Annotated in this window: 34 protein-coding genes, 2 tRNA genes and 2 pseudogenes; 16 read left to right on the plus strand and 22 right to left on the minus strand. The window is 40.0% G+C overall.

Annotation, left to right across the window (positions count from 1 at the left end; translation table 11 throughout):
• A partial coding sequence (locus tag EO95_RS08815; RefSeq protein ID WP_048133996.1) for a PGF-pre-PGF domain-containing protein occupies positions 1–1154 on the plus strand: 1154 nt, incomplete at its 5' end.
• Positions 1155–2232: 1078 nt separating this feature from the next.
• Here the strand turns inward: EO95_RS08815 and EO95_RS18570 are convergent.
• From EO95_RS18570 to EO95_RS08835, 3 genes and pseudogenes are all read right to left on the minus strand, one after another.
• Positions 2233–4263: a disaggregatase related repeat-containing protein gene (locus tag EO95_RS18570; protein WP_162197356.1), complete on the minus strand. Its 2031-nt coding sequence runs from the start codon at positions 4261–4263 to the stop codon at positions 2233–2235.
• A 700-nt stretch (positions 4264–4963) separates the two neighbouring features.
• Positions 4964–5827 carry a chitosanase gene (locus EO95_RS08830; protein ID WP_052733549.1) on the minus strand — a complete coding sequence of 288 codons (864 nt, stop codon included), beginning with the start codon at positions 5825–5827 and terminating at the stop codon, positions 4964–4966.
• A gap of 421 nt (positions 5828–6248) precedes the next feature.
• A pseudogene (locus tag EO95_RS08835) lies at positions 6249–6557 on the minus strand (redoxin domain-containing protein).
• 1018 nt (positions 6558–7575) lie between these two features.
• On the opposite strand from EO95_RS08835, the gene EO95_RS08840 reads away from it, so the two are divergent.
• The 3 genes from EO95_RS08840 (at position 7576) to EO95_RS08850 (ending at position 10969) form a co-directional block, all read left to right on the plus strand.
• Positions 7576–7983: a DUF1699 family protein gene (locus EO95_RS08840; protein WP_048133945.1), complete on the plus strand. Its 408-nt coding sequence runs from the start codon at positions 7576–7578 to the stop codon at positions 7981–7983.
• Positions 7984–8261: 278 nt separating this feature from the next.
• A complete protein-coding gene (locus EO95_RS08845; protein WP_048133946.1) occupies positions 8262–10352 on the plus strand; it encodes a bifunctional polysaccharide deacetylase/glycosyltransferase family 2 protein in 2091 nt (696 codons plus the stop codon).
• A gap of 359 nt (positions 10353–10711) precedes the next feature.
• Complete coding sequence (locus EO95_RS08850; protein WP_048133948.1) at positions 10712–10969, plus strand: hypothetical protein; 258 nt, start codon at positions 10712–10714, stop codon at positions 10967–10969.
• A gap of 682 nt (positions 10970–11651) precedes the next feature.
• Here EO95_RS08850 and EO95_RS08855 read toward each other — a convergent pair.
• Positions 11652–12272 carry a saccharopine dehydrogenase C-terminal domain-containing protein gene (locus EO95_RS08855; protein WP_235282938.1) on the minus strand — a complete coding sequence of 207 codons (621 nt, stop codon included), beginning with the start codon at positions 12270–12272 and terminating at the stop codon, positions 11652–11654.
• Between the two features lie 661 nt (positions 12273–12933).
• Between EO95_RS08855 and EO95_RS08860 the strand changes: the two genes are divergently transcribed.
• The 4 genes from EO95_RS08860 (at position 12934) to EO95_RS18020 (ending at position 16506) form a co-directional block, all read left to right on the plus strand.
• Positions 12934–15153: a PGF-pre-PGF domain-containing protein gene (locus tag EO95_RS08860; protein ID WP_048133950.1), complete on the plus strand. Its 2220-nt coding sequence runs from the start codon at positions 12934–12936 to the stop codon at positions 15151–15153.
• 125 nt (positions 15154–15278) lie between these two features.
• Complete coding sequence (locus EO95_RS18240) at positions 15279–15449, plus strand: CRISPR-associated endonuclease Cas1 (protein ID WP_235282940.1); 171 nt, start codon at positions 15279–15281, stop codon at positions 15447–15449.
• 55 nt (positions 15450–15504) lie between these two features.
• On the plus strand, positions 15505–15756 hold the full coding sequence (locus EO95_RS18015) for a hypothetical protein (RefSeq protein WP_052733550.1): 252 nt from the start codon (positions 15505–15507) through the stop codon (positions 15754–15756).
• Between the two features lie 138 nt (positions 15757–15894).
• Positions 15895–16506, plus strand: coding sequence for a hypothetical protein (locus tag EO95_RS18020; protein WP_052733551.1), 612 nt, complete (start codon positions 15895–15897; stop codon positions 16504–16506).
• A 48-nt stretch (positions 16507–16554) separates the two neighbouring features.
• Here the strand turns inward: EO95_RS18020 and EO95_RS08870 are convergent, their stop codons facing one another.
• Positions 16555–17034: a DNA-deoxyinosine glycosylase gene (locus tag EO95_RS08870; RefSeq protein ID WP_048133952.1), complete on the minus strand. Its 480-nt coding sequence runs from the start codon at positions 17032–17034 to the stop codon at positions 16555–16557.
• Positions 17035–17215: 181 nt separating this feature from the next.
• A tRNA-Leu gene (locus EO95_RS08875) sits at positions 17216–17300 on the minus strand.
• Between the two features lie 238 nt (positions 17301–17538).
• On the opposite strand from EO95_RS08875, the gene EO95_RS08880 reads away from it, so the two are divergent.
• Both EO95_RS08880 and EO95_RS08885 read left to right on the plus strand, forming a co-directional pair.
• Positions 17539–18294, plus strand: a complete 756-nt coding sequence (locus EO95_RS08880) for an MBL fold metallo-hydrolase (protein WP_048133953.1) — start codon at positions 17539–17541, stop codon at positions 18292–18294.
• Positions 18295–18699: 405 nt separating this feature from the next.
• The gene (locus EO95_RS08885; RefSeq protein WP_048133955.1) at positions 18700–19044 is read left to right on the plus strand and encodes a hypothetical protein; all 345 of its coding nucleotides are present in this window, start codon (positions 18700–18702) and stop codon (positions 19042–19044) included.
• Between the two features lie 198 nt (positions 19045–19242).
• Here EO95_RS08885 and EO95_RS08890 read toward each other — a convergent pair whose 3' ends face one another.
• The 3 genes from EO95_RS08890 to EO95_RS08900 all read right to left on the minus strand — a co-directional run bounded on the left by EO95_RS08890 (position 19243) and on the right by EO95_RS08900 (position 24058).
• Positions 19243–20583 (minus strand): glycosyltransferase, encoded by a 1341-nt coding sequence (locus tag EO95_RS08890; RefSeq protein ID WP_082105990.1) that lies wholly within the window; start codon positions 20581–20583, stop codon positions 19243–19245.
• Between the two features lie 71 nt (positions 20584–20654).
• Entirely contained in the window at positions 20655–21662 is a 1008-nt protein-coding gene (locus EO95_RS08895) for a glycosidase (protein ID WP_048133962.1), read from the minus strand.
• A gap of 11 nt (positions 21663–21673) precedes the next feature.
• Positions 21674–24058: a glycosyltransferase family 4 protein gene (locus EO95_RS08900; RefSeq protein ID WP_048133964.1), complete on the minus strand. Its 2385-nt coding sequence runs from the start codon at positions 24056–24058 to the stop codon at positions 21674–21676.
• Between the two features lie 1677 nt (positions 24059–25735).
• On the opposite strand from EO95_RS08900, the gene EO95_RS08905 reads away from it, so the two are divergent.
• The 3 genes from EO95_RS08905 to EO95_RS08915 all read left to right on the plus strand — a co-directional run bounded on the left by EO95_RS08905 (position 25736) and on the right by EO95_RS08915 (position 30185).
• Positions 25736–28618 carry a disaggregatase related repeat-containing protein gene (locus EO95_RS08905; RefSeq protein ID WP_048134004.1) on the plus strand — a complete coding sequence of 961 codons (2883 nt, stop codon included), beginning with the start codon at positions 25736–25738 and terminating at the stop codon, positions 28616–28618.
• Between the two features lie 237 nt (positions 28619–28855).
• Positions 28856–29377 (plus strand): dual specificity protein phosphatase family protein, encoded by a 522-nt coding sequence (locus EO95_RS08910; protein ID WP_048133966.1) that lies wholly within the window; start codon positions 28856–28858, stop codon positions 29375–29377.
• Between the two features lie 325 nt (positions 29378–29702).
• On the plus strand, positions 29703–30185 hold the full coding sequence (locus EO95_RS08915) for a hypothetical protein (protein ID WP_235282939.1): 483 nt from the start codon (positions 29703–29705) through the stop codon (positions 30183–30185).
• Positions 30186–30510: 325 nt separating this feature from the next.
• Here the strand turns inward: EO95_RS08915 and EO95_RS08920 are convergent, their stop codons facing one another.
• Positions 30511–30918, minus strand: a complete 408-nt coding sequence (locus EO95_RS08920) for a DUF1699 family protein (RefSeq protein ID WP_048133968.1) — start codon at positions 30916–30918, stop codon at positions 30511–30513.
• Positions 30919–31494: 576 nt separating this feature from the next.
• Positions 31495–34680, minus strand: a complete 3186-nt coding sequence (locus EO95_RS08925; RefSeq protein ID WP_048133970.1) for a tetratricopeptide repeat protein — start codon at positions 34678–34680, stop codon at positions 31495–31497.
• A 155-nt stretch (positions 34681–34835) separates the two neighbouring features.
• Between EO95_RS08925 and EO95_RS08930 the strand changes: the two genes are divergently transcribed.
• Complete coding sequence (locus EO95_RS08930) at positions 34836–35039, plus strand: hypothetical protein (protein WP_048133973.1); 204 nt, start codon at positions 34836–34838, stop codon at positions 35037–35039.
• Between the two features lie 318 nt (positions 35040–35357).
• Here EO95_RS08930 and EO95_RS08935 read toward each other — a convergent pair.
• The 3 genes from EO95_RS08935 to EO95_RS08945 form a co-directional block, all read right to left on the minus strand.
• Positions 35358–35430 (minus strand) — tRNA-Gln (locus EO95_RS08935).
• 203 nt (positions 35431–35633) lie between these two features.
• On the minus strand, positions 35634–36035 hold the full coding sequence (locus EO95_RS08940; protein ID WP_048133975.1) for a hypothetical protein: 402 nt from the start codon (positions 36033–36035) through the stop codon (positions 35634–35636).
• A 37-nt stretch (positions 36036–36072) separates the two neighbouring features.
• Positions 36073–36405, minus strand: coding sequence for a DUF2551 domain-containing protein (locus EO95_RS08945; RefSeq protein ID WP_048133979.1), 333 nt, complete (start codon positions 36403–36405; stop codon positions 36073–36075).
• A gap of 874 nt (positions 36406–37279) precedes the next feature.
• On the opposite strand from EO95_RS08945, the gene EO95_RS08950 reads away from it, so the two are divergent.
• Together EO95_RS08950 and pap are read left to right on the plus strand one after the other, a co-directional pair.
• Positions 37280–37744, plus strand: a complete 465-nt coding sequence (locus EO95_RS08950) for a hypothetical protein (protein WP_048133980.1) — start codon at positions 37280–37282, stop codon at positions 37742–37744.
• A 2743-nt stretch (positions 37745–40487) separates the two neighbouring features.
• Complete coding sequence (gene pap / locus EO95_RS08955; RefSeq protein ID WP_048133982.1) at positions 40488–42002, plus strand: polyphosphate:AMP phosphotransferase; 1515 nt, start codon at positions 40488–40490, stop codon at positions 42000–42002.
• Positions 42003–42129: 127 nt separating this feature from the next.
• On the opposite strand, the gene EO95_RS08960 is transcribed toward pap, so the two are convergent.
• The 8 genes and pseudogenes from EO95_RS08960 to EO95_RS08995 all read right to left on the minus strand — a co-directional run.
• The gene (locus EO95_RS08960) at positions 42130–42648 is read right to left on the minus strand and encodes a response regulator (RefSeq protein WP_048133986.1); all 519 of its coding nucleotides are present in this window, start codon (positions 42646–42648) and stop codon (positions 42130–42132) included.
• Between the two features lie 798 nt (positions 42649–43446).
• Positions 43447–43848, minus strand: coding sequence for a response regulator (locus EO95_RS08965; RefSeq protein ID WP_048133987.1), 402 nt, complete (start codon positions 43846–43848; stop codon positions 43447–43449).
• 3 nt (positions 43849–43851) lie between these two features.
• On the minus strand, positions 43852–46470 hold the full coding sequence (locus tag EO95_RS08970; RefSeq protein WP_048133989.1) for a histidine kinase dimerization/phosphoacceptor domain -containing protein: 2619 nt from the start codon (positions 46468–46470) through the stop codon (positions 43852–43854).
• A gap of 83 nt (positions 46471–46553) precedes the next feature.
• On the minus strand, positions 46554–47339 hold the full coding sequence (locus EO95_RS08975; protein ID WP_048133990.1) for a winged helix-turn-helix domain-containing protein: 786 nt from the start codon (positions 47337–47339) through the stop codon (positions 46554–46556).
• Between the two features lie 1789 nt (positions 47340–49128).
• Positions 49129–51699: a histidine kinase dimerization/phosphoacceptor domain -containing protein gene (locus EO95_RS08985; protein ID WP_048133992.1), complete on the minus strand. Its 2571-nt coding sequence runs from the start codon at positions 51697–51699 to the stop codon at positions 49129–49131.
• 452 nt (positions 51700–52151) lie between these two features.
• Positions 52152–53597 carry an APC family permease gene (locus EO95_RS08990; RefSeq protein ID WP_048133993.1) on the minus strand — a complete coding sequence of 482 codons (1446 nt, stop codon included), beginning with the start codon at positions 53595–53597 and terminating at the stop codon, positions 52152–52154.
• Positions 53590–53760, minus strand: coding sequence for a hypothetical protein (locus EO95_RS18245; protein ID WP_156164024.1), 171 nt, complete (start codon positions 53758–53760; stop codon positions 53590–53592). The genes EO95_RS08990 and EO95_RS18245 overlap by 8 nt, the downstream gene beginning before the upstream one ends.
• 137 nt (positions 53761–53897) lie before the next feature.
• A pseudogene (locus EO95_RS08995) lies at positions 53898–54338 on the minus strand ([dimethylamine--corrinoid protein] Co-methyltransferase); the annotation flags it as partial.

Genomic DNA, 54338 nt, shown 5'->3' on the forward strand with positions numbered 1-54338 from the left:
ATGGAATTGATGACGCAATAAAATATGGGTACGTACTGGTTTTATATGGTCATACTATTACTCCAAATGTTCCCGGACCATATCAAACTTCAACATCGAGACTTGATTCGATTCTAAATTATACCTACCAGAAGGGCGGGAAATTTTATCACATGGGAGATCTGGGTAATTCGTCCTGGGTTCAACCTTCCATATCTTTTAATGTGACTGCTAATTTCATTAGAAATCCCACAACTGGATTTGCGCCTCTGAATGTAGCGTTCACAGATACATCAACTGGACTTCCAACATCCTGGTCATGGGACTTTGGAGACGGGGCCACTTCAACTGAACAGAATCCAACTCATATTTATTCTGCAGCAGGAACTTACACCGCTAAACTAACAGTAAGCAATGCAAACAGCACTTCCTCAAAAACTGCTCAGATAATTGTAGATGAGGAAGACGATGACGGAGGAAGCAGCCACAGTAGCGGTGGAGGCGGGGGTTCTCCTGAACCTGCAAGAAATGTTGAAGTAAAGGAACTTTCCCAGGTCTTTATCACAAACGGAAAAGCTGTTCAGTTTGATTTCACAAAGAATGCAACCTGCGTTGTTTATGTTGGTTTTGATGCTAAAAAGACCGCTGGCAAGACCACAACCATTACTGAGCAGTTAAAAAATAAGTCCACACTTGTTTCCGCGCTGCCTGAAGGAGAGGTCTACAAATACTTCAACGTCTGGGTAGGAAACAGCGGGTTTGCTACCTCTAAGAATATTGAAAACCCTGTGCTCTGCTTCAAGGTTGAAAAGTCCTGGATCCAGAATAAAAAGATAGACCAGGATTCTATCACTCTGAACAGATACAGCGACAAAAAATGGGAGCAGGTCCCAGCAAGCCCTTCAGGAGAAGATAGCAAATATCTGTATTTCAAATCCAGTGTCTCAGGTTATTCATTCTTTGCAATAACAGGGAAGTCAGATTCTTCTCCGGGAGGATCTGTAACTGACATACAGTCCGAAGATGAATCTGATACCCCTGAAGAGAATATAGGAGAGACAGGATCAGAAGTTAAGGAGTCCGACGAGGACAAAGAAAACACAGGCATGCCAGGCTTTGATATGGTCTATGGAATAGCTGGTCTGCTTGCAGTGTTCCTGTATAAAAAAAGATAAATCGAATGAATAACAGTTAGATGGTAGGAATAACTGATCCCACTATCTAATCTTTTTACCTTTTCTAAGTTCGTATTGAACCCTCTAAGTTTATTTATGCATTTGATTGGATAAGGCTGGAGCTTTTAGGGATATTTATATTATTTGAAGCAAAATGCCGAAAGTGATAAGCTTTTTACCCTGATTTTTGTTCTAAGTTTCTTTATGTCTGTACACCCGTCTTTTTTGTTTTTGCCTATTGAATCTAATTTTAGACATTTTTTCAAAAATTCGGAGTATTCGGTTATCTTTACAGATATTTTTCAGAACCTGTATGATCTCCTGTATATCAGGAAGCTTGTGCTGCCCAAACTTGGGCAGCACTTCATCAATCACTTTTTCAATTTCAAGTTCGCTATAAGTACAGGAAACGATTCCGTGGTGATCAAGAGGATATTTTGTAACAAGAATAATGAATTCAAAATCTATAACCCACTTTCCGCAGATGTCCTTTCAATTTTCACAATTTTTCCTGCTATCGTTTTTTCGGAAAATCGCCCTGGTTACTCAAACATGTGTTTTTGAAATATCCCACAATTTATTACATTTTGCCGTCATTGAAGGCTTCCAGCACCCATTTCCCGAAGCTTCAGTTGAGATTATAACTGCAGATTTCCTAATAATTCTCCAAAAACGATAGCAAGAAAAATGTTATTTTTTTGAAGACATCTGCGGAATATCGGCGAAACGCAAGCACCGGGAAATTAAAATTTCCTGCAGCCAGCATTTCGGGATACTTCCTTAGAGCCTGTCTTAAAATTAAATTTTATTCTACAATTGAGAAAGAACTGTACGCACTTGAACTGAAAAAAGGTAGCATTAAACCGTTAAATGTCTAAAATGTAAATTTTAACCATGATGTTTAATGTACTTGATTTTATATATCGAGTGCGTAAGTCCTTAAAGTACTATCCGTAAGGTCAATGTGTACCTGAATTTTGGAAAATTTACGATATGAATTTAAAGTTAACGTTTCCCATTATCCAATTGTAGAAATGGTTTGAATTTTAAGACATCCTCTTAAAGGACATCTAAGCGTTTAGCTGTATGCCAGTTGAAGTTTTGGCACCTGATTTATGTTCCCGACATCGCTGCTAGAGAAAGCGATATAGTTATTGCTCTCTGTGCGGGCTTTTATCAGAAAACCAGTATTTTCGTACTTTCCACTGGTATACTCTTTTACGAGATCGGTTACATCAAGTTTGTAATACCTGTTATCAGGAAGGCTATTGCCTTTAATGGTTATTGTAGCATACGGAGTGCTGCCCTGAGAAATACCATTTTTATCGTACCAGTCTCCTCCGGGATTTATCCATGAAACACCTTTGTCCTTTTTGTTCCAGCTTACGTAGTCCGAATTCCAGGCAGAAGCCGGCCTGTAAACCTCAATCACAGTATCCTGAAGCCTTGAGCTTCCTGCAGGATAATACCAGTAAAGAGAAAGGGTCGCATCACTAACTTCCCCGGAAGCTTCGTACTCGCTAAGGTCAAACCGCATTACATCCCTATACCTGAAACTCTTAATTCCACCGACGTCAATAAAGGTGGAACTCTTGAAAACAGTGTCAGAGGAAGCTTCACGCAGGCGGTTGTCCATTGCCCCTGTCACGGTAACATCAGTGACTGGGGTTACATCAATAATTGGGTCCACTGATGCTTGTTCGGTTACGGCAAGCCTGGGTTTATGGTTTTCGTTCCCGGCTTCGGAGCTGTAAAAAGCTATGTAATTGTTGTTTTCCGTGCGGGCTTTTATCAGAAAACCAGTATTTTCGTACTTTCCACTGGTGTACTCTTTTACAAGCTCGGTTACATCCAGCTCATAGTACCTGTTGTCAGGCAGAGTACTGCCTTTAATGGTTATTGTAGCATACGGAGTGCTGCCCTGCAAAACACCGTTTTTATCGTACCAGTCTCCTCCTGGATTTTTCCATGCAATACCACTGTTTCTCTTATTCCAGCTCACGTAATCTGGGTCCCAGGTAGAAGCAGGCCTGTAAACCTCAATCACAGTATCATTTGGCCTTGAGGTTCCTGCAGGATAATACCAGTAGAGAGAGAGGGTTGCGTTACTAACATGGGAATCACTGGTATATTCGCTAAGGTCAAACCGCATTACATCCCTATACCTGAAACTCTTAATTCCACCTACATCAATAAAGGATGAACTCTGGTAGACAATATCAGGAGAAGCCTCACGCAAACGGTTGTCAGCTTCTATTATTACAGCATCAGTAGAATTTTTCCTATCTTCAACTGTAGTTTCTTGCTGCTGTTCACCCAGATCTAACTTACCATCAATAGTGAAGTAATCTCCATAAGCAACAAACGTAAATGGAGTTTTAAGATCAATATTTCCACTATTCAAGACGTTTTTATATCCCTGGTTTCTGTTTACGTCTCCTGCACCTTCCTGCTTTAATTTTGTGTCCCTGAGTGATAATAATTTCTGGAGGTATGTATTCTCATCGGCTCCCTGTTTTGGGGTTGTGCCCGCATTCTTTATGATGCTTTTTGCCCCGTCAACTCCATGCCTGATGCACATGTCATAGATAAAAGCTTTAGTAAGTGCATTCTTTGCGCCTATCGAATCGGCAATTTCCATTGCAGGATTATAATAGAGTTCATCCAATTTGTCCATCTGAGACTTTTTAAAAAGAGGATCATCACACGAATTAACGTCCTGTATAAAACCAGATAATCCCTCTACGCTAGGGTTTCCGTCTCCATCTGCTGCATAGTGAGATCCAGCATCTATTTTATCCAGGGCAGGTATGTATTTTGCCAGGACATTATCAGGATTCAATTCGGTGTAATGTTTTATAAGGATGTTCCCATCATAAGTCCCGGTGCAGAACCCGATACATCCAAATGTAATACCACGCCCGTCTCCAATGTTTTCAGCATAATTAAAATGTAGCTGAGTATCACTGTTTTCTAATGTTGTGGTCATCTGAAGTATTACATTTTTCATATTTGATGTATTCTCGGCAGCTCCTGTGGGCATAACAGTAACCATCACAACAAATAGAAATAAAGCAAGGAACCATATTAAATATTTATTAATTTTCATATTTTTTCTCCAAATAATTTTTATCCGACGTTTAGTTGATTGGGGAGCCATTGATCAAATCCAATCCTTTTTGGTGACGGATATATACCCGGATTAAACCCCTGACATTACAGAATGCATATATTCTTATTGTCAAGAGTATTTTTGTCTGTTTTTTCCTCATTAACAGCTTAAACTTATGCACCTTTTTCGGAGGTCTTATCTGCCTCTAACTTTTCTAAAAAATATTATAATTGTCTTTGCGTCCTCATATTTCTCATATAATACAATTACAGCAATAAACTTGCAATTTTAAACTAATTAAAAACCAAAGAGTATTATATAAACGCAAAAATATATCCTTCATGTTAGTTAAAAATTTAGAAAAGTTCATGAATATAAATAGAAATATTCTTTATAAATATTTTTCGTCCAGATCCCTTGTTTCGAACCATCTTAGTTCCTAAAACAATTTTTTAGAACATGTTTTGATTACAACCGATATCTGAATCCAACAAAAACAGTTACAAGTGCCTTGCAAGGCGGGACTATCTCACGACTTTTGGTTAGATGGCAATAATGGCAGCAGAAATACTTGTGGCTAAGCAGAAGTTACTATAGCTACAATAATCTAGATAAGAGTAGGTCAATCAAGGTTAACTTCATCAGATCTGAATGTTTATTACAGCAAACTGGAATCGTTTACATCTTCAACTTAGTTTCATTGCTGGTATTCACCTAGATATAATTTACCATCAATAGTGAAGGAATCTCCATATGCAACGAAAGTAAATGGGGTCTTAAGATCAACATTTCCACTATTCAATAATTTTTTATATCCTTGATTTCTGTTTACGTCTTCGATACCTTCCTGTTTTAATTTTGCATCCCTGAGTGAAATTAATTTCTGGAGGTATGTGTTCTCATCGGTTCCCTGTTTTGGGGTTGTACCAGCATCCTTTATGATGTCTTCTGTCTGGTCCACTCCATGCCGGACGCACATGTCATAGATGAAAGCTTTAGTAAGTGGATTTTTTGCGCCTATCGAGTCGGCAATTTCCATTGCAGGATTATAATAGAGTTCATCCAATTTGTCTATCTGAGCATTTTTAAAAAGAGGGTCATCACACGAATTAACGTCCTGTATAAAACCAGATAATCCCTCTACGCTAGGATTTCCGTCTCCGTCTGCTGCATCGTGAGGGCCAGTGTCTATTTTATCCAGGGCAGGTATATATTTTGCCAGGGTATTATCAGGATTCAATTCAGTGTAATGTTTTATAAGGATGTTCCCGTCATAAGTCCCGGTGCAGAACCCGATACACCCAAATGTAATACCACGCTCGTCTCCCAGGTTTTCAGCATAATTAAAATGTAGCTGAGTATCGCTGTTTTCTAATGTTGAGGTCATCTGAAGTATTACATTTTTCATATTCGATGTATTATTTGATGGGTACTCAGTATTATTTGATGGATACTCAGTATTATTTGATGGGTACTCAGTATCTCCTTTGGGCATAAAAGTAACCCCCACAACAAATAAAAATAGAGCAAGGAACCATATTAAATATTTATTAATCTTCATATTATTTTTTCTCCCAATAATTTTTATCCGATGTTTAGCTCGTTGGGGTGCAATTGATCAGATCCAATACTTTTTAGTGATGAAAATATGCCCAGATTAAACCCGCCACACTACAGAACGCATATTTTCACATTGTCGAGAGCATTTTCTTATTTTTTTCTCTTTAGAGGATTAAATTTATACATCCTGATCTTCAGTCTTATAATTTTTAACGAAAATTAAAAAATCAAAACATATTATAGAAACTTAAAGATATGTCCGCCCCATTACTAAAAAATTTAGAAAAGTCATGAATGGAAATAGGAGTTTTCTTTATAAGTATTTTTCTTCAGATCCGCAGTTCCGAATCACCTCAGTTCATAAACCCATTTCTGGGATTGTGACTAAATAGAAACTTTAGAAGCTTCCCTTTTTAGACTAATTATCTCTTGAGAATCTCTATGATCTCCTTTAGATCCGGAAGCTCGTGCCCCGGATATTTCTTGAAGAAGATTACTTTCTGATTTTCGTCAATAATGATATTCGCCCTTTCAGAGACTCCTTCTTTTTCTTTGAATATCCCGTATGTTCTGGCAACCTCCCCATGCGGCCAGAAATCCGAAAGGAACCTGATGTGCGTAATCCCCAGCCCTTGCCCAGGTTTTTTTTGAAGGCATGGAGTCCACACTTATACCAAGGGTACTGTGTTCAGTTCGGCAAAGAGCTCATGATTTTCTTCAAGTGATTTCATCTGTTGTGCGCAGACCTGCGTCCAGGCAAGCAGGTGGAAGGACAGAAGGACTTTCTTTTAAGGTCATAAAGATGCATTTCTTCTCTCCTCTGGTCCTTTAACCGGAAGTTCTGGATAGTTTTCCCTATTTTTACCTCGGTTGTCATAAATTTCCCTAACTTTATATTTGTTTATCTATTTAAATTAGTAATGGCCTTAATGGCATGTGTTTCTGACCTTTACATCTCGTAAAATGAACTCGTTCGACCTCTGTTCTATTAACCCTATTCGCTAACGCCTGAGTTTCTGGTATTTAAAGTAGTTCCTAAATTCTACGTGCTGGATGGATTTCCGAGTTACAGTTTAATCTATAACCGTTGATTTGGTAACAGAACAGTATTATGTATACATAGAAATTTATAAAATACGTAGAATTAAGGGAATATTTTAGGGCAGTGTCGCGAATTTGCTGTAAATTCGAAGTCAAATTTTTGTATACCATGAGGGTAATTTATCTTACGATGTGGAATTTTCTACCCAAGAACTTCATGAAATTTGTGATTTTTCAGAAAAATCGGTACACTGCCGCTTTTTTAGATCTTTTAGGCCAATTAAGTAAATCTTATGTGACCAGTATTTCCGGAATACTATCTAAATAATATTAGTTCAATGCGTAACTATATATAACGAAGTATACTTTCTTTATATCAAAGTACGATCATAAAAGAACTTAAAAGTGAAGAGGAAAACGCAATTGGGTAAAATTAACGAGGCAAGTAATGAAAAAATGTCCAATTTGTGGGCATGAATTTGTAGTCCTGAAAAAAAGTGGAAGAAAAGGCAATTTACGGTACATTTGAATGCCTTTCAGCTGCTCAGAAAAAAGTGAAGAGAGGGAAAGTTTCCTCACTCATGTCTGTATAAATTTATTAAGTTTTATATAGACAGTATAATTTTTTTAATTTTTACATTTAACCTAAAGCAATTAGAAACTAAAACCAAAGTAAATCAAGAAATAGCTTAACAGTGGGGGAAAAATATGAAAATTAGAGTAGTTAGTTCCAGGGAAGAAATCTTTACACTTAACCCTAATGAGCGTGTAGTTCACCTGGCCTTCAGGCCTTCGAACAAGGACATCTTTGCACTGGTTGAGACTTGCCCGAAGATTGAAGTTATTCAGTTGCCTAAATCTTACAGGCGAACGGTTTCAAAGTCCATAGAAATGTTCCTTGAAATGCAGAGAATCCAGCTTATCGAAGGAGATGTGTGGGGCCACAGGAAAGACATTAATGAATATTACAGTATCCCGTCCTCAGTGATTGAGAAGATAAGAGAACTGAAGATGGAGGGTACACCTGCTGAGAGAATCGAAGAAAAGGTTGCAAGGGAAAGCAAGCTGAACCCTGAAATGATTGCTTATATCCTGACCAAGGAAACTCCTGTTTAAATTCAAATAGGATAAAGTATGGCCCTTAAGAATTTGCTGAAGATTAAAACATAAAAAGGAATTGGATCGAAATTACTCAGGATAAAACTAGTACTGCGATTCCGAAGTAGGTTCACAAAAGTTGACTTTTGAATCTATTTACCGATCACTAATATTTCCCACTAAATCAGGAATTTATTTTGGAATCGAAGCACTAGATACTAACATCATTTGAAATCTCCATTTAATATCTGTTAGCTATCAAGCAATCAGATGGGGGAGGATGTGGGGGGGTTATTATGACTAAGAAAGATATCGGAGATTTTGCAAAAAATCAAAGAATAAAAGTAGTGTATCCAGATATCGTATTTAGCCGAAAAGAGAAGAGAGAGAAAAAGCTTTCGGACTTATCCGACAATCATCTTATAAATAAATGTATACCGATTGCCTCATTACTTCTGGCTGTATTAATCACCGTTTCTGTGGGATTATTTCTTTACATGGGAATTAATCACTTGAACGGTAGCACTCCAGGAAGTACCACTATTCTGGAAGAACCAGAACTTGTCGATGCACTGAAGGACGTGCAGGATAGAGGAGTTCTTATTGCAATGCACGGATGGGTACACGAAGACTATTCAACTCTAACACCATTGCAAATAAAAGAAAACATAGAAAAGGGAAAGCAGGTCTTTGAAAAAGCAGGGATTGTCCCTGTAGCATTCATCCTCCCACTTGAACCCATTAATGGAGTAATAGATGCGTCCTTAAAACAGGAAATAGAGAGCAATGGAATCTCAACACGATTACCTGCTCTCGAAACGAATGGATACTATAGAAACGAATATACATGGGACTGGCGTACAATGGAAAGCTTTGAAGACCCCCGGTTCCAAGAGGCTTCCGAGCAAATAAAGGAGGAGAATCCGACAATCATTCTGCTCCACGTACAGGACTGGAATCCATATACAAAGCAGTTTCTCACTGATTACTTATCATCGACTAATAAGATGAATATCACAATCAGGGTAGACGATGTCGAGGTGAATACCCAACCAGAAGTAATCTCCGACATGGCCCAGTTAACTCAATACAAATCAGTAGGACAGGTTGCATTTTCAGTTATTCCTGCGGGAGCTGGGAAAGGCGACAACCCTACTATCGGAAATATAAATGTAAATAAGATAATGGTGATCTATTTCGGGTTCTTTATCATAACCACGCTGTTGCCGCTTTCATTTTTAGTGATATGGAAGTTGTTATCAGAGTGGCAGAAGAAAAGGAAACAAAATAAGCATCTACTTAAAGATGGTCGAGATCCGAAAGATCCTCGTACAAAAGGGCCGATGTTAGTCTCCATTATTGCTCCGGCTTATAATGAAGAGAAAGCAATCGGTAAATGTCTTCAGTCAATCCTTGACCAGGACTATAAGGGAGAAATGGAAGTAATCGCTGTTAATGACGGGTCCAGTGACCGAACTGCAGAGATTATTTCAACATATCCTGTAAAACTTCTCGATCTTAAAGTGAATGGGGGAAAAGCAAACGCGCTTAATAAAGCGATTGAGATTGCAAAAGGAGACATCCTGATCTTTACGGATTCAGATTCGTATATGGCGCCAAATGCGGTGAGCTCGTTAGTGAAATGTCTCAACGAGAATAAAGATACCCAGATGGTGGCAGGAAATGTTTATATCCACGATAATCACGGAAAAAAGGGATTCATGAAGTACTTCCAGATGATTGAATATCGCACAGAACAGGAAATTACCCGCCATCTTCAGGGTTTGTCTGGCAGTATTCTCGTATGCCCGGGCCCTCTTACTGCGGTCAGGTGCAAAGTATGTGACGTAATTAAATTCAGTAACGAAACCATAGTTGAAGATGCAGACTTTACAATCAAGGCTCTTAAAAACTCCATTAAGATAATTCAAGAACCAAAAGCAATAGTTTACACGAACGCACCTGAGACTGTTAAAGGGTGGTATAAACAGAGAAAGAGATGGTGGTACGGAAATCTCCAGTTATGGAGGCTCCACAAAAAATGGGCAGTGAGAAACCTTTGGATGATATTCAACTACTCAGGATATATTATTGGGATTTGTTCTATCATCCTGATCTTATCAATGCCGATCTTAATCCTTCAATATGATAACATCCCATTGGTACTGATGAGTGGGACCTTATGTCTTGCATTCTCCATAATGCTGTATCTCATACTCATTGGTCCATTATTTGCCACAGACAAAAAATTATTACTAATGCTGATACCATATGTATTGATCTATGCGACAATAAAAGTGGTAGTACTCAGTATCCTTTTCCTCTGCTACCTAACAGGTAAAGGAGTAAAAGTTAAATTCGGTGCAAAGACTTTTGTGGTAAGATAATAAAAAAGATTACAAAAAAATATATTCTACAGGGGTCAATTCCCCTTATTTTTTTATAAATTTTATATTACAGTCCTGTTGCATCCCGTATTTTTTAATTCAATTCCTTTGAAGAATTCCCCATTAAGTAAGCCTCTCCTTTATGTCCCTGAGCTCCGAATCAGTAAAACTCAGGCTCTGGTAATGCATCAGAGATGTTACAGAATCGGGGCCATGATGTGGATATATTTCAATCTCTGGAATTCTCTGCCCCTCGCTCGCACTTACCGCCCGCTCAGGTGTAATATAAAGCAGTCGGCTTATAGAACGCTCGCTTTGCCGTCGAGGATCTTGAATCTATCCCACTCTAAATTATACCGATGACTAATACAATCGTAAATTTTGAACATATAGCTCCTGGAAAACTCATTGATTTCCTTTCCCACACGTGCAAAAACGGGCTGTACAAAGTTGATGAGTTTTCAATTGAATACGGAAAAGTCCTGTACCTTTCAGGTGAGTACATGGGAGAAAAGGCATATTATATGCTCACAGCCGTTGTCATAGATCGGAAGGAAATAGTCCAAGTCCTCCTGCATGCAAGTCTGATCAATCGTTTGGACTCCAAGGCTTTTTAAACGAAATTCTTGAAAACCTGCACCACCTTGTTCAGAACGTCAGCTCTGCTAGGGAAATATGGATCATCAAAAATGAGTAGGATGTTAAAGTCCGAGGTGTATGCAAAATTACTCACAGATACAAAAATCGAAGAAATTGACTTTTGTTCTCAGGACCTGCGCATATCGAAGTGTTTCAATCATTCGCTGGACGTGACATGTTATTGCGCGAAATAGTAAACAGAACCTGACTGAATAGATACATCGTCGAAAATTATGTTAGTGTTTACAAAATACACGGAAGTAATGTGACTTAATATCTGAATCACACCGTAAATAGTTAGGCAAAATGTAGCTAATAAATAATAGTCACTACACAGCGATTTACTTACAAAGAGCATCGCGACAAAATAGAATATGTGGGGAAACAATTTACATCAAAAAGGTAGATGTAAGAGGTGCGATTCGAACGCACGAACTCCTACAAGACCAGGCTCTAAATCTTCTCATAGAGGCTTACAGGTATCCAGCAGTTTATTTACCTTTTCTCTTCAGGCATGTATCCTGGATTAAATTTTTTAGGATATAGTTGTGTCCTTTTTGGGTCCTTTTGTATCCAGTTCAGTGAGAACACAGGCAAATTACTTTTATACCCCTGCCTTGACAGACATCAGTCTGCCCTGGAGGGGTAGTTTACCAAGGATTAACCTACGAAAAGGAAATTCTCGAATTGCCATGGATCGGGATTGGGTTTCACAGCTGGATTTTCTTTGAAAAATACTTTGCGATTTTTAAGCGGTGTCCAGTCCGAAGGTGTGGAAATAAATTTTCCAAGATACGGTTTGGCAATATCCAGGACAAAATCGTGAGGTAAGTCCTCAGGTGTTTTAATACCTTCTCGCGGATTTTCAAGCATCCAGAGTATAGCAGCAACAATGCCTGCAGCTACCTGAAGAGTAGTAGCATTCTGACCGGGAGCAAGGGGTCTGGCCTCTTCAATGCTCAATGAGCTCCCGGTCCACCAGGAATTATAAGAATGGCCCATCAAGAGTGCCCCTATTATGTCCTCGCCAGATACGATTTCATTTGTCATAATCCTGAGTCTGGGTTGAAGCTCATAATTTCGGCCTCGCAATTCGCAAAGAGAGGAAAGTGTATCATGACAGGGCATATAAGCATAATGTACGGTAGGCCTATAGACCGCCTCTCCATCTTCCCGAACAGTTAACAGTTTTGAAAGGCCATATGATTCGCCATGACGGATCGCCATACCTACAATTTCTTCATCCGGTATCCACGATCTGACCCATGTATTCATGCCCATCTGGGGCAAGAAAATCATATTTTTCGGTCTTTTATTTCAGTCGAATACCCATCTAGCTTGCTGCGGGGTGCGCCAGCGCAACTTTGATTTTTGGCCTGTCGAAGCTGATGTAGATAGGTTTTCTTCTACAAATCAAACTTTTCTTATTTATGTGAGCGCTTAGTACAGGAACGGCTATTCCGTGTTTTTACTTGCTGATTCTGGTTATACACTATAAAACTATAAGCTATCATACGGCTTAAATGCTAATGTTTACACTCGAAACTATATCGATTTTTTATGGACATAATTATCTACGAACTCTGTATAGACTCGAATCACTTATGTATAAATATCAGAGTGTTGTATTATATACTATCTAATAAAATTTACACTCTTTGCCATCAAGATTGCAGCTCAAAACCAGACGGTGTGTGTAGTTTAAGATTGAATGTTCTGGTTAAAAGAACATTTTTGTACACATCAAAGTCCGAAAACAGAGTTCATGCCAGGCACATGCACTAAAAATAACGTTGGAGTTGCAGCAAACTACAAAAGGAAGAATCTTGCCTCATTCGCCAAAAAAGAGGTTTTTGCATTTTAATGGGGAAAATTAGGCTTTTGAAATTAATTTATAAAGTGAAACCGGTTAATATTGTCTCACTAACGAGGTCTGATAATAATGAAATTTCATAAGTTTAAACCATATGTAAAATGTGGACTATTTCTCATACTAGTAATTAGTCTGGCTGGTACTGCTAATGCAGCTAATCCAGGAGGTATTGCTCTATGCTGGGATGACACACATAATATTGGTCCGTGTTATCAAAATCTACCAATATTCGAGTCGTATAATGCCACATGCACTATGAACATAAATTCATTAAGTACATGGGGAGAGGGTACAACAGCTAACCTGAGTGCACTGCAGGCGGCTGGATGGGAAATAGCTGCGCATGGGTACAATCACTCAGATTCAATTGAATTTCTAAAGAATCACACTTCTGAAGAGTGGCTGGACCAGGAAATACTCCCGAACATCGCAGAAATGACCAGTTATGGTTATCCAGCTTATTCCCTAGCATATCCCTATTCAAGTAGAGATAATACTACTGATGCATTACTAGCTCCATACTTCCGGACACTTAGATCGACGGAATTCGATACTATGGACGGAATGGATGTAAATGAATCAGCCGCTTATTACAATTTCTCCAATCCGACTCAAGTTCTGTATGCTGTTGAAATAGATGACAATTCTGGTGCTACCCTGGAGTCTATACAATATGGAATTGATGAAGCAATACAAAATGGGACTGTACTGGTGTTATACGGGCATGCAATTACTCCAACCGTTAACGGAGACTATCAAACTTCAACATCGAGGCTGGAATCAATCCTGAATTATACCTACCAGAAGGGCGGAGTATTTTATCGCATGGAAGACCTGGGTAATCCTTCCTGGATGCAGTCGTCCCCCAGATTCTCTACTGTGACTGCAAATTTCACAGTTTCTACAGATAGTGTATTGGTAGGGAAAGCTGTAGCTTTTGTGGATTACAGCGTCAACCAGACAGCTGAACAGCTCGATTTCGGTGACAATTCGGCTAACAGCAGTACTGCAACTGTTACTCATACATATACAACACCGGGAACTTATACGGCTACTTTAACGGTAAAAAATGACGTTTCCAGTCAATCGATGACTAAAACAATTACGGTAATTCAACCGACAATTCCAGTTGCTAATTTCACCAGTGATTTGACAACTGGATTTGCGCCGCTGAATGTAGCGTTCACGGATACATCAGCTGGACTTCCAGCATCCTGGTCATGGGACTTTGGAGATGGAAGTACATCAGATAATCGGAATCCAACGCATACTTATTCTGCAGGAGGAAGCTATAACGTTAACCTGACAGTAAGTAATGAATACGGCACGGATTCAAAAACTGCTGTTATCGTCGTACTGCAGCTTCCTGTAGCAGACTTCAGTACCAGTGCTACAGGTGGTTATGCTCCACTTTCAGTCACCTTTACTGACTGTTCACAAAACGCAACATCGAGGAGCTGGGATGTTAACAATGACGGAGTAGCAGACTCAACTGAAGCAATTTTTGTTTATGAGTATGCTTCTGCAGGGACTTACACCGCTAACTTGACCGCGATCAATGCAAACGGCACGAATTCAAAAACTGTTCAGATAATTGTAGATAGAAGGAGCAGCGGAGGAAGCAGCCACAGTAGCGGTGGAGGCGGGGGTTCTCCTGAACCTGCAACGAATGTCAAAGTGAAGGAACTTTCACAGGCCTTCATTACAAACGGAAACCCTGTAAAGTTTAATTTCCCAAAGAACGCCACTGCTGTTTTATATTTGAGCTTCGATTCAAAGAAGACTGTTGGCAAGACGACGACAATTGTTGAGATGCTGAAAAATAAATCTAAGCTTACCCCGGAAACACCCGAAGGCGAGGTCTACAATTACCTCAATATCTGGGTTGGCAACAGTGGATATGCAACTGAGAAGAATATCGAAAACGCAGTCGTGTGTTTCAAAATTGAAAAGGCCTGGATGAAGGATAAAGGCATTGACCAGTCTTCAATCATCCTGAACAGGTACAGTGACAAGAAATGGAATCCATTGCCCACCAAACACTCAAAAGACGATGAAAAATATATGTATTTCACAGCAGAAACTCCGGGATTCTCGCCCTTTGCAATAACAGGTGAGAAAACAGCAAAAGAAACTGTGACTGAAATCCTGCCTGAACCTGACACTCAGGATCTTGAACAAAACAATACAGCATCAGAAGTTGAGCAGGAAAAAACAAGCATGCCTGGATTTGAAATGATTTACTGTGTTATCGGGCTGCTTGGAGTGTTTTTGTATAGAAGAAGATAAATTGCAGTTAGATGGTGGGATAACTGATTCCACTATCTAATTTCTTACATTTTTTAAGTTCGTTTGGGATTCTCAAAGCCTCTTTTTCAAAGGCTGTTCCAGAGGAATATGATTTTTGTTCCAGGATAGATCAGTACAGAAGAGCTATGGGTTCAGGAGATGTGGTAAACACCATGCTCAATTATGGCTATTCTCTGCTTGAATCTGAGTGTCTGAGAGCCGTTAATTCTGTAGGTCTGGATATTCATGTAGGCTTTTTACATGAAATGACACCAAGCAAGATTTGCATGAAATGACACCAAGCAAGAACAGCTTAGTCTATGACCTTCAGGAGCCAGGCTTTTCTTAACAATGGCTAAAGCCAGGTTAAAAGAACTTGGAGTTATTCACGCATACATGGATACTGATTCTGTGTTTGTGCCTCTTGAAAAAGCTCAGGAGCTTGTAGGGTTCTTTCAGCCTCTTAACCCCTATAACATTGATATTCCATTGCTCAAACCTGAAAAAAAAGATCTCTGGTTTTATGGGATTGCTTCCAAAAGGTATGCTCTATACACTTATAAGGAGGGAAAAATCAGGTTCATGGAAGATGAAATGTCTTAAAAGCTTCATGGGCTTGGGCATTTAACAAACCCGTTCCCGAATTCAGATGAAGATTGGCAGGCAGAAATCTGGCAGGATATTCTTAAACTTCATTATGGGCTAATTACTGAAAGGGACATTGGAGAGAAGTATTCAAACTTGTATGCAATTTCCAGGCTTACTATTACTACACCCAATATATTGAACAGGTTCAAGAAACTGAATGAAGGAAAACCTTGGAACGAACAGATAAAGCCTTTTAACTTCTTCCTTGTAGGATTTCAGGTAATTAAAGAAAATAATAAGGCTGTTAAGCCTCTGGCTCCTTTTACAAAGGATTATCAAAAAATAGTCTATGAGCCTTTTATTGATTACGAGACTGGAGAAATCAAAGAAGGATCTCAATATTTCAAATCATTGAGCAGGACGATTTTACAATATGTTGAACATCTTGAAAATAAGTTTGATGGAGAGATAGGGGTTTTAGAGAGAAAACATATTCAGGCTGATGGGTTGGTTTACATTGGGAAAGAAGCCAACAACATTGAGGATCAGCCTTTAGATATTACTGGTGCTCAGGCTTTCATTAATGAGGAAGAGATTAAACAGAAAATTTTAAACATAAGTCCAAAAGAAGCTAAGGAACTTGGAATAAAGTACAGGAGTACTTTAAAAAAGATGAAGGATAGAGTCTTAAAAGATGGGGATTTTAATATGAATACGAAAGTTATGAGGATGATAATTGATTACTACTATATGAAAAAAGATTAACTTCAAAATTCATCCTTGATAACTCCAAATGGTGAATATGATTATTTTTTAAAGTAGACCAGTTATTGCGTTCTTCCATTGTTCAGATCGACCAATTGAACCATTATTTGCAGAACTAGAAGATGGAACCCTTAAAACCTCCACACTATTTAGTACTTTGCAATGTTTTTTGTATTTTTTTTCTGCTGCTTTTCCATTACAGATTATTTTCTTTACTTGAGTTAAATGAGAAAAGTCATTATACTCTGGTTTTTTGATGTTTTTGTCTAAACTCCCTTCTATTTCACAAGATTCTATAGCATCCCATAGTCCTATTTTGCATTCCTGTAGAATATTGATTCTGTTTTTATATTCTAAATTCAAAAAGTCGGTATTAAGCACATCACGCATTATATTCCAGAATTGATTTCGAGAATCATAATAGTATTGATTTTGATCCCTTGATTTTTTACCTGGAAAAGTTCCGATAATCAATATTTCTGTATTGTCATAAATTATTGGATCTAAACCTTTGATTCTTTGGATCATTACAAAAATTTTAGCACTTTAAATATGATAAACTTTGTCAATTAAACAACTACTTAAAATTAAAACTGTTTAATAAAAAATATTGTGATTTTTGACCAGGGCAACTTTAAGAAAAACTGTGCTGTTGAAATTTGTCAGTAACGCACAAAAAATTCGAGTTACCTATTACCCAAAAGAAGAGTGCGAGGGGTGGGATTCGAACCCACGAAATCCTTCGATACCGGATCTTAAGTCCGGCGCCTTTGACCTAGCTGGGCAACCCTCGCAAATTGAAGAGTAACTTTTTATTTTTGCCTGTCCTACCTTTAAATAGCCTTTTTGCTTTTAGCTCTTTTCCTCGGATTTTGTTCAGTCCTGTAAATAGTTTATTAAGTTTGATACCTCTGGACTGGCTGAACAACATTTGCGCCTGAATAAAAGCAGGCTGGTTTTGAGCCGCAAAAATTTCCTTATGCGAACATGCACTAAATAAAGTTAAATTATTTAAAGTTTATTCTCTACTTCATGGAGATTACATTTCTTGGTACTGGAGTTGCGATCCCTGAAAAGGGTCGGGTACAGTCCGGCATACTTGTCAGGCTTGAGGACAAACCTCTGCTTATTGACTGTGGAAGCGGCGTTTTAAGCAGATTTCCCGATGCAGGAGTCCCACATACAGAAGTGGATACCGTATTTCTCTCACACCTTCACCTTGACCATGTAGCTGATTTGCTCCCCCTCATTAAAGCAAATTGGCTCAGAGGAAAAACCGAAATGCGAGTATACGGACCTGACGGGACCGAGGACTGGTTCTCGAAGGTACTTGGGGCATATGAGTATATTCTGGATGGAGTGGACGTGGATGTTGTAGAGATCTCTCCCGGAAAGGAGTTTACGCCTGAGGGTTTTGACTGCGAGATAACCTGCGCAACTGCTTCCCACAGTGTTCCGACTCTGGCATACCGCGTGACTGCAGAAGACGGAGAATTTGTTTACTCAGGGGATACCGAACCCTGCCGGAATATAATGGACCTGGCAGTTGAAGCCGACCTCCTGATACACGAATGCTCCTTCCCTCCCGGCACAAAAGTAACAAACCACACAACTCCGAGCACGCTGGCTGAAATGCTTGAAGACTACAACAAAGAGATCGGAAGTATCTGCCTCACACACTTCTATCCCGAAATGAAAGGGCATGGAAAAGAAGCAATACACCGCCTCAAGGACTATGTTGATGGAGAGGTGATCCTTGCAGAAGATCTGATGAAACTTGAAATATAAAGGAATTTAAATTGTAATAATTAGAGCTATGAAAATTATAACTATGAAAATTTGAAATATGAAAATTATAACTATGAAAATTTGAAATAAATATTTGAAATCTGATTATAATCATAAATTTTGTGGAATCCGGAGAAATACAGAGATTTTAACTCTCCGGTTTTCCCACCTGTTTCAAGAATTTGAGGCTTAATTCGGGATTTAAGTTACCTGGATTTGCCTTATCTGGATTTTACTTACTGGAATTTACTTACTGGAATTTACTTACTGGAATTTACCTTATTGGAATTTACCTTATTGGAATTTACCTTATTGGAATTTACCTTATTGGAATTTACCTTATTGGAATTTTGTTTGTGAAAAGCTCTGAAAGACCAGAATTACATTTTACCCCCGGTGATTATCATGGCAAGAATACTTTCCGAACTTGATATTGGCATTCTGAAAACCGTTGCCCCGGAATGTGAGGCGCTCCTCTGTTCCGGCTCAGGAGTACATTATCGTTCCATTCTCCCGCCTCTGGCAAACCACTACTCAAAAGATGCAGACGATTTTCTGAGGAGGATCAAGCTGCTGTCCATGTCTGACCTTGAATACCTTGTCAGGCTCATTTTATCCGGAGAAGAAAGCCTGGGCTGCGTGCCTTTTAATTACATTATCCTCTTTGTGGAAAATGTATCAGAAAGGCTGGGTGAAGAGGTTGCATCTCAGGTCAGAAAATCATATGACGATTCCGAATGTCCTGCCTGAAAAAGACTGATTGAAAAGATGATAAAGAAGACGGATCAGGAATTAACTAAAAAAGACTCTGGTACTCTGGTCTGAGGCTTTCAGACAGGTACCATTTACGTGCTCTATGCAATTATCAGGCAGCTTTTGAATAGTAAATAGTAGCAAATAGTACATCGGTTTACCCGGGATTAAACAATAAAATACGGATAAGCCTTCTTATGCTCTTCCGTATTTATCTTCGAGCCTTTCGATATCGTCCTCTCCAAGGTAATCTCCCTGCGCAATCTCAATGAATATCAGGTTCTGACTGCCTGTGTTTCTAACGCGGTGTACGTCGTTTACCGGCAGGTCGACCGAGTCTCCGGCAAGAACCCTAATCTGGTCACCGTTTTTAGTTACAAGCCCTTCGCCGCTGATTACATGCCAGTGCTCACTTTTATGGGAATGGCGCTGAAGTGAGATCTCTTCCTGGGGCAGGACCGTAAGGCGTTTGACCTTATACCCCGGTTTCTCTGTAAGCACCTCATAGAAGCCCCAGGGCCTTTTTGCCTCACGTTTGCACTTTTCCAGAATTGTCTCATATACCCTGATATAGTCCTCTACCATCCGGTCAACAGAGAAGCTTTTTTCCACGCTTTCCCTGCATCTCCTGCGTGATATGGAGCTGACTTTTTGAACAGCCTCTACGGCTTCGTCTGCATTGTTTACGAGGAACCCGGTCTCCCCGTCCAGGATCAGTTCAGGCATTGCCCCTCTGTTTATTGCAATTACGGGCGTCCCGCAGGTAAGGGCTTCGACAACACCGAGCCCGAAAGCCTCTTCATAATTGATCATGTGCAGAAGAGCACGGGCATTTGAGAGCAGCTCTTTTTTGCGTTCCTGGGATACATGCCCCTCGTAAATTATCTGCTCGTTGTCTATATGGGGCTCAACTTCATTCTTGAAATATTCAGAGTCTGCAATAAAGCCAGCCATTCTCAATTTCATCCCGGCCTTTTTTGCAACCTGTATTGCTTCTTTTGCGCCTTTGTCCCTGTGAATACGCGATATAAAAAGAAGATAGTCCTCCGGACTGGCATTAAAAGGAAAACTCTCGATATCTATTCCGTGCCGGACCGTTGCTATATAGTCCAGTTCATTGCACCTGTAGGCATCACTTATGGATACATAATAAGTGCTGTCGTTATATTTTTTATAGACCGGCAGAATTTTCCGTGAAGAAAAGCCGTGGATAGTTGTTACAACAGGCGTGTCTACAAGCCCACTGTAAGTAAGAGGCAGGTAATCAAAATGGTTATGAATTATATCAAATTCATTTGCCCTTTCAAAAACCTCTGATATATGAAGGCTCTCGTATACCTTAATAATCATATCTTTATCTTCTTCGTACGGCCTCGGGCACACCGAATGAAGTTTGCCTGCCGTGTGCGAGTCAGCTGTTGCAAACAGCGTAACGTCAATACCCCGTTTTACCAGTCCCTCAGTTAATAAGGATACCATTGCTTCCCACGGGCCGTACTTTTTAGGCGGCGTGCTCCAGGCAATCGGAGATAACATAGCAATTCTAATAAAAGTCCCCCCAGTACTTTAGATATTTAATTCAGATATTTAAGCTCCTTTTCCCCATTTTATTCGGGAGTGATATGCCTGTGCCCTTCAAAAGCCCTGCAAAACTCTGCAGGGCACTGCTCCTCGGGGCACTCATGAATATACTCAAGGACGTCACTAAGTTTTGCGCTTGCCATGGATACAGAAGTATCCGCACTTCCATAATAAATACGGATTTGATCGTCATTTAAAACCCATCCACAGGGAAAAACAACATCATTTACATCTCCACTGCGCTCATAGAGTTCACGGGGTCCGAAAACCCATCCTTCTGACCTGTGAAGGACTTTTCTCGGGTCTTCAAGGTCAAGAAGAGCCAGCCCAAGCCGATAACTTGTTTTTGACGTTGTTGGACGGACTCCGTGGTACATAATTAACCAGCCGTCGTATGTACGAATTGGCTGTGGAGATAAACCTATCTTACGGGCATCCCACCACCCTCCTTCCCTGGCATACAGAAGGACCTGATGATCCCCCCAGTATCTCATATCCGGGGAAAAGGAAATCCAGATATTTGCCTTCGCGCCGCTCATTGAAGAGACCGGTCTGTGTAACATTGCCCACCTGCCGTTAAACCTTACAGGAAACATGGCAGAATCTTTATTTTCAGGAGGCAGGGTAGCTCCTATCCGCTCAAAATTGCGAAAATCCTCTGTAAAGGCAAGTGATGTTAAGGGGCCGGAATCCGAAAAAGCAGTATATGCTACAGCCCATTTTCCCATCTCATCAATATAAGTTATACGCGGGTCTTCAATGCCGTATATCTCTTCAGGGTAGTTTATAGCGTCCGGAGTCAAGGTTGGTTCAGCATCAATTTCCCAGCCATCTATCCCGTTATTACTCCTGGCTACAGTAAAGTGAGAAAAGCCCCTGTGGTCTTCAACACGCACAAGCAACAGAGTTTTACCATCAACTATAGCGGCTGCAGGGTTAAACACCGAATTAGCCTGGTAAGGCCAGTCTTCAACAGTGAGTATGGGATTTTTTTTATGCCTTACAAACAGTTCTCCGTGGTCCTTCCAGATCATGCTGTCACTTCTCACTCTACCTTATTTGCTGATAACAGGCTCTTTTTCTTCGGCAGGACTTCTTCACTTACGGTGGGCTGGGATAGAGCACTGTAAGCTTCACCTGCGTGTTTATTTAAGGAACTTAAAGCCATGAGGAAGCAGATTACGGATTCTGCGCCCTGGTTGCAGTTCATCCCGTCGCAGTTGAGCCCGTCGCAGATCGCACCTGTCGAATAGTCATACATAGGAGTTCGAAGGCGGTTTCTGCCCAGGAAATATTCAAAAGAGTATCTTGCAAGCTCCAGGTATTTTCTCTCACGGACAGTTTCATAAGCCGAAATATAAGCCTGAGTCAGGTAGCCTGCTTCGATGGGCTGCTGGTCAAAAATCGGTTTTTCTCCATCACAGGAGTACCAGCCCTGATTTCCAACAATATCAAAAAAGTCGCCTTTCCACTGGACCTCAGTAAGGAAGTCCAGGGTGGCAAGCCCAACTCTTCTGTAAGTTCGGTCTTTGGTATAGTTATACGCCAGTATAAGGGCTTCACTCAGTTTTGCATTGCTGTAGGTAACTGTGGGTTCAAACCAGTTCCAGTCTTCTTTCCTGTTAGCTTCATACAGGTCGACCAGAGAGTCTGCGTGGCTGGTAAATATGGATTCAACGGTATCTTTGTCTATAAGGGAGTCTACGGCCCTTACAGCATCCCTGCGGGAGTTAAATATGGATTCAAAAAAGTCCGCATCCACGCCTGCCCTGAGCATTTCATACAGCCCGCATATTGTGTAGGCTTTTGCCCTCGGATAACTCAGTTTTTCCATCTGCGTTTTAGATTTACTGATGAGCGTGTGTGCAAGCGTACGTGTGTTTTTTGACAGGTAAGGGCAGCTTATCACATGCCCAAGCCCGTAGATCGCGCGTCCGAGAGTGTCTTCGCTGCCTTCTTCGTCCAGAAACTCTCGTCTATAGCTCATAAAGTTATGGAAGTGCCCTGTACCGGTCTGGGCATGTTCAAGAAAGCTCATGTATGTGGTAATCAACTTCCGGAGTTCCTCGGCTTTTTCCTGGCTATCGGTAAGCTGTGTCAGTGCAACGAGTCCTCTGCCCACATCATCGGTACTGTATCCGTAATGGCGGGCCGGCACACCCAGATTGGTATGCTGGATAATGCCCACGTCATCGGTCAGCAGTTTGAGGTGGTCGAGTTTTATTTCCGGAAGCTGATCTGGAAGGAAATTAAATCTGTTTTGTACTTTTGGATAGGGATTGTAGTGCTTTAAAACCCTGGAAAAAACAGTATTGTATTCTTTACCTATGTTTTTCCAGGTCATTTTCCTGCCAAAACCGTATGCCTTTCTGCGCATATTCTCACACTCGTCCGGATTTTCGATTAAGTATAAAAGCGAGTTTTTAAAGCCGGCAGTGTCTCCGAAATCTACGAGCAGCCCGCGATTATCGGACAGCATTTCCTGGGCGTACCAGTAAGGAGTGGATACTATTGCTTTTCCCATGCCTATGGCATAGGTCAGAGCGCCGCTTACTATTTGTTCCCTGGAAAGATATGGAGATGCGTAAATGTCACTGGCAAGGATATAATTGCAGAGCTCTTCTTTCTCGACAAATTTATCGTGAAACATTACGTTATTCTCAAGCCCGAGTTCGGAAACCCGGTTCATAAGATACTTTCGATATGTCTCCCCATAATGTTTTTTGATCACCGGATGGGTGGCACCCAGAATAAGGTAAACAAGGTCAGGATACCGGCTTACAACATCCGGGAGAGCTTCGAGCATATTTTCGATGCCTTTATTCTGGCTCAGCAGGCCAAAGGTAAGGATAAGGGGAGCCCCTTTCAGATTTAGCATCTGTTTATACTTGCTGCAGTTGTTAAACGGATAGTCGGGTAAGCCGTGAAAAATGATCTCGATTTTTTCATCCGGGACCTTATAAACATCTTTTAACATCTCGACTGCAGCCTGGCTCATCACAACCAGCTTTTCCGAATATCTTATGAGTTTTTCTGTGGATGTACGGTATTCCGGTTCCGGTTCCCGGATAACTGTATGCATTGTAGTAATCACAGGCTTGTTTATTCCTGAAAGAAGAGCGAAAATATAATCGCCTGCGTTTCCCCAAAAAAGGCCGAATTCGTGTTGAAGACATACGATATCTGCATCGGACCGATTTATAAAATCTGCAGCCCGGTAGTAATCTTCAAGTTTGTCCCTCTCTATTTGAAAAACGACCTCTTCAGGATAGTTGTAGGTTTCGGAAGGGTCATTAAGGGCAATGACCTCACAATGTATATCGTCATGCACCCCGGATACTGAATTCAAAAGATCAAAAGTAAATGTAGCAATCCCACATTCTTTCGGAACATAAGTTCCTATAAACAAAACTTTCAATTGCTTATTCAACTATTTTCCCCCTAACTTATAGTAATCAGGGTTGTACTCCCGCTAACAGAAAAAGCACTTAAGTAAGCATAAATTCCCACTAACAGAACTTAAGCACTTAATTAAGCATGTTCCCCACTCAGTAACGCTTAATTAAGTCGTACTCCCCAGTTTTTTCAATTATACTTCATTTCTCTGCTGTGTTTTCAGATCAATACATATCAGCTTCTATATCGATGTGAACAGCTTCTGTATCGATGTGAAGACTATATGTCCACAAAGTTATTGCCGTATCGGACTAAACATATATTATATATATTTTTATCGCAAAACCCGCAACTTGTTGAAAAATATGTAGTTATCAATAGAAAACACGTCGTTTTGTTTCGAGAATCCTGATTATCAACCGCTCAATTTACTGATAAAGAGCGATAAATTTAGGGTCCCCGCCCGCTTACATACTTTGCAAAAATTTAGCTAAATGAGTAACAAAATATTGACTAGTATAACAATTGTATTCAATGATATTTAATATTATTTATAAATATAATTAAACTAGTTAACTGAAAAAACAATACAAACTTTGTAATATATTGTAATTCTAAATGGCCCGATAAATATCTTTTAAACAAAAAATCATGGGAAAAATAAGGTTGCATAGCAATCTTAAACTATATTCATGTTTTCTGCTGCTACTGTATACAGTATGATTATTTTTTCTGGTTTTCAACTTATGGATTTTGAATGTGAATCACTTTTAACCATGTCGATTTTTACCTTAATTGATCCCGCCGTGATATTTTTCGCAAAATAATAAAATAAAAGCTATTATAATGTATAAAATTCTGCAGTGAGATCTGTATTTTGTTCCGGAGAATTAATCCAAAGTAGATCCGGGCGCAATCGTAAATATGAAAACCAGGCATTTCAGAGTAAATAATTGATAATATGTGACCTGCTGAAAGCGCGGTAAAAACGAAACCGGAAAATAAAGCTTTTTAAGCATCTTCGAAGTTATACGAATGAATTCAAAATTGTTAGAGCATAATCTACAAAAAATCCTTTTTTCATAAAATTCCAGGGCATTTTAAAAAATAATTCCTCTCTATGATTTGAAGTCAAATATCCCAATAGATAATGATTTTTGTTTTATCCTGCTTTCACATTATCTCTTTTCTCAAACAGCCTAAAGTATTTTAACATGTATCGCGAATATTTTTATAATATAACATGTAAAGTACAATATAACATATCAAATTAATTTTGTATACTAAATGAAATTTATTTGTACTGTTTGGTACTGGGGAATCTATTCAAGCGGGGGATAATATCCTGAAAATGGAAGCTCATGTGCTATCTTCACTGTTCATTAACCCGATGAGATAGCCTTTGATCCTGATACATTTTAAGGATTATTTCTGGAATCTCAAAACTGTGATAGTGGATACTGTCTGCCAGATCCTGCCTTATATCCCTCATACGTGAAAAGTACAATCATAATGGGCACCGAGCCAGAATTCAAATTATTAACAAATTTGGAATCAAACAGAATAAATTGAAATCATACAGAATAATTTGGAATCAAACAGAATAAATTGGAATCATACAGACGAAATTTTTATTTTAATTCAATTAAAATTTTATTAAATAGTATTACAGGTGATAGCTCTGTTGAATCAAAAATTAGTAATACTCTTTATGACAAGCTGCCTTGTCCTGTCAGGCATTCCTGCAGCTTTATGCATGAGTTCGGCACCAGTTGTTTATGTTGCAGGAGACGGCAGCGGAGACTTCAATTGTGATGGAAAAGACGACCATATCCAGATAAATCAGGCTCTCAAGTTCGTGGCAGAAAACTCTGCATATACAACTGTTCATCTCAAGGGACCCTTTACCTACGTTATTGACGAGACCCTCCTGATAGGCAGCAATACAATCCTTGAGGGCGATTCCAGTGCAAAAATAAAGCTTGTCAGCAATGCTAACTGGGCAGCCTGGAAACCAATGATTAAAGAAAGAAGTACAGGCAGCAGCGGCATTACCATTCGCGGGTTTACAATCGACGGAAACCGGGAAGGGAATACGAATGTGGTTAGTGGAAAAGGGTATTATAACCTTATCCACCTCAGCAGCTGTCAGAACATAAATGTGTATAATATGTATCTGACCAATAACCACGGGGACGGTTTGAAAACCGATAAATGCACCAGTGTAAAACTCTATAATAACAAAATATACCTGCTCGGGCACGACGGCCTCTATGCCAGCAGCTGTTCAAATGTGGAAGCCTACAACAACATAATAACCTGCAGGACAAACAGCGGCCTCAGGCTTTATAATACAAACAAAGCCAGCTTCCACGATAATGTTATTACATCGGAAGGTTCTGGTGGGGCAGGAATTGAAATCCAGAAGTATAACACTCCCTCAATGGACGATATTGAGGTCTACAACAACGTAATATACAAAACTGCTCTCGCAGGGATCTGGATTTTCGGATCAGGGTCTTATTCAGCTTCAACGGCAAACGTTCACATCCACCATAACCAGATATACGATACCGGAACTAAAACCAGCAACAGTATAATCGGAGGAATCCTATCCAACGGGTTCGGTGGACTCATTGAAAATAACGTGATCGATGGGACCTATGGAGCTGGCATTGTCCAGAAAACTGTGTATTCTCCAGCCCCATCCGGGTCAGGTTTTGTTCTTACAGTAAGAAACAACATAATTACAAACTCCAGATCTTCTTCAGCCGGAGGAAGCGGGTATGGGGTGAACAACGAACTTAAAGGTACGCACTCTTTTGCCCTGCAGAACAACTGCTTCTACGGGAATGCAGGTGGAGAATACAAAAATGTCCAGGCCTCATCTTCAGATATAAAGGCAGACCCGCAGTATGCTGACCGAAACAGCCGCGACTACCACCTGAAATCAAAAGCAGGACGATGGGACGGAAACGGCTGGGTAACTGACAGCACGAGTTCCTCCTGCATCGACACAGGATACAGCTCTTCGGACTATTCTGCAGAACCGCAGGACAACGGAGGCAGGATTAACATAGGGGCATTCGGGAACACAAAGTATGCTTCAAAATCAGGAACATCTACAGTAGATAATAATCAGGCTCCTGTGATAAATTCCATCCCGGATGTTACTGTTGAAGCTGGAAAAAGCCTTACCTTTACAGTAAGCGCTTCGGATGCAGACGGAGATAGCCTCGCCTACTCTGCTTCAGGTACTCCCTCAGGTGCGACTTTTGACAGCAAATCCGGTTTTTTCAGCTGGACCCCGGCTGCCGGGCAGGAAGGGACGTACAGCGTAACCTTTGAGGTAAGCGATGGAAAACTAAAGGATTCGGCTACAGCAGTTATAAGCGTTGTCGCTCAGGAAAACTCCTCGCCCGCAGCAGAAGAGGTCTACGATAACCGCCTGCGTGAAGCTTCTCCTAACACAGTTTACCCGAGCTCATCCTTTATTGACGTCGGGGGAATGAATAATTTCAGGTACAGGGATGTAATGCGGTTTGACCTGAGCAAGTACGAAACTTCCGGGGAAGTTGGTAACGCAATCCTTTCTCTCTACTGGTATTATCCTTCAGGGACCTCAAGGCCCGGGGATACCGTGATCGAAGTTTACAGACCTGCTGCTTCATGGAATCCAGATTATGTGAGCTGGAGTAAAAAAGACAAAGATGTTGCATGGAATAATGCCGGAGGAGACTGGTACGATAAAAATGGTGTTTTGCAGGGCAGTACTCCATACGCTACGATAACCCTTAAAGCCAGTGAACTTCCGGATAGTACATACCACGAGCTTGATGTAACTGGCCTGGTAAAAGAGTACGCCAGCGGCAAATACGAAAATACGGGATTCCTGATCAAAGCCCGTACGGAAAACAACAATTACATAGCTTTTTACAGCACCGAAGCCGGAAACGAGAACCAGAAACCCAGGCTCACCGTAACCGAACAGGCAGCTGTAAACCCGGTTATTGATGTGACCGTGACAGGGGCAAAGGACAACCGCCTGCGTGAAGCCTCCTCTAACACAGTCTACAAGAGTTCGTCCTTTATTGACGTCGGGGGAATGAATAATTTCAGGTACAGGGATGTAATGCGGTTTGACCTGGGTGAATATGAAGCTTCCGGGGAAGTTATTAACGCAGCCCTTTCTCTCTACTGGTATTATCCTTCCAGAACCTCAAGACCTGAGGATACTGTGATCGAGGTTTACAGACCTGCTGCTTCATGGAATCCTGATTATGTGAGCTGGAGTAAAAAAGACAACGGTGTTGCATGGAATAATGCCGGAGGAGACTGGTACGATAAAAATGGTGTCTTGCAGGGCAGTACTCCATACGCTACGATAACCCTTAAAGCCAGTGAACTTCCGGATAGCACATACCACGAGCTTGATGTAACTGACCTGGTAAATGAATATGCCAGTGGCAAATACGAAAATACGGGATTCCTGATCAAAGCCCGCACGGAAAACAATAATTACATAGCTTTCTACAGCACCGAAGCAGGAAGTGAGACTCAGCGCCCTAAACTGAACCTGCAATTGAAACCGTAATCAATTAGCAAATTTAGTTTCAGGAAAGGTATTTCTACAGGATGCAGGCGAGCATAAAAACGTCAACTGCTTAACCTTCATCCCTGTATCTTTTTTCGGATAACTTTTATAGAAAACGGGCCTCCTGAAAAACAGGCCTTCTCATTTTTTCAGAGCATGATATGTTCTGGTTTTAATTTTTAAAATTAATTTAAAACTGAATAAATAATTTATACATCCTGTTTTCATACCTTCTGCATGACCCTTTCTCTATTGAGCCCTCTGGAAATGCCTGCAATAGATGGCATCAGAATTCCCCTGAACTTATATGTCGTGCTTAAGGAACCAGCACTTCTTGCCGGTATGTCTTATCCCGGAATGCGTACTCCCTGGAAAAATATTGGGGATGCTGGTTTCTCAGGTGTGGTCTGCCTCTGCGATTCAAAGGTTTCCTATAACCCCTATCCTCTTGAAGTACTGTTTTCTGCAGAGTTGGAAGATCTGCACCACGGTTTTCCGCCAATTAACCCTCAAATGCAGGAGGAACTTGTAAGGGACGCAACTGAAGTAATAAGGCGAGAAGTGGATGCAGGGAAGGGAATTGTTGTTCACTGTATGGGCGGGATAGGCAGGACTGGCACTGTTCTTGGATGTGTACTCCGGGACCTTGGTTTTCGTGCTGATGATGTAATAAGTTACCTGGACAAAATAAGCAGAATCAGGGGTGTAAGGGGGTGGCCGGAGGTAAAATGGCAGGAGGAAATGGTACGAAAGTACTGATTTATTCTGTGAAAATTGATTTATTCTGTGAAAATTAACTCATTCTGTGAAAATTGACGCTCAGTTGATTAATCCTTTAACTCTTTCACATTCACGTTCTTTATAGAATTTATGATAATGTATCTATATTTCTCTTTTATTTCCTTTTTTCAGCTTCATTTTTACCCCTGTCCTTCACTACTGAAAATCATCTCCTCTGAAAATCATCTCCTGAGGAAAAAATTTAAGAACTAAGTCTTCGTATAAGAACTGTACAAAGATACTTTAAATGATGGCGATAGCTATGGTAACAAGTCAGGAAAGACAGAGGTCAAATCTATCTCGAATGAAAGAAATAATGGAAAAAATTGAAAACACAACAAACGACTCTGATCTAATAGCCGAATTAAAGGAACTTTTAAGAAAACAATATCCCCTGTCCCTAAAATGGCATATGATTATATTTAGAAGTGAAGTTGATAGAAGCTTAAGGTATTTAGAAGAAATAAGAAAAGAAGAAGCTAAGGTAACAGGTGGGAAGTACAAGCAAAGAAAGGAGCCAAAAGGAGGATTAAAGCAAGTTTACTATAAACCCTCAGAGATACCGGGCGCATTTAAACTTGATTACTGCATAGCATATGATGCTGAAACAAACCAGTATAAATGGTTAAAGTGCAGCACTCCCCGAAATACAAGAGCAAAAGTTTTTACAATTCCGATATCTATGATTGGAGAGTACAAACTTCAATGGAGTGAAGAGATGAAACAGAAATGGGGAGAAGACAGCATCGGACAAAGAGAATTAGTAGAAAGGGCTATTAATAATTGAAAAACAAACCAGATCTGATATATCAAAGACCCTAATCCCCCCACCTTTATGTGTGCAGTGGAAGCACTTCAGATATACTCAGGAAAAGTGTCCTTTTGAAACAAGTCGAAAGCTTCTTTGAATATATTGGTCAATAGGATTCAGAATTGAAGCAGTTATTAACTCAAAAATTCCACATTCTATAAGACGAGGAGTATATATCTAGAAGAGGATTAAAACTGGAGATTAGGTGCTAAATGTGGAATCGATGTTCTGTAAGGTCTAATCTCCAGCAAAGTCTTAAGGGTCATACATTACCAAGGGGTATACCTTATCCGATGTAGATTCAGGCAGTAATTTCCTTACTCATGATATAAGCAACCATTTCGGAGTTTAACTTGCTCTCCCTTGAAACTCTTTTCTCAATCTCTTCAGCGGATTTACCTTCTATTTTCATGTCTTTAATCTTTTCAATTATTGAGGATGAAATGCTGTAGTATTCATTAATATCTTTCCTGTGTCCCCAGACATCCCCTTCAATAAGCTGGACTCTCTGCATCTGAAGGAACATTTCTATGGACTTTGAAACCGTGCGCCTGTATGATTTCGGAAGCTGTATTACCTCAATCTTCGGGCAGGTTTCAACCAATCCAAAGATGTCCTTGTTAGAAGGCCGGAAAGCCAGGTGGACGATACGTTCATTAGGATTGAGTGTAAAGATTTCTTCTCTTGAGCTAACTACTCTGATTCTCATGTTTTTCCCCCACTGTAGGTTGTTTTATGTTTTTTATTGTTTTATGTTTTTTATTGTTTTATGTTTTTACTACAGTAAGAACTACTTATACTTATTATAAATAGTTATCTCATTGCACTAACATTATTTTGATAGTATATTAGTTGATCACTTCTATTAAGTTCCGGAAAATGGCCTAAAAAAACCTAAAATAGAATAAAATCACTTTATACAGATGGTGACCTTATCTTTACTTTGATTTTTGTCATTTTTCTTATTATAATTTTTTTTTAGAACTATTTGAATTATTATTATCATTAACACCGAGAATTCCTCTGCTTTTCAACTTGAAATTTTGAAAATTTTACGACGGACATGAAAGTCACCCATGTGAACAATATTCGTGTCTCGTATCCCTGGACATGGCATATAAAAAAAGAATTGAAAGGCTGATCAAGATCACAGGAAATACTTAAGGAGAGCCATATTCAAAAATCCCTGCAGTAAACATTACACAAATCCCCGCGGAAAACATTATAAAAATGTTCGCAGTAAACCTTAAAGAGAGTTCTATACCTGTTTTCTCCTGGTGCGGGTTTAATCTTCAAACTCCAGTTCATACTCTTCCTGCAGTTCTCTATCAAACAGTTCCTCTTCAACCTTTAACGTATTAACTGCAACTCCAGTTTTTCCTTCAGGTATGCCAAGTTTAATAAGAGTAAACTGCTTCATTTTTTCAATTCGGGTATCTTCTAGGTTTAATTCTGCAGACCTGTTAAATGCTGAAAGTGCTTTATCGTATTCTTCTATGTTGTAATGGAGGACACCCTTGTAATACCAGGTTCTTGAATTATGCCAATTAATTTTGAGTGCATCTTCAATAGCTATAAACGCTTCATCGTGTTTACCCAATCTTGAAAGCATAAACGCCTTTTTTGCAAGAGCTTTCTGGTCATAGGGATCAAGTTCCAGGACGCTGTTAAAGTGCCTTAATGCTTCATCATACATTCCGTTTTTAGAGTAAATGTAGCCTCTTGTAAAAAGAGAATCTGAGTCGTCAGGGACAATTTCCAAAGCCCGGTCAACAGCTTTTAAGGCTTCTTCTGATCTGTGCATTTTAGTAAGGATTGCTCCTTTCTTTGACCAGAGGACTGAATTGAATGGATTTAGCTGTATTAGCCCGTTATACAGGCTGAGCGCGTCTTCATATTTTCTCGTCATTATAAGGATGAAACCTTTATTTGACAGCGCTTTTTCATTATCTGGCTGGATGTTTATTATCTTATCATAGGCTTTTAAAGCCTCTTCAAACCTATTTAGCTTGGAGAGGGCATATCCTTTTCTCAGGAGTATCTCAGGCTTTTTTGGTGTAAGCTGGTACGCTTTTTCAAGGTACTCAAGCCCTTCTTCATATTTATGGAACTTTAAAAGTGCCTTTCCTTTCAAAAAGAGGAGTTCACTATTCGTTGGGTCCAGATCAAGTGCAAGGCCTAAAAGCTCGAAAGCTTCCTGAAATCTCTGGAGTTTCAGGAGGCTGGAAGCTTTAAGGGAAAGAGCACCCACATGGTCCGGTTCAATTTCAAGTGTTTTATTTGCGAGTCCTAATGCCTCTTTATACCTTTCGAGCTGATAGAGCACAAAACTTTTTTTGCATGTGGCTTTCACGTATTCGGGATTAAAATCACAGAGCTCACTAAAAGAAGATAACTGTCTTTTTGATGGAAGGGAATTTATAAAATTAGGAGTAATCCTGAGTACTTCATCAAGTGCATAAAGTGCCTCTTCATATCTTTTGTGTCCTATGAGGAACTCAACTTTAGAACGCCAGCCTTCCGTATTACCAGGTTCTGTTTCAATCAATTCATTAAGGGCCCTTTCCTCTTCAAGGATTTCTTTTTGCTTTTTCGTCCAGGCTTCAAGGAGGGGTCTTGAGTCCGGATGTTCTGAATCAATTGTGAGCACATACTTTATCTGCTCTATTGCTTTCCCGAAATCTCCTGAGTCTGCATATCTCTCAGCTAGCTTTTGCATCTCATTCACTACAGGGTATGCAGAGATCTGGACCGCTATATCTCCCTGCGAGCCTTTTGTGGGCTGAAATATCACCTGGATTTGGGCTCCCCAGTATACATTATTTAAATCAACGTCAGATATCGAACTGTCGATTATTGCACTGACATGGAAAAAATAGGTTTTCCCGTCCTGGCCGATTATAAACCCGTAACCCTGCGGTGCAAGATACTTGAAAATCTGGCCCTGCTTTCGGGGAATTTTACTGCAGAATTCTTCCCTTGCTCGCCCTACTTCATTGTCAGGCTCATTTCCATTGAAAGAATCTATTTCATCGGGGGATGGTTTTAGTTTATTGGAAATAATGGGAAGGTTATTGGGGGTAATCGAAGTATTAGAGGAGTTAATAGAAGAGTTATTAGTCGAAGTATTGGGGGAGTTAATAAAAGAGTTATTAGTTGAAGTATTGGGGGAGTTAATAGAAGAGTTATTAGTCGAAGTATTGGAGGAGTTAATAGAAGAGTTATTGGGGTTAATAATAGGTGGGGAATTAATAGGGGGAGAATACTTAATAGAAGAAGAGCTTTCCACGCGTGAGCCTCTATATTCTTTCAAAAGGCCCGTGAGTTTTCCATAGCCTATAAGCCTTTCATATCCCTTACATGTTTGTTTGGAATAGTTTTTAAAGGCCGATTCGAGCAGGGACGTTACATTTTCCAGGTCAAGTGTTTTGTGTTCCGGGTCCTTTTCTTGCAAGGCCGTTATAAGAGGTTCTGCAGCTTTGTATTTTTTATCCCTTTGAAGGACATAAAGTGCGGATTTTAACAAAAGAGGGAGAGTATCATTAACGTACTCCTCATTTTCCTTTCTGGCAGCTCCCTCTATTCCGGGGTTTTGTCCCGGTAATGAATGAAGGGTATCTCCAAATGTTGAATACTCGAATTCTTTTTCAGTCAGGCTGCAGAAAATGTACCATGCATCAGGATCTTCCATCGGAGGTATCAGGTTAAAGTATACTGCTAAGCCAATATGGGCTTTTTCATAGTCATTAGTTTTAAGGGCAGCATATGCAGTATTATAGATATATTCAGGCAAGGGTTCCCGGGAGAATGCTTCTTCAAAATAACTCTGGGCTTGCCGGAAAGCCTCAAGGTGCACAAGATAGCAACCTGCGTTATAGTGAAAAACACCGAGTTTCTGGTATTTTTCCGCAAATTTCAACAATTCCGAGACCAGAGAAGGTAGTGGAGAATAATTTTTGTTTTTTATGCAGTTCTGGTACTGGCTGTTTATTTTATCCCATTTCTTTTTGTCTTCCTGCAGATGGGTTGAATCGAGGCTGTTTAATGGAAATGACATATTCGGCTCATGAAGAGTCAGCTTTGCAGAGGCCACTTTTGCTTTAAAGTTTCCGAGAGCCTCTTCGATCTGGTATTCAACCGGATTGCAGTCCTCTGCTTCGTTTTCTAATACCTCTTCCCCAGTTTCAGGATTTTGAGGTTGTCCTATTAACTCGTTTGCAGATTCCTTATTCGCAGATTCCGGGCCCATACAGCTTAAAGGGTCTTCTAAACCCTGGTCCGGATATGAGTCCGATAGGATCTCCCAGGCTCCTACCATTTTATAATATATGCCGGCAGTCCCTCTTTTAGTTTTGATTATGGTAAAGTCTTCGCCAAAACCTTCTATTTTTCCCTCCAACACGCTCCCATTAATCAAAGTCAGATTGACTTTATCTCCGATTGATGCTTTATCGGAAAATAAGCTCATCATTGTAAACTCCCCACTTAAGCTATGCTTTCTTTCTAATAATTTTAGTTGATTTTTATATGTTATATACTTTGTTAATTTGCTGTCAGACATGATTTATTAAAAAAGAAGCCCCTCTAAAAGAAAATGACTTTCCCTATCAAGCTCGATTATGGATCATGCAATTCTCTCTCCCGGGAGAGGTGAGCATAACATTTACTGAAAACGCACCAAATTTATTGACAGTGATTTTGCATAGATGTGGAATTGAGCTTACTTTTGAAACAGTGATGGGTACATATAAAAACCAGGCATTGGATCCACATGTAAAATTGGATACACATGTAAACAGAGAAAGGTTTAGAGACGAATGGTTCAAATGAAAAATGGTAGATTGGAAAAACAGTAACGTCAGAATGAAAACGAATCTTAACCGATGACCAATGAATCAAGACTTAACAAAAACCCTTGATTTATACAAATATTGATGACGTTTTTGAAAAAAATGTTTGAATATCTTCCAAAATGCCCATTGGAAAGCTCCTGCTAATCTCTAATGAGGGCGAGTAGAAAATATTATTGATGCAAAACCTCAGAATTAATGTGGTATAAGTTTAATTTAAAATATTTAATTTAAAGGTTAGAAAAAATAAGACATTTCGTTATGAATCAAAAGAACGGGATTACTTATAAAATGGGTATAGCCCGGCACGGATTCGAACCGAGGTTGCAGGATCCAGAGTCCCGCATGATTGACCACTACACTACCGGGCTTCGATGATTTTTCGCTGTGGGGCGTGATTCTTGCGCCTTGAAGCGTATCTTCTAAAGGAAGATCTCCTATATATAACTTTCGACTGAGCGCCTTTGGATTTGTTAAAAGTTTAAGATATTGGGTAGAAAATCAGAATTCTAAAAAGTTTAATTTAAAAAAAGGAATTATTATTCCGGTAAAAAGGGTATTATTCCTTATCGAATCACAGGCTTTCTTCGGACTGGTTGAGGACAGCAGTCCACCACCAGCGGGCCATGTTTATAAGGTCTTTTGAGAACTGGCCGGAAAGCCGGTACTCCTTGTTTTTTATTGAGATTAGCCCGGCTCCCAGGAGTTTATTGCGCATTGCATAAAAAGAGGCACGGCCTATCTGGAGTTCTTCCAGAATGGTCTTCCATTCATCAGTTCGGATAGCATTGCCGGCTGTCTGTCGCTCTTCAACCATTGACAGGAATTTCTGACCCCGTACTGCAGTGGCGTCTTCCTGAAAAATACGCCTCATAAGATTATAGTATGGGTCTCTTGATTGGCCTATACGGGCATTTGCATCCGATCGCACTACGATGGTAGTTGCGGTTCTTGGTGCGTTTTTCACAAGTGACATTTTCTATCAGGCAATTGGGGTTGAAGTGATAAGCTGTTCAGGCTGCGGAATTAGTAGATTTTTTCGTGGAAGAGGCAACTATCTTCATAAGCAGGTCTACGTACTCTTCTCTTAAAAGATAAACCATCGGGGTTTTGTAGGACTCCTTATGTGCTCTCAGAATTCCAAGTTTCGAATGAATGTATCCTACCATGGATGCTACGGTATTTCTTGATACATTGTATCTACTTGAAAGCATTTCATGCAGCTCATCAATAGTTGCTTTCTTTACTCTGATGAAGATACACAGAATAGCCCTTCGATATCCACTGGAATCTACTTCAAGAAATTTCTCTAATCTGGCTTTAATTTTAGCTCGGATGGATACCATAAATTACCACCTTACTGATGTAGTAAACTATGTCAGTTATAGCTCTATATATAGGTTTGTAAATTTATTCGTCATGATGGGAATAGATATTAAAGCTACTGCTCTTCAGGCAATTTTACTTTGCTTCAAGGTCAGTTTTGTGTATAGATATATCCTTTCTCCAATATATCGCTTTTTAGGATCCATTTCCATTATATATTCTTGGAGTTCTATTTAAGTTGTCCTGCACAGAGTCAGGACTTTTATACTTTTGTTTTTAGCTACTTTTTCTGATAAAACTTTTTAGCTACTTATTCTGATAAAACTATTTAATATTTCGATAGCTGAAAAAGCCTTTAAAATTCCTGTTATTAATTTGAATACTCGTATAATATATTTACTCAACAAAATTATTAGATTCTTACGAACATATATATTAAGCTTGTGTTTAATTCCTAAAAATACGCCGAGTTAGTTGATTGATATAATGAAAATCTGGTTTTTCTGTTCGATAAAAATATTTTCCATATTGTCCCAAAGTCTGATAAAATCACAAGAAACAGAATGATGCGACTGTTATAAGGTTTTATTTTTCTTTAATGCGGCATGGAATTTTTTTCTTTATGTAACTTGATTACCTATAAAAAAGAGGTTTAAAAGTATATTGTTGAATAAATGTGCGGCAACTTTAGTTGGAGTTCTAAATGCTGGAAAAAAATAAGAGTATGGGAATAACAAAGGGGACCTTGAACTCACAATTTTTTATCAAAAGAGGGATTAATATTAATAAAGGTTATTACCTTAGACAGAAATCATATGGAAAATTAAGTACCCGGACCTGGATCAGAAAAAATTAACTTTCCGGGACTTCAGGCCTCATTCAGGAGCGGATAATGTGGAATATAGGTATGATCTTAATGAGAAAACTCTTTACATCGAAGAAAACCGAATACCTGCGTATAGCCTGGAAAAAAACGAGATTGGAAATTGCACCAGCTGCGACTCCATGCTCATGAGCCTTAGCTATCATTCTACAGGGGAGAATATCGCAGTCATAACGAAGTGCATTTCATGCGGGGCTTTCTATGCAAATATATATGATTCCGACTGGAACTGGGTAGACGAAACTCAGGTAACGCTTCTTCCTATCCCCATCCCTCTGAGTAACCCTGTGATTGACAGCTGGAAAGAACTTGAGGCCGTCCCCATAAAAAAACTGGAAGCAGTTTTTTCAAAAGGGGAAATTGAAGCCCTTGTTGCACGGGCAAAAGATGAAAACCCGGTCCGTCAGTACCTCTATAGAGCTCGCAAAAAGTATGAACTTTTTGAAGAAATTTTTGATTTAAAGCTGGAGTTATAATTTCGTTACATGAATTTTTCTATTTTTTAGCAAAAATGGGGAATAAATCGACTCCAATACTGGCTTAAATATGCGTACTAATATAAAGTTACCTATAATAAAATCCACTGGTGGATATAATAATCGGTAACAGCAACTTCATTTCAAAAATATAACTAATTAATGTAAGCTTAAACAATGTACTTGCAAAAATGTCCATAAATAAAATACTAAATTATGAGCTTAAACTCTGGATAAAATACTAAATATGAAAATGTGATATTAAAAATTCGTTCGTAATAAAATTAATATGTCAATATGTGACTAACAAGAATTTACTTCTTATGTAACTATTTAATGATTTGTCCAGGTCCACAAGACCCGTACAACAAATAGTGAAAAAATGCCAGATTTAGTTAATTAGTTTATCTGAACGCAGGGCCGGGCAATATATAATGACATTTTATCATTTGTTTGCTTATGTGTATTAACCTCTTTTCAACATGGTTAGTGTGGAGTATTTGGTCTAAATATGTTTATATAAACATATGTCAATAAAACATTAATATATCAGTAAATATATAAATATCACCAGTAAATATCAACTAAATATCTAAAAATAGGTTGATCCGTCTATAAAATCGTTAAACGAGACATTAATTTATCAACTATTTTTTAACTGAAAATTTATCTTTACTATTTAAAACATTTTTCTCCATTACCTATGTGTTTCAGTCCATTTTCAAAGTAATTAGTGTAGAGAATTTGGTTCAAATATCAATATATGCATATAGGCTGATAAAAGATTAATTTATTAATAAATCTATAATTGCCAAGCAATAAATTGATGGCGTATCTAATAACTTTTAGGGAAAGTGACATAATTGGGTAAAAAATGAGTTTTACTCAGAACCGGATTGTGGTTTATCCCCTAAATATGAATTTTAGAACTTATTCAGTCGACAAAAGAACTGGATTCTCTCCCAAATATCTAAATGCCGCCTTTACTGAACAAAACCTATATTTTTTAATATATTTGTATCGCAATAATTACCTATCTGCATATCAGTCCTTTTTATTTTCAGGCCCTCATTTTTGAGCCAGTCTCCATATCCAATGAAAATGTCTCAAATAATTCATTCCTATGTTATATAGGAACAAATTTTGCATTGAGCGTCATTTCCAGGTCAACCTCCAATTTAGCAAAGTCGATCATTACATAAACTATAGGAATAGAGTACTTTTTGCCGACCACCGCATTATTAGATACGAAACAATGGTACTGAAAAATAATTCTGAAAATAAGGATAATTGTACCTATATACTATATGAATAGGATGAGCTGTTGCAGGAGTTCTTTAGAAAACAATGCCTTCAAAAAAAAGACCCATCTCCTCCAACAATGGCCCCATTTTGAGATATTTTCTGGATATCCGATGATCTACTACGTATGTGTTTTTGACATAAGTTGGGCTGTGTAGTCTACCCTAATTGGTTAAAAAAATATATTATAAATATAGTTTAATTTTAAATATTCCGTACAACAAAATCATCACGTGGGCAAGAAAAAATTTAAAAGTTATATAATCGAGTAATAGAAATCACGACTTCACAAACGAAATATCATTTTTAAAATATATGTATATTTTTATGAGTAACTACTAAAAAGGTGCATGCAATTATGTGCTATGTATATACTAATAAATAATGGATATCCAGTGAAGTATCTTTAAATTATATTAGTTACAAAAAGAATGAGTAAATATAGCTAATTAATGAATTAATTCTCTTATTAGTTACTACAGAAAATGCAAACATATGAATATCAGTATTAAATGGTGTAAATATTGTAAGTTACAAATAATTAAAAACACACTTTATGATAGGTATTTGTGGGAGCATTACATCATTTAATAAATTATATGCCCATATGTCAATTGCATACATTCAGATGTAGTAATTTTGTAAAAAAATACCAACTTATAAATATACACTTTAAATTATGCATAATTTCATAAAGAATCATTAATAAAAAACCCCACTGAGATCAGATGTATGTATATGCCAAAATAGATATAATTTATAGCATATAATGTACAATATAAACAATTGTCACGGAAATAGAAATTTATATCGAAAAAAACAGATCCTGTGTTATCTAAGTTTGGGTATATATTACTAATATACTGTATTGAAGTGGATAAATTAGTCACGGCCAATAAATAATGCATATTAATTAATATATTATTTATTACAAATACACTTGAAATGGATATAATATCAACTCATATCTTACCATATAGACAACACATACTATTATTGGGCAATAATCGGATCCACCTTAAGTTTTCTTGGTAAATTATTAGGCTATATTTATAAAATGGTTTTGGATCTCGTCTGTATAGACTATTTGGGATGTATTGCAGGTAAAAAGCATATTATCAAGTATAAAACTAAGTTGTGATATATTTTTACGTTTCTGAATAATAATATGCATGTTTTCCAAATATTGTAATTGTAGTGTAATATAAAAATTATTTATTATAGTAGATAATTCTGGATTATATAATCCCTCTTTACTTACATTACTTCTTACCTGCCTTTAGTCTCTACTTACATCATCTGCCTCAAAAATTTAAATAACTAGTTGGACATATCTATATCGTTATTATATAGGAAATAAAGACTAAACTTATACCTGCATAGTTAATATTATTCTAAACACTTAGAAATCTGGTTTTAAAAAATAACACAGGATTCCCACATGCTTGAAAACGTTGATTTATCCCAGGCAATAACAAACGAAGAATATAAGATAAGTATGAAAACACTTGAGGTTAAACTCGGTGAGCTTCAACGAAGAGCATGGGAGCTGAAAATACCCATTATACTTGTTTTTGAGGGCTGGCATGCATCAGGGATGGGAGAAGATATCAACCGTTTTATCCTGCCTCTGGACCCGCGAGGATTTGATTTCCATACCATGGCCAGGCCCTGTTACGAGAACCGCCTCAAACCTTTCCTTCTGCGGTTCTGGGCGCGAATTCCTGTAAAAGGAAGAATTGGAATCTTTGACCGGAGCTGGTACAGCAGAGCAGTAATCGAGCTTTTCGGAAAAGAAAAAGACGAAATAGCCCTGGAAAAGACCCTGGAAGAAATAACCTATTTTGAGCGCCAGCTTGTGGATGACGGGTACCTGATACTCAAGTTTTTCCTCCACATCAGTGAGAAAGAACAGAAAGAGCGTTTCAAGGAAATCAAAAAAAAAGATATTCCCCTTATTCTTGATGAATATGAAGGAAAAAACGGAAAAGAACTGGATTTTATCGAACAATATGATGAACACCTGCCTGTTGTAGAAAAAATCCTTGAGAAAACAGATGTCCCTAATGCACCATGGACAATAGTCGAGGCGAATGACAGGAACTTTGCAGTCCTGAAAATCATGGTAACAGTAACTCACGCAATCGAGAAATCTATTGAAAAGATCACAAAGATTCCCGGGCAGCAGACAATCAAATATCTTGACATAGTAACTACAAATCTCCCTGTACTTAACGGTTCAGCTCTGGAAAAGGCCGACCTCTCAAAAAACCTTTCTGTGGAAGAATACAGGGAGTCTAAAAAGCTTTACCAGCACAGACTCGAAACCCTCCAGTATGAGCTTTTTAGAAAAAAACGTTCAGTTGTTATAATCTTTGAAGGCTGGGATGCTGCAGGGAAAGGAGGGGACATTCGCCGCCTTGTTGAAGAACTCAACCCCCGGCTTTACAGGGTTGTGCCCGTGGGTTCACCGAATGATACTGAAAAAGCCCACCATTACCTCTGGCGTTTCTGTGACGCAATCCCAATGGCAGGACATATAACTATTTTTGACCGAAGCTGGTACGGGCGTGTCCTCGTAGAAAGAGTGGAAGAGTTCTGTACGGAAGAAGAATGGAGAAGAGCCTACAGGGAAATCAATGAGTTTGAAAAAATCCTTGCCGATTCAGGAGCAATTATCTTCAAATTCTGGCTTCAGATAGATAAAGAAACCCAGCTCGAGCGTTTTGAAAGCAGGCTAAATGACCCGGAAAAACGCTGGAAAATTACAGAAGACGACTGGAGAAACCGGAACAGATGGGACGATTATAAAGTTGCAGCCGAGGAGATGTTCCAGAAAACGAGTACCACAGGTGCCCCATGGATAATTATCGAATCCAGGGACAAGCGTTATTCAAGGGCAAAAGTCCTGAAAACCGTAGCTGAAACCCTTGAAGAAGAATTGAAGAAGGCTTAATAAATCAAAAATTGAAAAGGAGTAAAAACTCAAATGGAGTTAAAAGATTTGAGACAGATTCAAAAATGGAAAAGAGTTATCAAAAAAGAGATGAAGAATTGAATATATAACCCAAAAAGTCAGAGAGTTATTTAAAATTCAGAAGACTTTCAGTACATTCAACAGACTCAGGAAGTTTTCTGGAGCATTTTTCACACTTTTCGGAACCTTTCTCAAGCTCATCGGAACCTTTTTCAGCGTTATTAGAGCCTTTTTCAAGCTCATTTAGTTCCATCCTGTGCCTGCGCAGAGCCACATCAATACTTTTTTTCAGGTCCTTTTCATCAAAGGGTTTTACAATATACCCCAGGGGTCCCGTCTTCCAGGCACATTCCACTATTTTGCTGTCAGAACAGGCAGTCAGGTAAACCACAGGCACATCAAAGCGTGCTTTGATCTCTTTTGCAGCTTCTATCCCGTTCATGTCCCCTTTTAGCATTATGTCCATCAACACAAGATCAGGAAAAGTGCTTTCGGCTTTATTTATAGCATCCTCTCCGGATGAAGCAACGCCTGCCAGTGTATACCCCAAGCTCTTTAACATCCGTTTTATTCCCATTGCGACAATATGTTCATCTTCGACAATCAGAATTTTTCCTTCTGACATTCGTTACACCTTCGTTTTGTACTTCAGCTCCGGAATTATTTTTAACTCCCCTATTACCCTGTTGAAGTTGTTGATTTCATAATTAATATCATTTTAATCTTTATGTCAACTGAATTCAAATCTTACCTTCTCCTTCAGAAAAGGCATGCTTAAGGGCTTTTGACGCAGGCTCATTGATGATAGTCAATATCAATCCCCGGGCAATCTCCCGGATTACCATTATTCCATCTATCCAGAGGACTTAATTCCCGTAAAAACCACGTGGTCAAACAAAGACTCAACCCGATAGTTTCCCTTATGCGAAGTCTCTATATAAATGAAGCTATATAGCCTCCACTATACGGTACTGGCAGAAGAGAAGAGATAATTTAAAGGCTTTATCCTGTGCCGAAAAGAAAGGTTATAGCAAGGGGCATGCGATATTTTAACGCCATTATAAATTTTAACCTTAAAATTTTTCCCCCCATGAAAATCTTCATTTTATCTTTGTCTCCTTCATTTATCTTCATCTATCCGTTTCTACAGTGATCATTTAGCAGGATAAAGGAAACAACCAGAAACAGAAACAACCAGAAACGGAAACAACCAGAAATGGAAACAACCAGAAATGGAAACAACCAGAAACGGAAACAACCAGAATTAGAAGGGGGTTTGTGGAGTAAAAAGCTCTCGCGAACAGATGAATAAAAGGTTCACAGGTCTGAAAAGTTGAATCAGGGTTGAAGAGCTGAACTCAAGAATAATCGTGCTGAAAAGTTTATAAAAGATTACCTTTCTCTACCTGCCTATCTTTCCCCTTCAATTCTCCTCAAGGTCTTCTTTTTCATTCCTGTGCCTGTGCAGGGCTATTTCTATATTGCTGTGCAGGTCTTTTTCGTCAAAAGGTTTTACGATATAGCCGGAGGGTCCGGTCTTTTTAACCCGCTCGAGAATATTGCTGTCGGAATAAGCAGTAAGGAAAACCACAGGCACATCAAAGCGTGCTTTGATCTCCTTTGCAGCTTCCACGCCGTCAAGTTCTCCTTTCAGCATTATGTCCATCAACACCAGGTCAGGAAAAGTGCTCTCAGCTTTGCTTATAGCGTCCTCTCCGGATGAAGCGACACCTGTAACCGTATATCCCAGGCCCTTCAACATGCGTTTAATTCCCATCGCAACGATGTGTTCATCTTCTACTATCAGAATTCGTCCTTCTGCCATTCTTTACACCCCTGGTTTGTACTTCAGATCCTGAAAGGTAATTATAAATCCGGTTCCTCTGCTGGTGTCAAGTTCTATGCTCCCGTTAATCTGGTCTACAAGTGCAGTCACCAGCTGAAGCCCGAGGGAATCCGTATTTCTGAAATCAAGGCCTTCAGGGAACCCTTTGCCATCATCTCTGACAATAAGGGTCAGCCTATCCTCTACGTTATTTATCCCCTGTGTGTTGCTAATGCCAGTACAATCGGGTTTCTCGCACTTAGCCACTTGATCTTCTGCATTTTTATAATTTTCTCTATAAGAAGGTGAATCTCTTCTGTTCCTGTGCAACTGGATGTAGATTTCTCCGTCCTCTCCTTCCGAAAAGGCATGTTTAAGGGCGTTTGAAACAAGTTCGTTGATAATAATGCCCAGGGGAACTGCAGTATCCATTCCGAGGAAAACGTTATCAACATCAAGTCTTAGACTGAGTTTTCCGCTCCCCACTGAATAGGATTGGAAGAGATAATTGGAAAGATTCTGAATGTAATCTGCAAAGTCCACACTTACCATATCTTCAGACTGGTAGAGTTTTTCATGAACAAGTGCCATTGACTTCACCCTGTGCTGACTCTCTTTGAAGGCATCCATTACCTTCCTATCTGAGAAGTTTCCGGATTCCAGGTAGAGCAGGGTTGAGATTACCTGAAGGTTATTTTTTATCCTGTGATGAATTTCTTTTTTATGGATTTCTTCGATCTGTAACAGGACCTCTTCAGCTTTTTTATGTTCGGTTATGTCAAGGATGATACCCTGAAGGTGGATCTCATCTTTCTCGTCCCTCTGAATAAAAGTCCTCTCATCCACCCAGCGGACTTCCCCGGACCTGGTAAAGATCCGGTACTCCGAGGTATAGACATCACAGCCGGACTCCACATTCCGGGCAAGCTCTTCGTGCATATTTTCGAGGTCTTCCGGGTGGACGATATCTTCGTAGAATACCTTCTTTGAGGTAAAATCCGTTACTTCATACCCTAACCGCGTAATGTTTTCCGAGACAAATTTTGCAGGCCAGCCGGATTCATATTTCCATAAAAAGACTATTACCGGACTATTGTTGATGACTCGTTCCATTTCCTCTTTAAGCTTATTGGAACGTTCCAGTTCCATTGCGTAGTCCAGCAGGGCTTTTTCTGCTGCCTTGCGCTGCGCTGTAACAAGATCAAGAGCCCTGCGGGTCTCTTCAATCCCATCCGTAAGGAACTTAAAGTCCCCATGCCCATGCACAAGGATCTCTCGCTTGAAATCATTGTGCTGGAAAGCAGTCAGAACAGCATTTGAATCATCAATGATCCTGTTGAGGGTTTCGGAAAACTTATCAAGGGTATCCCCAAGATCCCTGAACTCTCCCTGTACATCTACATTGACCCGTTCCTTCAACTCCCCTTTTGCAAGGGCGTTGGTTACCCTTATGGTTTCCCGGACAGGCACAATCACGGCCCTAAGAATTTCGTTCAGACCGCTTGGAATTTCCCGGAAATCAATTTCCACATCGGTATTTGCCCTTACATCGAGCTTCCCTTTAACCGCGTCCTGCGCAATGTTCCTGAAATCATCAACAATTTCATCGATAGGTTTTGTGATGGACCGTGCAATCATGTAAGCCAGAGCCGCCATAAAAATTATCGAGATTGCAGAGATGATAAGAAGCCGGTCCCTCAGATCAGCAACCCCGGCAAGCATTTCTTCTTTAGGGACTACCAGCACAAATGCAGATTCTCCTGTTTCAACAGGTTCGTAAAACATAATAACGGTCTTGCCTGTGGTCGGGTCCTTAACTTCAATGTGCCCTCCTATCCCCTGCCGAATATCATCTGAGGCATTTTTAATCTCTTTTGAATCAAAATCAGAAAAGCTCTTTTTTCCGATCCAATCTTTCCGCGTGGGATGAGAAAGGAAAACACCGGTGTTGCTTACCATGAAAGCATATCCCGTATCAAAAGTCCGGATATTGCTTGCGACCTCGTCCACATATTCAAGCGGGACATCCACACCAGCAATCCCTGCAAACTCTCCGTCTTTAAAAATAGGAGAGTCGTAACTCATCATGAATATTCCTTCGTAAAAGTAGGGTTCGGTCAGAATATCCTTACCAGTAGCTTTTGGTAGCTGGTAGTAGTCAGAAGAATCATAATGAACAAGGGGTTCAATCACCAGAGGGCCTTCAATCTTGTTGCAGTACGGGACAAACCTGCCGGTTGCATCGTGTCCGGAGGTATTAACATAGTCTAGATCCCTGCCGTCAAAGGCGTTCGGCTCATAACCCAGGTAGACGCCGATTAAACTGGGGTTCCCTTCAAGGACATTTTCAAGGATACCTATTGCCTCTTCCCTGTCAGAAGCTTCATACTCAGCCATTGTAAGCGCAAGGGTTCGTGCAACAGCCTGATTGGCCTTCATATGGGCATCGAACTGGTTTGCATAGTTGTCTGCCATCTCAATGGATTTATCATAAGCAAGCTTTTCTTCCTGAGAAGTTACTGTCCCGATGATGACTGCCATGGATACGGCAAGAACGAGAAAAACTCCGACAACAATAAGAATAACCAGCTTTGGCTTTAAGGGGACGTCTTTGAACCTCATAGTACCAGGCTCCCGTAAATAAGAGCTTTTGGGGAAAGACTCAGCATGGACCGTCAACTACCGTTTTTAAAAAACCGAGGACATTAAAAGTCTGTTACTTCCCGGGCGGATTTTCTGTAATGCATGAAAAGCTCTCTGCCCCAGCGAAGTGCACTTGCATCGAAGCTCATCACCTTTCGGTGGTCATATTTTCCCTGCATGTTGAAAAGGCAGAGATACATGAAACGATCCGTGACGGCAATGGTGGGAATATTGAGACTTTCTTCACAGACCACTACAATTGTATTTTTGGAATCAAGAAAGGACCTGAGATCGTCGGGAGAGTCATTTTTGAGCCTCTCATACACGGATTCCGTTAGCACGAGTTCCACTTCAACTTCACTCATTGCAAGCTTCGAATATAGAGAAGGATACAGAGGGTGATAATAGGAAAGAGAACTCAGGATGCACCTGGATTTCGCAAGATTTTCCGTAAATTCCCTGGGGAGGTCAAAGAGATGGTTCAGGTCAGGCTCAATCACCATACATTCTCCAAGCTCACCGAGGCGCATGAAAAGGTCATGGGGTATGACGCTAGTATCCCGACTTGCCCAGTATTCCTTATTTTCTTCGAGGACCTCAAGGGTATTCAGGAGAGGAAGCATATTCCCGACCACAAGTTTTCCTATCTCCGAAAGCTCGTAGGTGCCCCCTTTCTGGAGAATCAACTCCTGCTTTTTCAGGATCTTGATTTGAGGCATCATAGCTTTAGAATTCACATTAAGAGAAGTCTTTATTTGCTCGATGTCCCGGGGTCCTTCCATAAGTAAAAGGAGGAGGTTTTTTCTTTTTTCAGAAAGCCAGATAGTATCGCATAAAGAGGAGCTCATTGCTACCCCCTAATATAAATAAACTTTTATTAATATGTTATGTTTTGGTTATCTCTAATTAATCGGGAGATATTATTCCAGAATATCCGAAGATGACACCTTCATGGACTTTTCCCCCTCACCATATACGGCTGCGGTTGGCATTCCAGCAAGGCAAAAAACGATAGAAAAACATAAATCAGTTATGGACCCTGGACAAAAGCCAGATATAGTAACTCACTGCAGTATTTTATATCTAAAGTTTAGATTTTGGGTTAATTTTCCATATCTGACCTGAAAATATACTTTTTTAAGTAAGGAGAATTTCAAGCCGCTCAAAAAATTTAACCGCATCAAAAAATCCTATGCCAAAGGAATATCCTTTTCACTCTCTCTTTTACCTGAAAGTTTTGAAAGAACCCCATAGATTGGGCTATATATTATCGGAGTTATAGAATAAATCACACACTGGGAAACTGATCAAACCTTCCGGAATAGACAACTTGTCTTGAGTAAATTCCCGGTATAATAAAAGAGAAGGTTTGAAAACCATATTAAAAATGGTACAAAAATGGATTAAGTATAGCATAGGAAAATTGTTGCATCCTCGAAATGAAATTAAAATGAATCTCAGGAAAGAACGAAAGGTTTCCGGGCTGCATGTGGGAATGTAATCCGGCACTTACGGGACAAACTGAGAACAAAGAGAAAGAGAACAGTTAGATTGCCTGAGGTGTGCAGGCAGCTTTCTTAGCTTCTCTTGAACCCTAGCAAATGCATTACAACATTTACCTGAGGACTGTGGTCATGGGATTTAAGGCCATATTCCTCGGGTACCTCCAAATAATACCTGCTCTTTTTAAGTGATTTACCTGTTTTATTTCAAATGATTGGCCTGCTCTTTTTAAGTGATTTACCTGCTTTATTTCAAGTGATTGAAACTTTTAACGGCATTAAAAAATCACATGAAATTGGTAATGTCCTGAGATCCTTTCCCGAACCCACGGCATTTGAAGGAACTTCACAGGTTGGGCTATATATCATCAATTATATAATAAGAATATGTCAGGAAAAGCAAAAAAAGGTTCATCCTGGCATGATTTGAGACTCAAAATAAGGGATAATTTTGAGAAACAAACATAAGATGTAAAACCAGATACATCAAAAAGAAACTCAATGGGATATGAGTTTGGGAACTCATCGAAGAAAAGGAAATTTGTCAGGATATGAGAGAAAAACAAGAAAATGCCAGTTAAAATAACTTCTCATAAAGGAACCCCAACCTGAGAGAAAATCGAATTAACAAATATGAGAAAGGAAAACCAATTAGTAAACAGCTAATGATCGAAAAGACCTCAAGATCTCAAGTAAGGATTTTGTGATGTTATGGACATGATCCTGAATGGCAAATTGAGATAATGGCAAATTGAGGGTCATTCGGAAACAAGAGGAGTCAGGCAAATTTATGACCTGATACATAGGCTGTTGAATATCTCCTTTACTCCACCCCTGAAACAAAGTGAAAATAGTGAAATGAACTGGCACATAAATCACTGTAATTATATCTCATTCCCTGCAGATTTTACCTTTTACTTCCTTTAATTTTACTTCCTTTTAATTTTATTTCCCTTTAATTTTACTTCCTTTTAATTTTACTTCCCTTTAATTTTACTTCCCTTTAATTTTACTTCCTTTTAATTTTACTTCCTTTTAATTTTACTTCCATCATCCTGATATACTTCAACAATCCTGCTTATTTTGAGAGCAGTTTCTGCCAGATTAGTCACTGCAACTCGATCAATAGCAGCAGTCATAATTTTTGCTTGTATTTCAATTCCCGAAATCTGATCCTGAATTCGGTTCCCCTACTTGTGTTAAGTTCAATGCTTCCCTCAATCTGGTCCACAAGTGTGACCACAAGCTGCATGCCCAGGGAGTCAGTTTCTCTGAAATCTATTTCTTCAGGGAAGCCTTTGCCGTTATCCCTGACAATGAGTGAAAAATACTCCCCGGAGATTCCTGTTTTGCGTTCTTTCCCGGTGCCTGCATGTTCAGCCTTTATGCCGACCTTTCCTTTATCCTCTTTTTTGAGACAGACGCAGATCTTCCCGCTTTCTCCTTCCGAAAAGGCATGTTTAAGGGCGTTTGAAACAAGTTCGTTGATAATAATGCCCAAGGGAACTGCAGTATCCATTCCGAGGAAAACATTATCAACATCGAGTTTCAGGCTGATATTTCTGTCACCCACGGAATATGCTCCGAAAAGGTAGTTTGCAAGGTTCTGGATGTAGTCTGCAAAGTCTACACTTACCATATCTTCTGACTGATAGAGTTTTTCATGGACAAGAGCCATCGACTTAATCCTGTGCTGGCTGTTCCTGAAAGCCTCGATTACCTTTTCATCATTGAAATTTCCGGATTCCAGGTAAAGCAGGGTTGAAATTACCTGAAGGTTGTTCTTGATCCTGTGGTGAATCTCTTTTTTGCGGATTTCTTCCATCTGCAAAAGGGCATCTTCAGCTTTTTTATGTTCGGTTATGTCAAGGATGATACCCTGAAGGTGGATTTCATCTTTCTCGTCCCTCTGGATAAAAGTTCTTTCATCCACCCAGCGGACTTCCCCGGACCTGGTAAAGATCCGGTACTCCGAGGTATAGACATCACAGCCGGACTCCACGTTCAGGGCAAGCTCTTTGTGCATCTTTTCAAGGTCTTCCGGATAGACAATGTCCGCATAAAGAATCCTGTTAGAGGTAAAATCCTCTACATCATATCCAAGCAAGGTAATGTTTTCCGATACAAACTCTATTGGCCAGCCTTCTTCGTACTTCCACAAAAAGACAATTACAGGGCTGGTGTTGATTATTCGTTCCATTTCTTCTTTTAACCTGTTTGAGTGCTCTAGCTTTCTTGCATACTCAATTAAGGCTTTTTCAGCCTCCCTGCGCTGGGTTGTAACCCTGTCAAGGACCAGGCGGGTCTCTTCAATCCCATCGGTCAGGAGTTTGAAGTCTCCCTGCCCATGTATCCGGATAGAGCGCTTGAAGTCATTGTGTTGAAAAGCTGTAAGCACGGCGGTCGAGTCGTCAATAATCATATTAAGGGTTTCGGAAAACTTATCCAGCGTGTCCTCAAGTTCCCGGAACTCCCCCTGCACGTCCACATTGACCCTTTCCTTCAACTCCCCCTGTGCAAGGGCATTGGTTACCCGCATGGTTTCCCGGATAGGGATAACCACAGAATTGATGATTTCATTCAAGCCACGGGGAATTTCCCGAAAATCAATTTCCACATGGGTATTTGCCCTTACATCGAGCTTCCCTTTTACAGCGTCTTCAGCAATATTCTTGAAGTCATCAACAATTCTGTTAATTGGCTTTGTTACGGATCTCGCAATCATATAAGCCAGAGCAGCCATGAACAGAATTGAGATTGCAGAGATGATAAGAAGCCGGTCTCTTAGATCGGTAACTCCGGCAAGCATTTCTTCTTTCGGGACAACCAGTACGAAAGCAAAGTCTCCGGTCTCAACAGGTTCGTAAAACATAATAACGGTTTTTCCGGTTGTAGGATCTATTGTTTCAATATGGCCACTGACCCCGTTTTTTATATTAAAGGAGGCTGTTTTGAGTTCTTCCTCTCCTAAATTATAAAGATTCTTTTTTCCGATCCAGTCCTTATGGGTCGGGTGGGACAGAAGAATTCCCTCGTTGCTGACCATAAAAGCGTATCCGGTATCAAAAGTCCGGACCTCACTTACCACTTCATCCACATATTCAAGGGAAACGTCCACTCCCCCTACCCCGATAAATTCCCCATTCTTAATGATAGGAGAAACGTAACTCACCATGAAGACCCCTTCATAAAAATAGGGCTCAGTGAGCAGATCTTTTTTCGTATCTTTTGGAAGCTGGTAATAATCCGAATCATCATAATGAAGAAGAGGTGCAACTGCAACAGTCCCGTTCATTTTATTCCAGTAAGGGACAAACCTGCCAGTTTCATCATGGGCAGGAGCATTTACATACTCAGCGTCTTTCCCGTCAAAGGCATCAGGCTCAAAAGCTACATAGGTCCCGAGGAGAAGAGGATTGTCCAGGAGCAGGTTTTCCAGAATAAGAAGAGCTTCGTCCCGGTCTGCAGTTTCGTAACTTGTCATGACAGTGGAAATCGTCCTTGCAATGGCAAGGTTGGCTTTCATGTCTGCGTCAAACTGATTTGCATAATTGGAAGCCATTTCAACTGACTGCTGGTAGGCCAGCTTTTCTTCCTGCGTTGTAACCGTGGAAATAATCACAGCTGTGGAAGCCGTAAGGATTAGAAAAACCCCGAGCACGGTATAGAGTATCATCTTTGTTTTCAACGGGGTATCACTGAGCATTATTAACCCTCACTATGGTCCCTTTCTTTTTTAGCTGTCGAACAGGTGAAAGAAAGCAACTTTCCACGCCTTCTGATCTGGAGAAAACCAGTCCTTTAACCCTATGTAATTCTGCAGAAGAATTCGTTCAAAGAGTGTTATTTACATGCTTTTGAAAATGTTCTTCCCTGGACGTCCCCTATAGTCAGAAGAATTTATGGACCTGAGGATAAATCAGGTACAATAGGGTTTTTAACGATTAATTTTATGGGCACTTTAAACATTTAAATACTCCTATAAAGACCCAGTTCCAGAATCCAGTGATGAACGTAAAATTAAAAATCACTGGATTTTGTAATTGGTTACAATCTTCGTGATAACACTTCTGGGTTGAAGTCTTTAGATGTTGAATATTATTTTTGATTGAAAAAAAGAAGGAGTGCAGAATATGTTTCTGCATCCCCATTTGAAACTTATGTTGTGGCTTCACCCGAGACAGGGGTTTCTTTTTCCACCCTTACCGGGTTCTCGTTCTGGGAATAGAACCAGAGTGGGATATAGAGGGTAAGAACCACGAAACCGACTATGGTGGAAGTCCAGCCCACCTCAAGGCTATTGAGATAAATCACCCCTATCAGACAGAGGGGCAGGTTAAAGAGCCCGAAAATCATAGCAACGTACTTCCAGCCCCCTGGAGCTTTGAAAGGTCTCTCAAGCTTTGAGAACCGGGGGTCGAGTTTTGCTTTCACGTACGCAAAGAGACTGATTCCGTTAGCACAGACGTATCCGATTGCAGATGCCGCCAGGATGGCTGCGGGAGTTCCAAGGCAAATGAACCCCATGTTGAAGAGAGCTATGACGATCATCGCATTAACAGGGGTTCCATGAACATTCATCTTTCCGAAAAACTTTGGAAGATTTCCTTCATCAGCCATGGAATACATCGCCCTTGAAGCTCCAAGGAAGGCGGTCTGGATGATCATTACCATTGCCGCTATCAGCATGAGAATGGTAAGAGACCCACCTACGGGTCCAAGAGTCATCTGAGCCATCGGGAGCATTGGCGAGAAAGGTTCTTCCAGGATCCCTTCTATTCCAAGAGTTCCTGTACAGGCTGCCTGAACAAGGATAAAGGTCACCAGGCAAATTGCGCCGCAGATAAAGAGGGCTTTGGGAACGTCGGACTTCGGGTTTTTGTATTCGGGCCCGTAGATTGCTGCAGTTTCCCAGGCACATGCACTCCATTGAGCCATTGCAAAAAGCCCTAGCAGGATCAGGATGTGCGGAATGTCCCAGCTCCAATCTGTGGGGAGCCAGGCACTGGTGATGTTGCTCATTTCAAACTGCCCGGTTACGAAAGGTGCAAGGGAAATGATGATAAGCGGGGCAAGAGAAAGCACGGCAAGGATGTACCCGAGGGTCGCTCCGCCGGCAAGCCCGCGATAATTAACTATCATAAGGAATACATACACAACTGCCCCGGAGGCAAGGTAAAGAGCAAGGTCAGGAACGCCGGCAAAGGCAGGGACCAGACCTTTAAGGTAGCTTCCGATAAGGATTGCAAAGATAGCAAGCACGGGGTTCCAGGCAAACCAGTAACTCCAGGCGCTGAACCCTCCTAGAAGTTTACCCTGGTCGTATCTCTTGTTTCCCTGATTTGTACCGAACACACTCTGGGCGTATCCCGGCAGTCCTGAAGCTTTCGGGAACATTGTTGCAAGTTCTCCGTAGGCAAAGTTCTGCATGAAACCCTGGAAAACGGAAAGGATCCAGACGATGATTGCAAAAGCCCAGACATAGCTTGCAAAGTAGCCGATAGACGGAAGAATCAGCACAGGAACACCAAGGGCGATTGCAAGCCCCTGTTTCCAGTCAATTGTCCGCTGAAGCCCCCCTGATTCACTTTTTTCGTCACTCATGTTTCAACACACGCTCCGTTAATTGTTTATTGGCATAGCCTGACGATTCGCACAGCTCTTGCAGCATAAATAAGCCTGCAAAACCTGCAAGCAAAAGAAGCGGGAAGATATTCAGGAACCAGGCCAGGAGGCTGCACCTGCGTTTTTCCGCCTGTAGCAGCAACCTGTAAAAAGTTTCGCCCTGTTTCCGGAATGATTCCGGAGGAATATGGTCCCTGAAACCTGCTATAAACCTGCTATAAACCCACTATTTATGTTTATGGCAATTTTTTGTGCAAATTCGGTTACTATTCGGTATGTTTATCTGATCTGTCTTCTGAAGAGTTCACAGGAGTTTATCTTGACGTCAAGCAGCTTCTCGATATTCATTTTTGCAGCAATTCCCTTTGCAGCTCCTGGCACGGAGGTGATCACACCAATATCGAGTTCTTCACGCAGTTCTCTCATTACATGTTCGTCCGAGAGGTCCATTGTGTCAACGTTAAGCTTCTTTGCCACGTACTCTTTTGCCTCTCCGACCCGCATGTTCTTTGAGAACTCCATCCTTGCAACGAGGTCTCCGGCTGCTCTTATTCCGGTCATCCCGGAAGCCATTATGTGGGAAATCGGCATACCCAACGGGTCGCCGACCCCGATCTATATGCCGTCTACGCCGGCAATTTCGACCATTGCCTTGCTTGCCCTTGTAACGGCATCTACCGGAGGAGTCTCAAGCATCGGAATTCCGCCGACACCCATACC

Source organism: Methanosarcina sp. 1.H.T.1A.1 (assembly GCF_000979295.1).
Taxonomy (GTDB): domain Archaea; phylum Halobacteriota; class Methanosarcinia; order Methanosarcinales; family Methanosarcinaceae; genus Methanosarcina.

Excerpts from the sequence above, each read along its gene's own strand:
- EO95_RS08925 (WP_048133970.1), bottom strand. The coding sequence starts at position 34,680 with ATGATGAGCTTATTTTCCGATAAAGCATCAATCGGAGATAAAGTCAAT.
- EO95_RS08960 (WP_048133986.1), bottom strand. The coding sequence starts at position 42,648 with ATGTCAGAAGGAAAAATTCTGATTGTCGAAGATGAACATATTGTCGCA.
- EO95_RS08930 (WP_048133973.1), top strand. The coding sequence starts at position 34,836 with ATGCAATTCTCTCTCCCGGGAGAGGTGAGCATAACATTTACTGAAAAC.
- EO95_RS08830 (WP_052733549.1), bottom strand. The coding sequence starts at position 5,827 with ATGAAGATTAATAAATATTTAATATGGTTCCTTGCTCTATTTTTATTT.
- EO95_RS08945 (WP_048133979.1), bottom strand. The coding sequence starts at position 36,405 with ATGGTATCCATCCGAGCTAAAATTAAAGCCAGATTAGAGAAATTTCTT.
- EO95_RS08970 (WP_048133989.1), bottom strand. The coding sequence starts at position 46,470 with ATGAGGTTCAAAGACGTCCCCTTAAAGCCAAAGCTGGTTATTCTTATT.
- EO95_RS08915 (WP_235282939.1), top strand. The coding sequence starts at position 29,703 with ATGAAAGAAATAATGGAAAAAATTGAAAACACAACAAACGACTCTGAT.
- EO95_RS08910 (WP_048133966.1), top strand. The coding sequence starts at position 28,856 with ATGACCCTTTCTCTATTGAGCCCTCTGGAAATGCCTGCAATAGATGGC.
- EO95_RS08885 (WP_048133955.1), top strand. The coding sequence starts at position 18,700 with ATGGCAAGAATACTTTCCGAACTTGATATTGGCATTCTGAAAACCGTT.
- EO95_RS08845 (WP_048133946.1), top strand. The coding sequence starts at position 8,262 with ATGACTAAGAAAGATATCGGAGATTTTGCAAAAAATCAAAGAATAAAA.
- EO95_RS08850 (WP_048133948.1), top strand. The coding sequence starts at position 10,712 with ATGACTAATACAATCGTAAATTTTGAACATATAGCTCCTGGAAAACTC.
- EO95_RS08990 (WP_048133993.1), bottom strand. The coding sequence starts at position 53,597 with ATGAGTGACGAAAAAAGTGAATCAGGGGGGCTTCAGCGGACAATTGAC.
- EO95_RS08880 (WP_048133953.1), top strand. The coding sequence starts at position 17,539 with ATGGAGATTACATTTCTTGGTACTGGAGTTGCGATCCCTGAAAAGGGT.
- EO95_RS18015 (WP_052733550.1), top strand. The coding sequence starts at position 15,505 with ATGGCTAAAGCCAGGTTAAAAGAACTTGGAGTTATTCACGCATACATG.
- EO95_RS08890 (WP_082105990.1), bottom strand. The coding sequence starts at position 20,583 with ATGTTATCTCCGATTGCCTGGAGCACGCCGCCTAAAAAGTACGGCCCG.
- EO95_RS08855 (WP_235282938.1), bottom strand. The coding sequence starts at position 12,272 with ATGGGCATGAATACATGGGTCAGATCGTGGATACCGGATGAAGAAATT.
- EO95_RS08905 (WP_048134004.1), top strand. The coding sequence starts at position 25,736 with ATGACAAGCTGCCTTGTCCTGTCAGGCATTCCTGCAGCTTTATGCATG.
- EO95_RS08895 (WP_048133962.1), bottom strand. The coding sequence starts at position 21,662 with ATGATCTGGAAGGACCACGGAGAACTGTTTGTAAGGCATAAAAAAAAT.
- EO95_RS08860 (WP_048133950.1), top strand. The coding sequence starts at position 12,934 with ATGAAATTTCATAAGTTTAAACCATATGTAAAATGTGGACTATTTCTC.
- EO95_RS08985 (WP_048133992.1), bottom strand. The coding sequence starts at position 51,699 with ATGCTCAGTGATACCCCGTTGAAAACAAAGATGATACTCTATACCGTG.
- EO95_RS08940 (WP_048133975.1), bottom strand. The coding sequence starts at position 36,035 with ATGTCACTTGTGAAAAACGCACCAAGAACCGCAACTACCATCGTAGTG.
- pap (WP_048133982.1), top strand. The coding sequence starts at position 40,488 with ATGCTTGAAAACGTTGATTTATCCCAGGCAATAACAAACGAAGAATAT.
- EO95_RS08965 (WP_048133987.1), bottom strand. The coding sequence starts at position 43,848 with ATGGCAGAAGGACGAATTCTGATAGTAGAAGATGAACACATCGTTGCG.
- EO95_RS18570 (WP_162197356.1), bottom strand. The coding sequence starts at position 4,263 with ATGAAAATTAATAAATATTTAATATGGTTCCTTGCTTTATTTCTATTT.
- EO95_RS08840 (WP_048133945.1), top strand. The coding sequence starts at position 7,576 with ATGAAAATTAGAGTAGTTAGTTCCAGGGAAGAAATCTTTACACTTAAC.
- EO95_RS08870 (WP_048133952.1), bottom strand. The coding sequence starts at position 17,034 with ATGATCCAAAGAATCAAAGGTTTAGATCCAATAATTTATGACAATACA.
- EO95_RS08975 (WP_048133990.1), bottom strand. The coding sequence starts at position 47,339 with ATGAGCTCCTCTTTATGCGATACTATCTGGCTTTCTGAAAAAAGAAAA.
- EO95_RS08920 (WP_048133968.1), bottom strand. The coding sequence starts at position 30,918 with ATGAGAATCAGAGTAGTTAGCTCAAGAGAAGAAATCTTTACACTCAAT.